The following is a 55614-nucleotide window of genomic DNA, read 5'->3' as shown; positions in this document are numbered from 1 at the left end:
GCTCAATCTTCACGGCCTGAAGGGACCGGAGCTGTTCGGCGGCGTCTWTATGTCTCGCGATCGACTAGCCGCGTGGCGTGCGGGCGCGCCTGATCCCATYCGCTGGATCGTCATAAGCATTCATGGAATTCCGGATTGGGCCAGMGAGGGTGAGGTTCGCACCACGGGGGTTCCATTCAGGACCACGGACGCCGAGGCGCAGATCGTTGCTGCACGGCAAGGGCTCGGGATGACGACACTGCCGTGCTTCGTTGGCGATGCCGACCCCCTACTGGTGAGGGTGCCGGGTACCGACCTGCACATGTACGGAACGCTCTGGCTTCTCACGCAGGGGGAGACACGCAAGACGAAGCGCGTGCGGCTCTTTACCGAGTTCGTATCCCGCAGGCTCGCCGCGTACGCTCCACTTCTCGCGGGGCTGTCCGTATCGCAGGAGGCGACGGTGCAGCCGTCGCCGGCCAGATGACCAAATGGCGGCTTTTAGCAGCAAGAAACTTTGGCACGCGTGACCGAATGTAGGCGCATTGCGGCCTGGCAGCCCGAGTCAAAAGCTGAATGCAGCTTCTGATTTCCGAAGACGATGGCAACTAGGTCATGCAACTTAATGCCGATCCAAGGGCCGAGCGTCCTGAGGATAACTGAACGAGCGTCTTGCCGTCATATCGCGACCAAGGCCCGCGGGGTGAGGCACGACCGAATTCCATAGCTAACGACCCACAATGTGATAGGGTGGGTCATGTTTTTCGGCCGAGTATGAATTCGGTCGACGTTCCTGCCGAGTGATGGCTCGCTTCGCGAGCTTTCGGCCCTTGAGGGCCAATGTCATGGCATCCGTTTCAACAGTCCACCTGGAAGCGGCGAGCACTCTTGCAGTGGTCGTTTCATCGAACGAGCCGCTCTTGTTCCTGACTGATGATCTCCGGGTTATTGTTGTCAGCGCGTCGTTTTGCCGGACCTTTCAGATCGATCCCGCAGCAGTTGCCGGCAAATTGCTGTCGGAACTCGGCGCGGGCGAATGGGATATGCCGAAGCTGAATTCATTGCTCAAGGCGACCGCCTCGGGCAGCGCTAACATCGAGGCCTACGAGATCGACCTCAAGCGGCCGGGCCAGAAAATCCGGCAGTTGGTGGTGAATGCCCGCGTGCTTGAAGACGGCGACCATTCTCGGATCCGGCTCCTTGTGGCTGTCACCGACGTCACCGACGCTCGCGCCGATGCCCGGCAAAAAGACGATCTTATTCGGGACAAGGCAATCCTGATGCAGGAGGTGCAGCATCGGGTGGCAAATAGCCTGCAGATCATCGCCAGTGTGCTGATGCAGAGCACCCGCAGGGTCCAGTCAGATGAGGCACGCGGCCATCTGACCGACGCCCACAACAGGGTGATGTCGATCGCAGCCGTGCAGCGGCACCTCGCCCAGTCCGGCGCTGCAGGTGTTTCGCTACGGACGTACTTCACCCAGCTTTGTCAAAGCCTTGGCGCCTCAATGATCTCCGACAGGGAGCGGCTCTCTATCGTTGTCACTGTCGACGATAGTGTTGTGAAATCGGACATTTCGATAAGTTTGGGCCTTATCGTGACCGAACTGGTGATCAACGCTCTGAAGCACGCATTTCCGGAGGAGCGGTCCGGCAGGATTTCGGTCGACTTCCGTTCGGACGGACAGGACTGGACCCTTTCGGTTCGGGATGACGGAATTGGCATTCCAACCGGCGACGACGCCGCAAAGGCCGGGCTTGGCACTGGTATCATAGAGGCGCTTGCCAGGAACCTGCAAAGTGACATCAGCGTAGCCGACGGAAAGCCCGGAACCATTGTATCGGTCGCTCACATTGCTGCTGTCAGCGACGACGTGCCGGCGGCAGCATAGCCGGATGACCAGTCCAAAAGCTGCTGACCGAGGGCAACCGTTGCCCAAGGCGAACGTCGGTCCCGCGCAGGCCGCAGAAATCAACACAAACCGCAAGGCCGTCATTCTGATTGTCGAAGACAACGCCGTCATCAGAATGGGCGCGATCGACCTCGTCGTTCATGCCGGTTACGAGGCGCTGGAAGCCACTAATGCCGACGACGCAATTCGGCTCCTGGAGGCGCGAACCGACATCGTTCTGGTGTTCACCGACGTCGGCATGCCCGGCACCATGGATGGTATCAAATTGGCTCACCACATCCGAAACCGATGGCCGCCGGTCAAATTGATCGTCGCTTCCGGCAGGTCGATCGTCGAACAGAGCCGCCTACCTGAAGGAAGTCACTTTTTTCCCAAGCCCTATAATGACGGCACTATTGTCGAACAGATCCGCCGGATGCTGTCGCCGATTGAAACGCGTCCGAAGCTCTAGGCGCGGATCGTCTGACTCATTGTTTCAAGACTTAGGTCGGGCCTCACATCCAGTTGAATTTATGAGATGGAACTAAAACGGGGTCGAAACCGTAGTATGAGCTTGCCTAGACCGTGGCGTGGCAATTCCGAGGGGAGCGTCCAGATGAGTAATGGCGCGGTTCTGGTCGTGGAGGATGAGCAGCTCATCCTGCTCGACGTCGAGTCGGCCTTGGAACAAGCTGGCTTCGAAGTCGTGGCGGCTCACAATGCGGCTCAGGCCATCGCGGCCTAGGCGCGCGATGACAGCGACTCCGGGCCTGACCAGGGTAGAGGCCGGAAGGCCCGCGAAAGCATAGCGTGGATGGTGCCGTCCCGCTCGACGGGGCCGGGCAACTTCGCCGCTCAGGCAGATTTCAGCCGAATTTCATCCGGTTGTCACGACGGCCAACCTGGCCTCCGGCAATGTAACCAAAAGGATGAAAGGATTGATCATGACCGACATGGGAGGCGCAAGGCATTGGGATGAGAACAATTCCCGAAGCTTTCTCGATTACGGGCGCTATTTCGTCCCCGAACGGGAACGCCAGATCGGCATCATCGCCGATCTAATTCCTCCCGTGCAGGGCGGCCTGCTGGTCGAGCTCTGTTCAGGCGAGGGCCTGCTCAGCCGCGCCTTGCTGCAGCGATTTCCGGACTGCAGGGTATTGGCGCTCGACGGCTCGGCGCGGATGCTCGAGCAGACGCGCGAGACCTGTCGCGACCACGCTGACCGCCTGGCCACTGCCGCGTTCGAGCTGGAACATCGTGACTGGCGGAGCTTTCCCGAGCCGCCGCATGCGATTGTCTCGTCGCTCGCCATCCACCACCTCGACGGGCGGCAGAAGCGGATGCTTTTTGCCGACCTTGGGACGGCGCTCAGCCCCGGCGGCGTCCTCGTGGTGGCCGACATCGTGCGCCCGCCGGGGGCGGCCGCTCTCGCCATCGCGGCGCGGCAGTGGGACGAGGCGGTGCGTTCGCGGGCGCTCGCGATCGACGGCGACCTGGCCGCCTTCGCCGAGTTCAACCGCCTCGGCTGGAACTATTTCCGCAACCCCGACGGCGAACCGATCGACAAGCCGTCCTCGCTGGCCGAGCAACTCACCTGGCTTGCGCAAGCGGGCTTCACTGAAGTCGACTGCGCCTGGCTGTTCGCCGGCCACGCCATCTTCAGCGGGCGAAAGCCTTGATGTCTTGGGGCGGGCGTGATGTCTTCGAGCATGCGATGGCCGTGACAGTCTCCTAGCCGTCGCGCGGATCGAATTGGTTGACGTCTCCTCGAGGGGCGACATGACGACGTTCGAATTCTCCGGCCACAGGCTCGATCTGCACAGGGGCAGACTGCAGAGGGGCGGGCACGACGTCGACCTGCGCGCCAAGTCGCTTTCGCTGCTTACCTACCTCCTGGAAAATGCCGGCCGCGTCATCGGCAAGGACGAGTTGGTCAATGCGGTCTGGCCGAACATCGCCGTTTCCGACGATTCGCTTACCCAATGCATGAAGGACATCCGCAAGGCGCTCGGCGCCGAGGCCGATGGCCTGATCCGCACCGTGCTGCGGCGGGGCTATGTGATCGACGAGGAGCGCGTGCGCCGCCTCGATGATCACCCCGCGGCCGGGGCCGGCGAAGGGTCCGCCGACGACAAGCCTTCGATCGCGGTGCTGCCCTTCGAGAATCTCAGCGGCGACCCGGCGCAGGACTATTTCGCCGACGGCATGGTCGACGAGATCATCACAGCGCTATCGCGCATGCGCTGGCTGTTCGTCATCGCCCGCAATTCGAGCTTCGCCTACAAGGGGCAGGCCGACGGCGTGAAACGCGCCGGAGCCGAACTCGGCGTGCGCTACGTGCTGACCGGCAGCGTTCGCAAGGCCGGCGACCACATCCGCCTTACGGGACAACTCATCGATCAGTCGTCCGGCAAGACGATCTGGGCCGACCGCTACGACGGAACCATGGCCGACGTGTTCGACCTCCAAGACCGGTTCGCCGAGAGTGTCGTCGGCGCCATCCAGCCCTCCATCCTGTCGGCCGAGATCGAGCGGTCGCGGCGCAAGCGGCCGGAAAGCCTCGCCGCCTACGACTACGTGCTGCGCGCCTTTCCGCTCGCCTGGTCGCTCGAGCGGGCGCAGAACGAGGAGGCCGGGACACTGCTTGAACGGGCGATCGCGATCGAGCCTGATTATGCGCTGGCGCTTTCGCTGCTGGCCTGGTGCCATCTGCAGCGTGTCACCTACCACTGGACCGAAACGCCGGCCGCGTCCCGGGAAGAGGGCCTGCGCCTGGCGCAGAAGGGGGCGGCGCTGTCCGGCGACGACCCGATGGTGCTTGCGGTGCTCGGCGCCGCGCATTCCTTCGCCCGCGACTTTGATGTCGCCGACATGCATCTGACACGGGCGCGCACGCTCGATCCGAATTCCGCCTGGGCCTGGCTGCGCAGCGGCTGGCTTGACGTCTATCGCGAGCGGCCCGAGGCGGCGATCGAGAAGTTCGAGCATTTCGAACGGCTGAGCCCGCGCGACCCGATGGGCTACATGGCCGAACTCGGCATCGGCGCCGCCCATTTCATTACCGGGCGCTACGAAGAAGCATTGGTCATGACGCGGCGCGGGGTCAGCCGGCACCCTGGCGCCACCTGGGCGCTACGCTGGTTGGTGATGACGCTGGTCCATGCCGGCCGCAAGGATGAAGCCCGGCGCGTGTGCGGCAGGCTGCTGGAAAGCCATCCGGGGCTGACGGTCGCCACGATCTGGGACCAGCTGCCTTTCGAAGCGGGCACGCGGGAGCGCGTTGCCGCCAGCCTGCGCGAGGCCGGCCTGCCGGACTGATATCGTGTCGACGACCGGGGGCCGGTGCCCGCCTGCCGATTTCGTCACAATTTCCCTCGAGTTTCACCTGGGCCTCACGATCTCCGGCCGGGTGCCGACTAATCTCATCCTTGCTGTCGCTCAAGGACAGTTCGAGGATGGAGACAACACCATGACCACGCTGGTTCCTTTCATCGGTCTCGCAGCCGATTGCCGGTCGCATGCTTCTCCCTCGCGGCCTTTCCGGATGCTGGCCGCCGTGACGTCGGCGCTGCTGTGGCTGCCGCGCTTCTGGAGGGCTCGCAGGGACCTCGCCGCCTTTGCCGCCATGAGCGAATGCGAGCGTCGCGATATCGGCGTTACCGCCTTTGACATCGAAAATATGCTGGTATTGCCAGTCGACCGCGACCCCACCGAAGTGCTCGCGCGGGTCGTGGACGATCGCCGCCGTCGCCGTGAATCCTGAGCTCCAGTCCCGCCAAAGCCGAAGGGTGGGCGCCATGAGCACCCGCTCTGGGGCGCCAGCCCGACGAAATGATGGTCAAACACTATGGTCGCTTCCTGCCCAGGACAAAGCGGCTCTGGCGGCGAGGATTCTGAGGGTGTGGGAAGCAGCATGATCTGGTGGGCAGCATTTGCTGATGGTGTGGTTAGTTAAAAGTTGATCGCCCCGCAAGACCTTCTCCGAACCGTTTCAGGCACTCGCCAATCATAGACTGCCGAACTGGACCGTGGTCTTATGAGGGGCTGTTCCAACTGTGCGATGGCGGTCGAGTTCATGGAACTTCAAGGTTCGGACGTATCTGCTCCACCTGTCGGGCTTGGGGCTATCATTTTCCGCAGTATCAGTGCTCGTCATGCTCGTAAGGCATAGTTGGGGAAGCAGGCTTTGCAATTTCGACGTGCATCTTCTTGTGAGCTATATCTCCGGGCGTTTCGCGGTGGCTGTCGGCGCGGTTCTACCGGCTCTCGCGGCGCAATTTGGTGAGCAGACTTCGGCATGGAAGCTTCCGCGCCGTGCTGATGTTGTGGCTAATTAAACGACGTGCAATGGTCGTGAGCCGGTAGGATCGCTATCCTAGCCAGGGGCGCAGGGGGCGATCATGTCATCCAAGTTGAAACCAAGGATGGGCCGAAGATAGTCAGCGCTCGGGCAATCCCGCCAGCTTCAAGCCTTCGACCACTTGGTCTGCCCATTCCGGCGTGTTCCGGAAGATAGGCAGCGACCGGAATCGCTCGATCGTGAAACTCGGCTGGGCGGCCAGGAGCTTTTGCGCGGCCCAGCGGGCGGTCACCAGGTCGCCGCCCATCGCCGACCAGGCGGCGAGATAGCGATAGGACGTGATGATGTCGGGGTGGGCGGCGATGACGTCACGGGCGATCGCGACGGCCTGGGAAAGGGAGCCCGTCTTAGCCAAGGCGTAGCCCATTCCCAGCCTCACGGCGAACGCGAACGGATCCATTGGGCTCAGCGCCATCGCTCGCTGGAACCGGTCCGGGGCCAGGGCGACTTCGCCTCTGTAGATTGCGATCCAGCCATGGCGTGCCCATGCCCAAGCATTGTTCGGATCGAGCATGAGCGCCTTTTCGATGAAGGTGGCGGCGCGCTCCTGGTCACCGCCCATGCTCAATGCCGCGCCGGCGGCGGTCAACGCGGTTGGATCGTCGCCGATCGAGCCGGCTGCCTCGACCGCCGCGACCGCCTTTTCCAGCTCGCTTTCCGGCTGCTCGGCCCATAGAAACACGGCGTTCGAAGCGTGGCACCAGGCCAGAAGCGCATGCGCGCGGCCATAGGCCGGATCGACCGCGATCGCTTTCTTGAGCAGCTCTATTGCCAGGTCGTTGGTGTCCTTGCGGCGGCCCCAAATGTTTGGATAGGCGCGCATGACGAGATCATAGGCCCTGAGGCTGGTCGGCGGCTTGCGCCTGGCCAGCTCGATCTCGGCGCCGCGGATGGCCGGATGGATGGCGCCCGCCACCTGCGCCGCGATCCTGTCCTGGAACTCGAAAACGTCCTCGGTCGCACCCTCGTAGCGCTCGGACCATAATTGTGTCCGCGTCTCGGCATCGACCAGTTGCACGGAAATGCGCAGCCGATTGCCGCCCCGCCGAACGGTGCCTTCGACCACGTAGGCGACGCTGAGTTCCCGGCCGACCTCGCGCACGTCGGCGAAGCGGCCCTTGTAGGTGAATGCGGACTGGCGGGCGATGACGAAGAAGTCCCGGATGCGGGAAAGCGCGGCGGTGATCTCCTCGACAACGCCGTCGGCAAAATACTCGTCCTCCGCCCCGCCGAGGTTGTCGAAAGGCATCACTGCCACCGACGGCTGGTCATGCGGTCTCGCCGGCGTGGCGATAGGCTGAGGCGGCTGGGCGGTGTCGTGCGCCGACGCGGTCTGGCGATTTCCGCCCCGCGTCTGCAGCGACGCCACCAGTGACAGCGTCTGTGCCTCGGGTTCCACGCCCAGATGCTTCTTCAGCAGCGCGCGGCAGGTCTCGAACTGACGCAGGGCCGCATTTTCGTGGCCCCTCGCAGCGTGGATGCGCATCAAGGCGCGATGCGCCGGCTCGGCGGCCGGATCCGAGGCAAGCAGCCTTTCGGCAAGCCGTTCGCAAGCCGCTTCGTCCGCGGATCCGGCTTCGGGCTTCTCCAGGCTCAGGCGCTCCACCAGCTGCTGCGCCTTCTGCCGGTATCTGACCTGGTATGGGCTGAACCATTCATCCAGTCCGTCCGGAATGGCCTCCCCCGCGAGCACATCACCGCGATAGAGGTCGGCGGCAAAGGCGAGGTCCGTCGTCCCGCTCTCGGCGAGCTTCCGCTCGAAGAGCCAGATGTCGGCTTCGTCCGAGCCGGCCGTCAGCGCAACCGTTTCCTGATCCCCCTCGATGGAAATGGCTGCATTGCCGGCGGCGGGAAACCACCGACGGATGTCGGCCAGCGCCTGGCGCAGGCTGTTGCGCGACTGCGCATCGCCTCGTCCCGGCCAAAACCCTTCGCAAAGCCGTTCGCGAGTGGCGCCGCGGCGACCCGCCAGGACCAGGGCGGCAAAAAGCAGCGCCGACTTGCGCGTTGCGAAGCGGACGGGCTGGCCCTCTCCGGACATCACTTCGAGACCGCCAAGCAACCGGATACGCACGACCGCTCTCCAGATTTCGAACGCGCCAGCAGAATAGCATCTTCGCCGGTCGATTTAACGCAGATTTAACGGCGGTCCATCGGACTTCCCGCGATTGTTCACGCCCGGCTGAACAACCGCAAATCGCCCCCGTGACAAGCTGCGCCCGTAATCTGGAACAGGAGAGCAAAATGGCTCGCACCGAAGCTCACGCAGAGACCTGCACATCGAAACACCGGCTGCTTGAGAAAGCGTCGAACAGCATGGCAGCAGCAGTCGCAGCCTTCACAGCCTGGCGGCGGACCGTTGCAGGGCGCAGGGCGTTAGCAGACCTGACGTCCGATCAGTTGAAGGACATCGGCTGTCAGGAGGTCCGCAGATCTACGTTCTTCGTCAGGGTCGGGGTCGGCCTCATGACGGACCTGATGTCGATGAGGTGAGGCGGAACCAGATGGCAAAGGCGCTGCGAGCGTCGCCGGTAGGCAGGCAGAATTCAGCAAAAAATCAGCAGCCGTTCCGGACGAGAGGCAGCTCTTGGCGGCGGCCATGCTTGCGGAACAACCGGCGAGCAGTCGGCACCTGCTGCCGCCGTCAACATTGGAGGTCGATCATGCATGTGAAGGCTGATGCGCCGGTTGCGTCCACCACACTGACGCGAGGGGAAGCACTTAGCATCCTTTCTGCGGGCATAGCCGGCCCATGCTGCGGCGAGGCCCATGAGATGTTGGCCTGGCTCTACCTGCTGACACCTTGCGAGGCGGGCGCTGAACCGCCCGCCGAACGCCCCCGCCTATGGCTTCGCTAGGGGGAACGTCTACGTCAGTTGCGGCAGCTATTCGCCCTCTGCCTAAGGAGGGCGTCAGCTTGCGCGCTTCGCTTGTTCCGGATTTCCATTCGCCATTTTGGTAGCGAGCGCGACAAGCCGCAGGACTGCGCGCTTCGGATTCGATTCCAGCCACACGACTCTGATCGAACTGAAAGAGCCCTTACCTTCAAGCGGCTTCCATATGGCAGAACCGAAGGCGGCTGCCTTGGCGAAGCTTTCGCCCGCAAGCATTACCTCTTGACCGAGTTGCACCTTCAGAGTGGCTGTTGCCTGGCCGGTGCTGCAAATCTGGATTGCCGGGCCGATATGTTCGGAAATGTGCTCTGGCCGCTGCGAGACCAGGGGCGTTGTCTCGGGTCCGGCCGGGACCAAAAGGCGCACGCTTGCCAGGTCTGCCCACGTGACAGCCAACTTGGCAGCAAGGCCATGGTCGGCGGGCAGGAGAACGAAGAAGCGCTCACGCCAGAACACCTCGCTCCGGCACCGGGTGGCAACTCCTGTCTCATTGGTGAAGACGATATCGAGTCTGCGCTTGCGAATTGCCGCCTGACCCAGTCCTTGCGCAACATCCTCGATGGACAGGCTGACTTCGGGATACACTCTACCGAAACGCAGGATGAGCCGCAGCAGGATGTCCCGCCCGGTCACAACGCACAATCCAACGCGCAGCGTGTTCGCATCGTTGTTGCCGCAGGCGCGTTCATCGAACGCCTTCAGAAGCCCTTCGTAGTGAGCCCGTACAATTTCGATCCAGGCTTGGGCTGTTTCGGTCAGGCGAACGCCGCGCACGTTTCGCTCGAACAGTTGCATCTCCAAAAGCTGTTCGAGCTTGACCACGTTGCGACTGACCGAGGATTCCTGGACCCTCAGGGCTCTCGCCGCCTGGCGCAGGCTGCCGTGGTYGATGGCCGCAAAGGCATAACTCAACAGGTGGAGTGCGTTGCCATTGCGCGTCATATCACTTGAGCTTTGTGAGGATCGTTGCAGATGACCCGTCCTTCACCAAAGCGATGGGATCCTCATCGCAAGACGGCGCGCTCGGGCGGGCGAAAGCGCCCATGCCTTCCGTCAGCGCGATGGGTGAGGTTGGGTACATATGGACTCGTAGACATACTCGTAAGGAATGGCCGCAGCCGGCATCTGGGCCACATACAGATCGAGATTTTCCTTGCTGTTGCTCGCCGCAAGACTGCAGAAGTTGCCGCTGTTCCACGTCATGATGCAGTGGTTGAAATGCGCACTCACGGCGCGGGCCATCTCTTCCAGCGTAACCTCATTGTTGAACATGGTCCCGAGGACCGCGGTCTTCTTTCTTTCGATTTCGGCGTGCGGGAAATACCGCGCCTTGAAACCGTGGTCCTTCTGCTCCTCGCGACGCTGGTAGTCGTCTTCGTCGACCGCGCGAAATTTTTCGACGAAGACGAAAATGCCCCCCTGCTTGAGGTTTTGGGTCACGAACTCGATCTGTTTGGGTCTGTTGGGCGAGTACATCGCTTCGCGGGTAATGTTCTCGTCGAGACTGATCTCATGCGCATCGTTCACCGTGTCGATGACGCAGCGCATCGGTTCGGACTTCTTGATCTGCTTGCGCTTCACGCGCAGCAGCTGCGCCTGCCTGCGGCCCTCGCCGATGCTGACGAAGTAGAACCCGGTTTGCGCACCCTCCCCGTCCAACTCCGGCTCCACGACAAGATTTTGCAGAATACCCTTGGCTGCGATGCTGGCCGCGTAAGCTTCGATGATTGCCTCGCTGTGTGGGGTTTTTCGCGCGTTGCGGGGCGACTTCTTCAACTTGTTGAGGGGAATGAAAACCTCCGTGCCGCTCTCGCTGATAGTTACAATCTTCGCGTTCGTTTCATTGGTCGTCATGGTTCTGTTCCTTTCTCGCTACATGCCGAAGGCATGCCCCTCGGCATGCCTTCCGGGGGCGCGTGAGCGCGCGGCAGAGAGGGGGGCGAATGCCGGCGAGCGGAGCTGGGCTGCGCGCCGAGCGGGGCGTGTCGGATCAGGTCGGATTGTGATGTTTAGCACCGCCTTGCGAGCGGGCGGCCCCGCCCTGCGCAGGCGGCAATCGCGGGGGGAGAGATGGCCAAGACCATCTCTTCCCTTTTTGCGACTATTCCCTTTGTCGGAGAGACCTCGGCCGTGTGGGACTCGCTCTCGCGATGTAGGGCAGTGCCCCGGCTTCCCTCTAAAAAGGCAGCCGTAGGAGCGTCAGCCATTGCGGCGCCGCAGGCGCGACGCGGGACCGACTGCAACGACGAGACCGGTTAAGAGGGTAGCCGAAGGAGCGTCAGCATAGCGCCGCCAGAGGCGGGACGCGGGACCGACGACCCCCGGCGAGGAGTGCCGTTCGAGTTCGCGCTAGTTCGTCACGGAATGGCCGAAGTTTCTTTTCTTGCGAGCCCGGTCCATTCTTATCTCGACGACGATCGCAGCAGGGCGCTAGGATGACCTCACACAACCATCCTATTTATACGCTCTGACCGCAATTTACCGCAGGGCTTGATCGGCGCCCTTCCGGCGGCGGCTGATACAATCTAGACCTGATCTCTGAACGGAAGTCCGCGCACAAGGGCGGCCACATGCCGGCGGCGAGATCATGAAAAGCGACACTTTCTCCTATCCCCCTCGCGGTCTCTCCCGAGAAGACGCCGCCCGCTACGTCGGCGTAGGCATCACTAAATTCGACCAGATGGTTGCTGATCGCCGCATGCCGAAACCGAAGAAAGTTGACGGCCGCGTGATTTGGGATCGGCTCAAACTCGAAGCGGCATTTGGCGAACTACCTGGAGACGATGAAGAAAATATCGTCGACTTCCTGTTGCAAGGGAATCATCGCAGGGAATAGATTCATTCTGTCATGACCGACAAATATCCCGGCCTCTCCTCCTACACCGACCGCCATGGCAAAGTTCGCTGGCGCTATCGGACGCAGGAGCGTGTGGTTAGCCTGCCGGCCCCCAATCAGGCGGGTTTCAAAGAGGCCTACCAAGCAGCCGTCGAGGGCCGGAAAGTCCCCAAGGCTCCCGTCGTGCGTATGCCTGGAGCAGCCCTGCCCGGCACGTTTGGAGCGGCCTTTCAACGCTTGAAGATCTCGGTCAAGTGGCTAGCGCTTGACGAGGCCAGTAAGCGCAAGAACACGCGGCTGATCGAGGAATTTCTAGAACTGCGAGTAGTCCCTGATCACCCGCTCATCTGGCGGGATGTAGCGGTTAAGAACCTTAGACGTGTCCATATCGAAGAGCTTCTTGGCCGCTTCATCGCCACGCCCCATAAGGCCAAGCATCTGCTGGTGGGCATACGCAAGCTGGTCTATGTCGCACTGCGGCAAGACTGGATCGAGATTGACCCGACAGCGGCGGTCGAATGGCGGCCCGCCTATGCCGGTTGGAAAGCCTGGTCGCGCGAAGCGATGGCGCAATTCGAAAACCGTTGGCAGCTCGGCACGGCGGCACGCACCTGTTACGGCTTGGCGCTGTGGCTCGGCAACCGCCGCGGTGACGTCGCGGGCCTGCGCTGGGATCAGAGGGTCACCCGCCGAGTTTTCATCGACGGTGTCGAGCGTCACTTCGACGGGTTTGATATCGTTCAGGCCAAGAACAAGGGACGAACAGGTGGCAAACGGCTTTTCGTGCCGATCACACCGATGCTGTCTGAGATTCTGGATGCTGCCGACAGGCGCGGCGAGACCGTTCTGGTCAACGGCTATGGTGAGCCCTTCTCCGCCAAGTCCCTGACTGGGATGATGGCGCATTGGTGCAAGCTCGCCGGTCTTCCGAAGGGTCTGACCTTACATGGCCTGAGGAAGTCGCTCGGTGTTTATCTGGCGGAGGCAGAGGCCTCAACCAGACAGCTCATGGACGTACTAGGGCACGACGATATCGATCATGCGGAGCTCTATTCGCGCGAGGCATCGCAGGTACGGCTGGCGGTCCAGGGGATGGATCGAGTCGTGCGTCTGGTGACGCGCAAGCCGATGGTTGGCGAACCTATTGGCGAACCTCGTGGCGAACCACCCTATAAGTCATTGATAAATAACGACAATGGTGGGCCCGGAGGGACTCGAACCCCCAACCAAGCGGTTATGAGCCGCCGGCTCTAACCATTGAGCTACAGGCCCCACGCGGCTGGATTAGTGTTTTTCGCATCGCGGCACAAGGCTTTCCCGTCGGGCGTCCACGGATCGCCCAAATCAACCCATAATCGCGCTCTACGCGAGCTCTGCGACTTTGATCGCGGACCAAGGAGATTTTCATGACCAGACGCCTTTTGCCTCTCGCGCTCGCCGCTGCAATCGCTTTTCCGGCGATGGCTGGAGCCACCGATTTGCCGACGCCGCCCCGCATCATTGTGTCAGGCGAAGGCGAAGCGACCGTAGCCCCCGATCTGGCGATCCTGACGCTCAGCGTCATGCGCGAAGCCAAGACCGCGCGCGCGGCACTCGACGCCAACAACGACGCCATGGCCGCCGTGATCGCCGCCATGAAGTCGGCCGGCATCAAGGACCGCGATCTGCAGACCGCCGGCATCCAGATCAACCCGCGCTACAACTACACCAACAAGCCCGATGGCAGCCAGGAAGCCGAACTCGTCGCCTATCAGGTGACCAACACGCTGTCGGTGCGGGTGCGCGATGTCGACAAGACGGGCGAGATTCTGGACAAGGCGGTATCGCTCGGCGTCAACCAGGGTGGCGGCATAACCTTCACCAACGACAACCCGGCAGCGACCGTCACCGAGGCCCGCAAGAAGGCGGTGGCCAACGCCGTGGCCAAGGCCAAGACGCTTGCCGAGGCCGCCGGCGTCAGCCTCGGACGGGTGCTCGAGATCACCGACCAGAACATCGCGCCGACGCCAATGCCGATCAACGCCAAGGCCTTCGATGCCGCGGCGGGCGCTGCGGCTCCGGTACAGGCCGGCGAGAATTCCTACAACGTCCAGGTCACCGTCACCTTCGAACTGAAGTAAGCGCCTGACGATCCATGGTGGGGCTTGCTCGGCCATGGATCGAGCCTTCAGCCAACGCCCTATATGAAAACCCCGCGGGATTGCTCCCGCGGGGTTTTTTCGAGCCACGCCCTTCCAGCAGGAAAGGGGCTCGGCTACTCCCAGCTGATCTTCCCTGAAGATCATGCTGCCCGGCTAACCCTCGAAGAGGGTCATGCCGCCAGTCTGATCTTTGAACGAGATCATGCCCTTGTATTCAAGCCGGACCCGGCTTCAGCGATAGATAACCGGGCAGCCGCGGTCGTTGGCGAACACGACGACGACGCGGTCGCCGTACTGTCGGCCCATCACCTTCACAGTACGACGGTTGACATCGAGGATGCGGACGCGGTGGAGACCCATGCGTTCGGCCTTGTCGAGCGCGCGGTCCGGCGAACAGCCACGGCGCCATTCGCCGCGGCGTTCATCACCCCAGCCGCGACGTTCATCACGGCGGTGGCGATAGCCGTCGTCGCCGGCATAGACGCCGAAGCGCGTGTCGTTGTTGTTGCCGAAGCCAAGATAGAGGCTGTCGGCATGGGCCGGGATGGCGGCCAGCGTGCCGAGACCGACCAGAGCCGAAAGGGCTGCCGTCTTGATCGTGTTGAACATTGTCTTCTCTCCTTGTTGCGGGCTTTCGCCCGTCCTCGTGAACCGATGGGGGGAGAATGCACTTGGCTGTCTGAACTCATTGCGAACCGGCCGTTCATCTCCGGTTCATGTGGCGGAAAAGAATTTCGCCGGCCATCTACCATCGTCCACGGCAGGGGTGAATGCTCCAAAACGCCTCACTCAGTGCCCGGGTCCCAATCCAGCTGATTGGCTGAAGACCAGCTTGTTCGTTCCAACGCGGAGCCCTACGGCTCGTCGTCTCCAATGCAAGCGAGGCTTACGGCTCGTCGTCCCGGCGCGAGCCCTACGGCTCATCGTCACGGCGCGAGCCCTACGGCTCGTCGTCCAGCAGGTAATCAAAATAGTCTTCCGGCTCGGCGAGATCGGTCTCGCTTGCCTTGACCCGCCCGCGCATCGACATGCCGGCCTCATGCACGGTCTCGGCGCTGCCCGACACCAGCCGGTGCCACCAGTAGAGGTCATGGCCCTCGGCCACCAGCCTGTAGGCGCAGGTGCTGGGCAGCCAGCTGATGGTGCGAACGTTCTGCGGCGTCAGCCCCACGCAGTCGGGAACGCGCGCCAGCCGGTTGGCGTAGTCCGAACAGCGGCAGCTCTGCGCGTCGAACAGCCGGCACCCGACACTGGTCCAGTAGATCTCGCCGGTGTCCTCGTCCTCGAGCTTTGACAGGCAGCATTTGCCGCAACCGTCGCACAGCGACTCCCACTCAGCCGGGCTCATCGCCTCCAGCGCCTTGGTTTTCCAGAATGGCGTTTCCATTCCCGGCATGTGGCCCCAGCCGCCGGCAAGGTCAAGCGCGGCAACGGCCGGAATGCGGCGGTCGCCAGGTGAATGACACGAAGTTGCCTTCAAAAGGCCGGCCAATCGCCCCGTACGGCGTCTATCGCAACCAAACTGGAACCAATCGGCGCAAGATCGGTTTCGGCAAGGATGGGACCCCATAAGGAGAGTTTTCGATGAAACGCCAACCACGGATTCTGGCAGGCACCGCACTTGGCCTGCTGATGGCATCCGCGCCGTTGGGCGCGTTCCCGCTTCAGGGAAGTGCCGCCTTCGGCCCCGCCCAGCACACGTCAGCCGCGTTCATTTTAGCGCAGGCAGCGTGCGCCGAGGGCGAATCGGCCGAAGCCTGTGCACAGAAGCAGCCGAAACAAAGGGAGCGGAAGAAGGCCGAGCCAGAGCAGCAGGCGGCGCCCGCCGCCCAGGGCGAGCAGCCCGCCGAGCAGGAGCAGCCGCGCAAGAAGCGTGAGAAGCAACAGCAGACGGAGTCCGCCCCTGCCGAGCAGGCCGCTCCGGCTGTCGAAGAGCAGCAACCTCGGAGGAAGAAGCGCGATCAGCAGCAGCAGCAGCAACAGCAGACTGAGCAGGCGCCGGCCGAGCAAGCCGCTCCAGCCGCCGAAGCGCAGCAGCCGCGCAAGAAGAAGCGCGAACAGCAGCAGACCGAGCAGGCGCCGGCCGAAGCGGCACCCGCAGAGCAGGCCGCTCCAGCCGCCGAAGCGCAGCAGCCGCGCAAGAAAAAGCGCGAGCAGCAGCAGACTGAGCAGGCGCCAGCCGAAGCGGCTCCTGCCGGCCAGGCCGAACCGGCCAACGACAACCAGCAGGGCGAGCAAGCCAAGCCGCGCAAGAAGCACAAGCAGGATCAGCAGGCCGAGCCGACCACGATAGCGCCGGCCGTCGAGCCCGCGCAGAAGCCTGAGAAGCAGAAGAAGCCTGTCGAAACGGCCAAACCGGCCGTCGTGCCGGAAGCCGCCCCGGCACCGACCGAGAAGCAAGCTCCGGCCGAAGTGGCGAAGCCCAAGGTCGAACCGGCTCCCGCCGGCGAACAGCCAGCGGCCCAGGGCGAGCAGCCGCAGGACAAGACCAAGAAGCATGGCAAGAAACCGGTCGGCGAGCAGCCTGTCACCGGCGAGCAGCCTGCCACGGGCGAACAACCGGCCAATGGCGAAAAGCCTGCCATAGCCGAGCAACCGGCCAATGGCGGCAAGGCGGCGCCTGTCCAGGGCGAAGCGCCCGCCGATCCGAACGCCGCTCCCATCCTGGACAGCCAGAAGGATGCCGAGCGCAAGGGCGGCAAGGATCAGGGCCGCAGGAAGCCCGCCAACCAGAACGGCCAGCAGAATGGTGGGCAGCAGAATGGTGGGCAGAACGCCCAGCAAGGTGGCGACCAGGGCCGCAAGCCCGTGGTCGCGCCTGTCGATCAGGGTCCGCCGCCCACCGACGACAAGGCCGCCCAGCAGGAGATCAAGCCCGAAAAATTGGTCCCGGTGACGGAGGAAAAAGGCAAGCGTGTCGATCGTGCACCCGACGAGAATATCCGCGACCGCCGCCGTCCCAAGGGCGTCGACGTGCTCAAGGAAATCGGCGACCGCGTCATCATCCAGCTCAACAACCAGACGATCGTCCAGAGCAATGACGGTCCGCGCATGAACCGTGGCGCCAAGGACGTCTACTACGAGGATCTGCCGCAAGGCCGCACACGCGAGACGGTCGAGCGCGGCAATGGCGTCCAGATCGTCACCATCCGCAACCGCTACGGCGATGTCATCCAGCGTTCGCGCATCACCCCCGACGGGCGCGAATACGTGCTGAGCTATGTCGACGAGCAGGACTATCAGGATGAGGGCGACTGGCGCGATCCCGGCGACGACCTGCCGCCGATGCGACTGACCATCCCGCGCCGGCAGTACATCCTCGATTCCGAGGACGTCGAGAGCCCGGACGACTACTACACCTTCCTCGAACAGCCGCCGGTGGAGAAGGTCCAGCGCCTCTATTCGATCGACGAGGTCAAGCGTTCGGCCCGCGTGCGCGACATTGCACGCCGTGTCGACCTCGACACGCTGAACTTCGAATTCGGTTCGGCCTCGATCTCCGACACCGAGGTGCAGAAGCTCGAGGGTGTCGCCAGCGCGATGGACAAGCTGCTGAAGAAGAACCCGGCCGAAACCTTCCTGATCGAAGGCCACACAGATGCCGTCGGCACGCCAGAGGCCAACCTCGCTTTGTCCGATCGTCGCGCCGAAGCGGTGGCGGAGGCCCTCACCAATGCCTTCGGCATTCCGCCGGAGAACCTGACGACGCAGGGCTATGGCGAGGAGTATCTGAAGGTCAACACGGCCGCGCCCAACCGCGAGAACCGACGCGTCGCCATTCGCCGCATCACCTCGCTGGTGGCGCCCGTCGCAAGCAACAATTAGGACATGATTTCAAAACCATGACCTGGTTTGCGGACTCTGCACGAGAAGCAGCCATCCCCGGTCCTGCCGGGGATGGTTCGACATATCAGGTTCAACAAGAATTGTACCGGCATTAGCGCCGGCTCATTGAATCGTGGGTTCACCCACCCCAGATTCTTGGCAGGGCGTTCCCTGCCCCGTCCCGACTCCAGCGGGACGCATTGAGCCCCGCCGGTCCCTCGCCGGCGGGGTTTTTTGTCTTGCAAACAGGGACGACCTGACCGAAATACGAGCCACCACCTCGCGGCCCACTATCCCAAGAGAACCAACCGGAACCACTCTATGAAGCGTCTCGAACTGGCCATCGAATCGATCATCCTTGCCTCGCGCTGGCTGCTGGTCGTTTTCTATCTCGGCCTGGGCGTGGCGCTGGCAATCTATGCGCTGTCTTTCGGCAAGAAGCTCTACGAGTTCGTCGCCATGACTTTCACGCTTGGCGACACCGACACGATCCTGAAGATGCTGGGGCTGATCGATGCCGCACTGGTCGCCTCGCTGGTCGTGATGGTCATCATCTCGGGCTACGAGAACTTCGTCAGCCGCTTCGACGATGAAGACGGTGGCGTGCATTGGCTGGGCACGATCGATGTCGGTTCGCTGAAGGTCAAGGTTGCCTCGACCATCGTTGCCATCTCTTCCATCCACCTCTTGCAGGTGTTCCTCAACTCGTCTTCCTATTCGACCGACCAGTTGATGTGGCTGACCATCATCCACCTCGCCTTCGTCGTCTCGGCCTTCATGCTCGCCTATATCGACCGGCTGATGGGCCTGAGCAAAGGCAAGAAGGACGAGGCGTGACGGCCACGCCCCTGTGCTTGTTGGCGTTGGGGAAAATTGATACCATCTATTGGTATTGGAGATTCATCATGCCCAAGAACACCTCCGTCACCCTAGGTGATCAGTACGATGCCTTTATCCAGCGGCAGATAGCGAACGGCCGTTTTGGGTCGGCAAGCGAAGCCGTTCGGGCCGGCCTTCGTCTTTTGGAAGAACAGGAACTCAAGCTTGAGCAACTCCGGTCTGCCATCGATGAGGGAGATATGTCAGGCGATCCAGAGCCATTCGACTTCGATGCCTTTCTGGAGTCAAAGAAGCGCGGATGAAGCGAACCGTCAGGTTCTCATCAAAAGCGAAAGCAGATCTTGACCAGATTTGGGACCATTCCCTGAAGGAATGGGGTCCCGAGCGAGCGGAGGCCTATATCCACGCCATTCGCTCAATCATAAATTTGATAGACCAATTTCCAGCGATGGCTAAAAATGCGGAGAATATTCGCCCCGGCTTGCTGAAATATGCCGTAGGCTCTCACGTGCTATTTCTGCGAATGGCCAATCGATCCATCGATGTTGTACGCGTCTTGCATCAGCGAATGGACTACCCTAGGCATCTTTAAAACGTATTCCTGATCTTAGTATCAGAATTCGCAAACACCTCGTCCGGCACGAAGAAGTCGCCAGCCAGCGGCCCGGTCGCGCCCGGCGCATAGATGGACAAATCGCTGACGCCCTCGGCGCGCAGCACCTCCTCGTCGATATAGAAATTGCCGGTCGCCTCGCGCGATGGCCGCATGAAGATCGCATGCGCGGCATCGGCCATGATGTCCGGCGAACGGCTCATCGCCGCCACAGTTGCGCCGCCGAGCAGATTGCGCACCGCCGCCGTGTCGATGGTCGAGAGCGGCCACAGCGAATTGACCGCGATGCCGTCCCTGGCGAACTCGGCGCTCATACCCAACGTGCACATCGACATGCCGAACTTTGCCATCGTGTAGGCGACGTGGTTCTTGAACCATTTGGCCTTCATGTCGAGCGGCGGCGCCAGATTCAAAATGTGAGGATTATTAGCCAACTTCAGGTGCGGAATGCACATTTTGGAGACGAGGAAGGTGCCGCGCGTGTTGATCTGGTGCATCAGATCGTAGCGCTTCATGTCGGTTTCCAGCGTGCCGGTGAGTTGGATGGCGCTGGCATTGTTGACGCAGATGTCGATGCCGCCGAACTTTTCGACGGTCCTTGAAACCGCCTCGGCAACCTGTGCTTCCTCGCGGATGTCGCACAGCACAGGCAGCGCCTTGCCGCCGGCCTGCTCGATCTCTTCAGCCGCGGTGTAGATCGTGCCCGGAAGCTTCGGATGCGGCTCGGCGGTCTTGGCGGCGATCGTCACATTGGCGCCGTCACGCGCGGCGCGCAGCGCGATCGCCAGCCCGATGCCGCGCGACCCGCCGGAGATGAACAGCGTCTTTCCCTTGAGCGACATTTCCTTGCGCCTCCCTTGCAACACAGCAGGCGCGAACCTTTGCGCGGCAGGCGACCACAGCGCAAGGTCCGACGCGCTGGACGCCGAGTTACGCTGCGTAGGGTTTGTGACTAAACCAGCACCAGCCCCTGGCGCATCGCGATGGCGATCGCGTCTGTGCGGTTGGCGGCACCCAGCTTGATCAGGATCGCGGCAACATGGAACTTCGCCGTGTGCACGGAAATGTTCAGCCGCCGCGCGATCACCTTGTTGGGTGCGCCCTCGGCCAGCAGCGCCAGCACTTCCGCCTCGCGCGGCGACAGCGAAGGCCGGGCGGCGTGCTCGTCGGAGGCTTCGTCGTCAAACGGCTCGCCATCGCCGGCCTCGCGGTCGCTGGCATGGAAATCCTCATGGCGCCCGCGTCCGCCATCGCTCGTTACGCGATAGCCGGCCGCCGCCAGCCGCGCTGCCGCTGCAATCAACAAATCGTCCGTGCCCGCAGGCATCACGGCCAACACCTCGCCAGCAGGCCGCTCGGCGCTGCCCGACAGCAGCACCCGTGGCGTGGAGGCCGGCACGGCATCACCGCTGCTGTCGTCAACGATGGCGACATCGGCGGTACCGCCGCCGGCCTCGACCGGCAGCAGGTCTTCGCTCGCGGCAAACGACGCAGCCAGGCGCTCGGCGCGAGCCGCGTCGCCAAGCGCAATCAGCACCACCAGCCGCCGTGAGGCGGCACCGTCATGCATGATCCGGTCGCTGGTGAGCGTGTCCATCACTCCTCTCAGGAAAGCGGCTTTTCGCCGATCGTCAGCGCGACATCGCGCTGTTCGCCGCCGCGCACGACACCGAGTGTCACGGCAACGCCGGCGCTGTCAGGCCCGAGCCTGCGGATCAGGTCGCGCGGGCCATGCACGGCCTCGCCATTCCATGCCACGATGATGTCGCCGAGCGAAAGACCGGCGGCCTTGGCCGGGCCCTCGTCGTCGAGGCTCATCACCATCGCGCCATGCGCGTCGCGGTCGCGCACCGGGTGCAGCCCGGCGCCGAGATAGCCGCGCGCGACGTGACCCTTTTCGCGCAAGGTCGCAACCGCCCGCTCGATCGTCTCGTAAGGCATCACCAGTGCCCGGTGGCGCGGCCCGAACAGCAGCATGCCGATCAGCGCGCCCTTGGCGTCGAGCACAGGACCGCCCTCGAAACGGCCGCCGGCGCCGATGGCAAGATTGATGCGCCGGTCGATGGTGCCGCCGCGCATCGAGCGCCAGGCCGGGCCGACCTCGCCGACAGAGCCCGACACGGCCAGTGCCGAACCCTGGCTGTTGCCGATGGCGATGGCGATGTTGCCGGGCCGTACCGCATCGGCCTTGACAAGTGAAGGCACCGTGGCCCCATCAGCCGGCTTCAGCAGGGCGACGCCGGTCGATGGATCGCGGCCGATGAGTTCGGCCTTCACCGTCTTGCCAGAGGCCAGCGTCAGCTCGATCTCCTCGCCAGCCTCGACGGCTTCCTCGGCGGTGACGAAATAGCCGTCGCTCCAATGGAAGGCGCTTGCCGTGCGATGATGATGCGTGGCGAAACTTGCAATTGCCGGCGCCGCCTTGGCGGCGAGATCGGCGATGGCCTGGGAAAACGCGCTCAGATTGAAATCGCTCATATTGGTCTCCTGGGTTTCTTCATGCCCCAGATATCGCTCGGCAGCGCGCTTGGAGGTACTCGCCTGACGGCTAGTTGGCGGTTTGACTGGCCATCTGGTCAGGTCGCGACGGTTCCAGCCGCTTCGCACATATAGTGCGTGTCGCGCAAAAGTGCTCAGCGGTTTTGGGATAACGACACGCACAGGAAAAAGCCTGAAAACACGGAGCCCGCCAATGGCCCTCGCCGCCGCCAAACTCCAAACCGACGACACGCTGCTCGACGCTTATTCGATGACGGTTGCCGACGCCGTCGACCGCATCGGCCCCGCCGTCTGCCGCATCGAGCGCATTGGCGGTCAGGGCGGCCATGGTTCCGGCTTCGTCATCGCGCCGGACGGACTGGTCGTCACCAATTTCCACGTCGTCGGCGACGCCAAGACAGTGCGTGTCTCGATGCCGGACGGCGCCTCCAGCGAGGGTCGCGTGCTTGGCCGCGATCCCGACACCGACATCGCGCTGGTTCGCGCCGACGGCAGCTTTGCCGATGTCGCTCCGCTTGGCGATTCCAAGCGGCTGCGGCGCGGCCAGATCGCCATTGCCATCGGCAATCCGCTCGGCTTCGAATGGACCGTCACCTCAGGCGTCGTCTCGGCGCTCGGCCGCTCGATGCGCGCCTCCACCTGCCGGCTGATCGACGATGTCATCCAGACCGACGCGGCACTCAACCCCGGCAATTCCGGCGGCCCGCTGGTGTCTTCGGCTGGCGAGGTTATCGGCGTCAACACCGCCATGATCCATGGCGCGCAAGGCATTGCTTTCGCCGTCGCCTCCAACACCGCCAATTTCGTCATCTCGGAGATCATCCGTTTCGGCCGTGTGCGCCGAGCCTTCATCGGCGTCTCCGCCGATACGACGAACCTGCCGCGCCGCGCAGCCCTCTTGTCGCAAGTCTCGACCAGCACGGCGGTGCGGCTGCGCAGTGTCGAGAAGAATGGCCCGGCGGCGAAGGCGGGCCTGAAGGAAGGCGACATCATCGCCGCCATCGACGGTCGCCCGGTCACCGGTGTCGACGATCTGGTGCGCCTGCTCGACGCCGAGCGCATCGGCCGCGAGACGCTGTGCACCGTCGTGCGCCGTACCGGCGTCAGCCAGGTGACGGTGACACCGGTGGCGCGCGGCTAAGGTCTCGCTGCTCGAGCACCCGCCCGAGCAGCGACACCAGTAACGCCGCCAGTTCGCCGGTCGGGTCGAGGTCGGGATCGAAGATCGTCATGTCCATGCCGATGCAGGCAGGACCGGCAACCAATGCGGACAGGATAGCGACAAGATCGTCGGGATCGATGCCGGGACTGCCGGGCGAATCCACCGCCGGCATCACCGTCTGATCGAGCACGTCAATGTCGAGATGCAGCCAGTAGGGAGACCGCGCCAGTGTTGCCCGGGTCCTTTTCAGCACCCTCGCCACGCCAAGCTCGCGCGCGGCAAAGACGTCGATCAGCGTCATGGCGGTGGAGTTGATGTCCGGCCAGGCGAAGTCGGCATCACGGCTCTCCCGTTCGCCGATCTGGATCACCCGTTCGTCGGCCACCAACGGCCTGACAATGCCTGGCCACTCGGTCAGCAGCGGTTCGCCGCGCCCGGTGGCGAGCGCGAGATCCATGCCGGCGGCCGAGCCGAGCGCGGCATCGGCATCGTAGTTGCCGGGATGACGGAAATCGCTGTGACCGTCGACATGCACCAGGGCCAGTGGACCGGACCGCCGTGCGGCCGCCAGCGCGCCAAGCAGGATCGAACAATCGCCGCCGACGATCAGTGGAAATTCGCCCTGCCCGATCGCGCCGGCGACAAACTCGGCAAGCTCCTGATTAAGCCGGCGGATCGCAGGGCCATTGCGCAGTCGGGTGCCCGGCTGCGGTTCGGTGCCGTAGGCGGGCCGTTGGAGATCGACCACCTTGGCGGGCGCAACCACCTCGACCAGGCCGGCCTCGCTCAGCGCCTGCGGCGCCCGCCATGTCCCCGGCACATGGCCGGGCCGCAGCGGGCGAAGACCAAGGTTGGACGGGGCGCGGATAAGGCAGATTTCACGCATGGAAGAGCCTAGGTTTGCCAAGCCCACCATAGGCCGCGAATGCCCGCCAGGTCACGCCGCCGGAGCCGCCGCCCATCTCTGCAGACAGTTCCTGCCAGCGACCCCATTCAGGCACCCTCGGTAAACTGCGCCTGAAACTCCGGGCTCGGCGGGATCGGCTTGATCACGTCGATCAACACGCCATTGGGGTCCTTGGTGATGAAATGGCGCTGGCCAAAGGGCTCGTCGCGCAGGCTGCACAAGATTGGCAGGCCGGCGGCGGTGATGCGTTCGTAGACGGCATCTGGGTTCCTGACCTCGAAATTGATCAGCAGACCAGATGTGCGGCCCCGCCCTTCTTCCGGGATCGTTTCATGATCGCCATGGACGATGCCAAGATTGACGCGGCGATCCTCGGCAGACTGCAAGTGCACGTACCAGTCGCTCTCGAACAGCGGCTTGAAGCCGAAATGCTTGATATAGAAGGCCTTTGTGGCGGCAACATCGCCTGTCATCAGCACCGGATAATAGCTCGTGGTCTTCATCTTTCCTTCTCCTGTCAAACAACATACAGTCTGCATGTAGATTGAATTAACATACAGGCTGCATGTATGCAACAGGAATCCGCGCGCCGTTCCAACCGTGACCGTACCGAGGCGACGCGCGCCGACTTGATCGCCGCGGCGCGCAAATTGTTCACGGAAAAATCCTATGCCGAGACCGGCACGCCCGAGATCGTCGCCGCCGCGGGCGTCACGCGCGGCGCGCTCTATCACCATTTTGCCGACAAGCAGGCGCTGTTCGCCGCCGTGGTTGAGCAGGAAGCGGCAGTTGTGGCTGACGAAATCGAGCGCGCCTCGCCGCCGTCGTTGTTTGCCCGCGACGCCCTGATCGCCGGTTCGGACGCCTATCTTGTCGCCATGCGCGCGCCCGGCCGCACGCGGCTGTTGCTGCTTGACGGGCCGGCCGTGCTTGGCCGCGCCGCCATGGACGCGATCGACAACCGGCATGGCAACCGCTCGCTGCGCGAGGGGCTTGTCGCGGCGATGCGGGCGCAGACGATGACGAGATTGCCGGTCGAGGCGCTGACCGCGCTGCTGGCTTCCGCCTTCGACCGTGCGGCCCTGGCCATCGAGGCCGGTGAGTCGGCCGAAGACTACCGCACCGTGCTCATGGCGCTGATTGATGGGCTCTCTCCAGGTCCTCGTCGTCAGGTATCTGGCCCGGCTCGAACTCATTGAAGCAGCCGAGCTGGCGTTTGAACTGCTCGATCAGCCAGGCCGCCGCCGGCTTCGGGCTGCTGTCGTTGCGATGCATGGCAAAAAGTGGCGAGTTCGCCTCCCTGAAAGCCTCGAGATCGAGTTCCACCAGCCGGCCGCTGGCCAGGTCGTCGGCGATCAGCCAGCGCGGCAGCCCGCCCCAGCCCAGCCCCTCGCACATCAGCATATGCTTGGTGCGCATATCCGTCAGCCGCCAGGTGCGATAGGCGAAAACACCGAAGTCGCGCCCCTTGGTGCGTTCGGACTGGTCGGTGACGACAAGCTGGATGTGTTCGCGCGCATCCTCGATCGCCACCGGCTTCGGCAGCAACGCCAGCGGGTGGCTTGGCGCGGCAGCCAGCACGATCGACATGAAGCCGATGCGCACAAGATGCACATCGTCGACTTCGCCCAGCAGGCCGCCAATGCCGAGATCGGCCTGCCCGCTGACGACGTGATCCGGGATCAACCCCAGCGAGCCTATGTGCAGGCGCAGCGTCACGGTCGGGAACTGGGCCTCGAATGCCTTCAGCACCCGAACCAATACTGGCGAGGGCAGTGCCGCATCGACCGACAGCGCGACTTCCGCCTCCAGCCCCTGATGGTAGCCGTCGGCTCGCGTGCGGATCCGCTGCAGCACGCCGACCATGCGTCGCGCATCCTCCAGCATCGCCCGGCCGATCTCGGTCAGTTGCGGCTCGCGCGTGCCCTCGCGCTCGAACAGCTTCAGTCCGAGCTGCGCCTCGAGATTGGCGATGCCATAGCTGATGACGGATTGCGCGCGGTTGAGCTTGCGGCCGGCGGCCGAGAAACTGCCGGCCTCGGCGACAGTCAAAAAGACCTGAAGTTGATCGAGCGTCGGGTTGGGCTGCATGACCATATCCACTTCATAGATGGATAGTATAGAAAATATGCCAGTTTTTCGAATGGGTCGATGGCCCCATATCCAGCGGGACAAATTAATACAACCCCCTGGAGAGCCCAAAATGTCTATCCTTCTCGTTACATCGAGCCCCCGCGGCACTGCCTCGCACTCGACCCGCATTGCTACTGAATTCGCTGAAAAGCTCCTCGCTGCCGATCCGTCGAACACGCTTGTCGTGCGCGACCTCGTCGCCAACCCGTTGCCGCATATCGACGCCGACTATTCGACCGGCATCTACACCCCGGCTGAAGCCCGCACCCCGCGCCAGGCTGAAGTCGTCGGCGTCTCCGACGTTGTGCTCGACGAACTGTTCGCCGCCGACACGGTGATCCTCGCCACCGGCTTCATCAACTTCAACATCTCCTCGACGCTGAAGTCCTGGGTGGATCACATCGCCCGCTCCGGCAAGAGCTTTGCCTATGGCGAGAACGGCCCCAAGGGCCTCGTCACCGGCAAGAAGGTCTATATCGTGCTGGCTTCGGGCGGCATTTATTCCGAAGGCGCGGCCGTCCAGTTCGATCACGCCATTCCCTATCTGCGCGGCGTGCTCGGCTTCCTCGGCATGACCGATGTCGACGTCATCCGCATCGAAGGCGTCGGCATGGGCCCTGACGCGGTCACCGCCGCGCTCGCCAAGGCGACTGCCAAGGTCGATGCCGTGGTGGCGGCCAGCCAGCAGGTCTCTGCGGCCGCATAAGCCATCAATCGTCGAAATTGAAAGGCAGGCGCCTGGCGCCTGCCTTTTTTGTGGTCAAGCGTCCTTTGCCTCAGCGACAATATCCGTCGTGTCTTGCGCGATCTCGGGCAAAGGCGGCAACACCACAGCCGGATGCCGGCCTTCGCGCAGCATGAGCCCGAGACTGTAGTCCACGGCCAGCTTCATCGCACCAAGCGCGGTGCCGCCGTCTCCCAGCGAACTGACGGCGATGCGTGTCGGCCACGCAAGTTCTGCCGCGACGCGCTCGACATTTTCCGTCATCAGCGGGTTTCTGCCAACGCCGCCGCCAAGCACGATCAGGCCGGGGTCGAGCATACCGATGCAGCCGGCCGCCAGTCTGCCGATATCGGCGGCATGACGCTCGACAGCCGCCAGCGCAGACGCCGAACCCTCTCGGGCGCGCGCGAACAGATCCTTGGCCGAGTCGGGCGGCGCGCCTTCCTGCAAGGGCCAGCCGACACGGCATCGCTCGATCAGCGCCCGCGAGCCGAGATAATGTTCGAGCCCTTCACGATAGGGCGTCTCGCTGACGGACCACGGAAACGGCATGCGGCCGATTTCGCCGGCGGCGCCGCCGGCGCCGCGAAACAACCGTCCCTCGGTGATGAAGCCAAGGCCAACCCGCACGCCAACTTGCAGGAAGGCGAAGGTCTGGTGGCCCTCCGCGGCGCCGTAATGCATTTCGCCAATGGCGGCGCAGTTGACGTTGTTTTCCAGGATGATCGGCACTTCGACATCGCGCCGCAGCAGGCCAAGCACGGCCGACGGTCCGCCCGGCCGGTCGAAGCGGTCGTTGGAAACAATACGCGGCACCGCCACGGCAACGGCGCGCAGCGCACGAAAACTCTTACCCACCTTGCCCATGGTGGCATGAGTAACCGACAGCACGATCGCGCCGACGTCGTCGGGGTGGCTGGATTTGGCCTCCGGTATCGGCTCCTCCGCCGCCGACAACGGCTGCCCGTCCATCGAATAAGCGACAGCGCGCACCTGGGCTGCGCCGACATCGACGCCGATCGCATAGCCCGCGCCCGGACCGATGCCATAGATGGTTGCCGTGCGGCCAATGGCGCCGCGCTCCAGCCCGCGCGAGGCGACAAGCCCCAGTTCGCTCAATTCCGAAACCGCGGCCGACATGGTCGGCTTCGACAGGTCGAGCATCGCTCCGAGCTTCGGCCGCGTCACAGGCCCATGCGCGGCGAGCACACGCAGCACGGCGCGGGCACTGTCGGTCAGATTGGGGATTTCCGCAGCCGCCATCTCTGCCTTTCGAGCTTTGCCCTGCAAATCCTGTTGCCGTCCGCGAGAGCGAACACCGCCGCGACTCACACCTCTTCAATGCCTCATTGCCGGGCGGTTTGGCAATTTTCTCGATATCTGGCGGTTACTTCAGACTTCGGTCGGCGACCAAGGCTTCAGCTTGATATCGGTCTGGCGGTAACGGAAAACGATATCCGTGAGGCCAGCGGCATCCTGCATGTCGCCGACGATAAGCTGGATGGCGATGATCTCCAGGATGGCGTCGGCGATGGCGTTGCCAAGGGCGGGAATGGAGATCACCACCAGCCTGTCTGCAGAAGCGACATCCGTCCGCCGCGTCACCAGCACCGAGGGGCAGCCGAACCCGGCGACATCGGTGGCGATCTTGACCTCGCGGCCGTCGCCGATGGCGATCAGTCCGGTCGCCGCATCCTGCGATTCCATCGGCCCATGCAGGTAGTTCAGCGTGTCCCATCCCGATGCCGGTACCCGAACCGCCTCACGGATCAGCATCGCCGCCTCGCCGGCATTGGCGAAGCTGACACCTGCGCCGACGATATCGATGGATGTCCTGCCCTGCAGCAGCCGTGCCGCCTGGCCGGCCGCCTGCTCGGCACCGGAAAGAACAGTGGCGACCGCGATTGGCAAACGCGCCCAGTCGAAGCTGTTGCCGGCGAGCCTGTCGATCAGCATGCCAAGCGCCAGCAAGGTGCCGGTATAGCCAGTCGAACTCGCACCATTGTCGGCGCCCGAATCCGTGGCAAGCACGGCGCCGGTCAGATCAGCCAGCGGATTGTCGCTGCCACGGCATACAGCCAGCCGCGGTGCCTCCGACGCCTCTTGCATGACATCGGAAATTTCGCGGCTCTGCCCCGAGGCCGAAAGCGCGATGAAGGCATCCGCTGCGGCATCCGTGTGGCCATAGAGATCGGTCGGCGTGTAAGCGAAGGCCCGCATGCCGCACGCGCGCAGATAAAGCGCCCCGGCAAGGGCGGCCTGATAGCTGGCGCCAATGCCGGCAAGCCCGATCGCCTTGCCGGCAAGGACGTCGAGATCGAGACCATCGAGCGACCTGGCCACCGAACGCCTGCCGATCTCAAGACTTTCCGTCTGGCGCGCCACTGCCTGGCGGTAGCCGATACGCTTCATCATTCAAACGGCTCCGATCTGTGAAGACACACCTTGGCCGGCAAGCAGCCGCCTGGCCAGCGCGACCCCGCCGAGCACCGGCGGTTCGCGTAGTAGCAGCACCTTGCTCCGTGGCGAGACTTTTGCCATCGCGTCGACAAATGCCGTCATCAACATCGGCTGCTCTGCTATGACGCCACCGCCGGCCACCACAAGGGCCGGATTGGCGCCGCGCTCGATCAGCAGTTCGACCAATGCGGCAAGCCCTGCCCCGCCTTCCCTGATCACACGGACAGCCAGCGCCGAGCCGGCGATCGCCGCGTCGAAAACGGCATTGGCATGGCGACCCCAGACCGCCGCGCCGCGCGTTTCGTTGAGCAGGATGCCAAGCTTGGTCTGGTCGTCAGTGCCAAGTTCGCGCATCAGCGCTCCAATCAGCGGGTCGCTGCCATCCTCGCCACGGTCGAGCGCGCGGCGGATTGCCTTGGCCGCCTCACGCACAAGGGCAGGCGCGCTGCCTTCGTCACCAAGGATCCAGCCCCAGCCGCCGGCAGCCAGCATCTTGCCTTCAGCCGTGCGTGCGACCGCAATCGAGCCGGTGCCCGAGACGACGCCGATGCCGTCGACATGGCCAGCGGCGGGCACCATCAGTTCGGCATCGTTGACGACCTGCACCGCGCCGCCGGTCCTGGCCGCCAGCAACGCCTGGAAGCGAAGGCACTGTTCACCCGTGTCGCAGCCATGTGCGCCGACCGCCAGGGCAGCGGGCGCCATGCCGCCACACAGATTGACGACGATGCCGGCCAGCTTCGTGGCATCGGCCTCCATCTCACGGATGCGCCAGGTCTCGGTCACCAGCACCTCGTCGGCGATCGTACGTTCGCCCAGGCACACCATGATGCGCGTCTTGGTGCCGCCGATATCCACGCCTGCAATTATTTTCTGGGTCAACGACATCCACCGCACAAGCCGGACGAAGCGGGTTGCCGCGTCCATTCCATATTAGTTAGGAAACTTTACAAACTATCTTTCCAGACGGCAAGAACTATGATTTGATAATCGTCGTAAAAAGCGCATCAAGCGCATTGGGAGATTGCAACATGAGCAGGAGAAGGATTGGCCTGGCCCTCGCGGCCGCGTCTTTCGCATGGGGACTCGCAGCAAGCGTGGCGCATGCTACCGACATCTCGTTCTGGACGTGGCGCCAGGAAGACAAGGCCGCCTACAACGAACTTTTCGCCGATTTCACCAAGGCCAACCCGGACATCCATGTGAAGTTCGAGTCCTTCCCGGACGAGAACTATCCGACGATCGTCTCGACGGCGCTGGCGGCCGGCAAGGGCGGTGACGTCATCCACACCCACGCTTATGGCTGGCTGGAGCAGTTCGTGAAGGCCGGCTATTTCGAGCCGCAGGACATGACCACCGTGCCCTCGCTCGCCAACCAGCCCGCCGACGCACTGGTGGCCGGCACCTACCGCGCCGACAAGAAGGTCTATTCCCTGCCCTTCGCCTCGCAGACGCTCGGTCTGTTCATCAACAAGGATGTCTTCGCCAAGGCCGGGCTGACCCCTCCGACTACATGGGATGAGTTCATCACCGTCAGCAAGGCGCTCAAGGAAAAGGGCATCTATCCCCTGGCCAACGGCATGGGCACAAGCTGGTTCAACGAGATGTTCGTGGCCATCTTCACCAACCCCTTCCTCGGCCAGGACTTTGTCACCGACCTGACTTCGGGCAAGACTACCTTCAAGGACCCGCGCTATGTCGCTGCACTCGGCAAGCTGCTCGAGCTGCGCGACTACATGCCTCCCGGCTTTGAAGGCATAGACTATGAAACCGCGGGCCAGCTGTTCATCAGCGGCAAGGCGGCGATGCTGGCCGGCGGCAGCTTTGATATCGCCACCTACAGGACCCAGAACCCGGCGATCAACATGGACTTCGTTGCGCCGCCAATGGCCAAGGCCGGCGACACGCCACAAGTGACGAAATTCTTCGACGGCGGTTATGCCGTCAACGCCAAGTCGGCCAACAAGGAGGCCGCGCTCAAGCTGGTCAACTGGATGGGCACCAAGGAGTTCGGCGACAAGTTCTCGGCCTTGCTCGGCAACATCTCGCCCATCAAAGGCGTCGTCATCAAGGACGAACTGCTCGCCCACGTCGCCAAGTTGAACGAAACGGCCATGCCGCATATCAATGTCGTCTACTTCCGTTTCGAGAAGCCGACGGGATCGGAGCTGCTGCAGGGCGACATCACCAAGATGATGTCGGGTTCGATCACCCCGGACCAGTTGGCCGCCGACCTGACCAACGGGCTCGCCAAGTGGTACAAGCCTTTCCAGGGCAAGTGAAATGAACAACGGCCGGCGCCACACTGCAAAAGCCTTCCCGTGGCGCCGGTCACTCTGGATCGCATCACTGCTGACGCCGGCCCTGGTGGTCATGGTGCTGTTCGTACTCTGGCCCCTGCTGTCGGCCTTCCGCCTTGCCTTCTATGAGTTCAACGGCTTGCAGCCCACCGGCTTCGTCGGCTTCGAGAACTTCCGCAAGGTGTTGTTCGAGACGCCGTATAGCGACTGGACCTACAATGCGCTGAAGCACAACATCATCGCCTTCGTGGCACTGATGGTGTTCGAGAATGGCACTGCGTTCCTGCTCGCCTACGCATTGTTGAAGGCGTTGCCCGGCCATCGCATCCATCAGGTTATCGTCTTTCTTCCTGTCGTGCTGTCGGCGGTCATCGTCGGCTTCCTGTGGAAACTGTTCCTGCATCCGCTGTTCGGGCTGGTGAACCAGACGCTGGCGCTTGTCGGCATCGGCGCCATCCCGTGGCTTGGCAATGAATCGACCGCGTTGGGCAGCATCCTGTTCACCAACATCTGGCACTGGCTCGGTTTCCCGACTTTGGTGTTGCTGGCCGGCATGCAGCGCGTCGGCAAGGAAGTGATCGAGGCCGCCCGTCTCGACGGCGCCGGCGACTATGTGCTGATGACCCGGATCATTTGGCCGTTGATTGCGCCGAGCGTCACCATCGTCACCATCCTGACCTTCATCGGCAGCTTCAACTGGTTCGAAATCCCCTATGTCATGGCTGGCCTTACCGGCTCACCCGGCGGCGCCACCGATGTGCTCGGCCTCTATTTCTACCGCACCGCCTTTGGCAGTACGACGACGGGCATCCAGGATTTCGGCCAGGGCAGCGCACTGGCCGTGATAATGTTCATCATCGTTGCCGGCGTCACCGCAATCGCGCTTCGCTACCTGCGCCGTCGCGAGATCGAACTGTGAGCGCAGCAGCCGGCAGCCGGGACCGCGGCGAATTGTTGAAGAACGGCGCCATCCAGCTGATGCTGGCGCTCAATGCCGTCATCATGATCTATCCGCTGTTCGTCATGGTGATCTCGTCCTTCAAGACCAATGCGGAGATATTCAGTTCGCCCTTCGCCATGCCGTCGAGCTTTTCGCTGACCAATGCCGAACGTGTGTGGACCGAGACCAACTTCGTCCGCTACCTCGCCAATTCGGTCGGCATCACCACGGCAGCGGTGGCTCTGATCCTCTTGTTCAGCACCATGGCCGCCTATGCGATCGCCCGCTACCAGTTCAGGCTGAGCGCGCTGGTGCTGATGTTTTTCCTGAGCGGCATGACCGTGCCGTTGAAACTGGCGATCATCCCCCTGTTCATCCAGCTGGATACGCTGGGACTGGTCGACAGCTATGCCGGCCTGGTGCTGGTCTATGTCGCCATGGGCATTCCTTCTGCGGTGTTCATCATGACCGGCTTCCTCAGAACCTTGCCGCGCGAGCTGGAGGAATCGGCGCGCATGGACGGCGCCAGCGAATTTCGCATCATGCGCTCGATCATGCTGCCGCTGGCGCGCCCAGCTCTGGTCATCGTCGCGATCCAGAACGCGGTTCCGATCTGGAACGATTTCTTCTTCCCGCTGGTGCTGATCACGTCGGACGATCTCAAGACCCTGCCGCAGGGCCTCACCGTCTTCGTCGGCGAGTTCACCACCGACTGGGGCGTGCTGTTCACCGGACTGACGCTGGCGGCACTGCCCATCACCTTGCTCTACATCGTGCTCTCGAAGCAGTTCATCTCGGGCATGACCCAAGGCGCGGTCAAATAGGGCGCGGTCAAATAGACGAGGATCCTTTCAAGTGGCCAACCAGAACAAGATCATCATCACCTGCGCAGTTACCGGCTCGATCCATACGCCGTCGATGTCGCCGCACCTGCCGGTGAGCGCCGAGCAGATCGCACAGGCCGCGATCGAAGCCGCCGAGGCAGGTGCCGCCATCGTCCATCTGCATGCGCGCAATCCCGCCGATGGCCGTCCCGACCAGTCGACTGAGGCCTTTGCACCCTTCTTGCAGGTGATCAAGCAGCGCTCGGACTGCGTGATCAACATCACCACCGGCGGTGCCGCGACGATGAGCGTCGAGGAACGGGTCAAGCCGGCGGCGACCTTTGCGCCGGAAGTCGCCTCGCTCAACATGGGCTCGATGAATTTCGGCCTCTATCCCATGCTGGAGCGTTTCAAGACCTTCGAGCACGAATGGGAGCGGCCATATCTCGAAGGGTCGCGCGATCGCATCTTCCGCAACACCTTTGGCGACATCGAATACATCCTGCGCACCTGCGCGGAAAACGGCACGCGTTTTGAAATCGAGTGCTACGACATCGGCCATCTCTACACGCTCGCCCATTTCGTCGAGCGCGGCCTGGTCAAGGCGCCGTTCTTCGTCCAGAGCGTGTTCGGCATCCTCGGCGGCATCGGCATTCATCCGGAGGATGTCGCACATATGAAACGCACCGCCGATCGCCTGTTCGGCAATGACTACCACTGGTCGGTGCTGGGCGCCGGGCGCAGTCAGTTGCCCATCGCCACCCAGGCGATTGCGCTGGGCGGCAATGTGCGGGTCGGGCTGGAGGATTCCCTGTGGATCGGCAAGGGCCAGCTGGCGAAATCCAGCGCCGAACAGGTGCGCAAGGTGCGCCAGATCATCGAGGGGCTCGGCGCCTCTGTGGCCACCCCCGACGAGGCGCGGCAGATCCTGCAACTCAAGGGCGGCGACAAGGTCTCTTTCTGAGACGATTTTCTTTTCCCGAGGCCAGATCTTTCCCAAGGATGACACGATGAGCGCGCTTTCCATCACCGATGTCGAGAAGGCCTATGGCAAGGCGAAGGTTATCCACGGCGTGTCGGTGGACATTGCTTCGGGCGAATTCGTCACCCTCGTCGGCCCATCCGGTTGCGGCAAGTCGACCTTGCTGAGGATGATCGCCGGGCTGGAAGACATCAGCACCGGCGAGATCGCGCTCGAAGGCAAGGTCATCAACGACATCGCGCCGAAATCGCGCGACATCGCCATGGTGTTCCAGAACTATGCGCTCTACCCGCATATGACCGTGCGCGAGAACATGGCTTTCGCGTTGACGCTGAAGAAGGAAAACAAGCGCGAAATCGACGACAAGATTGCGCGCGCCGCGACAATCCTGGGACTGCAGGATCTGCTTGAGCGTTATCCGCGCCAGCTTTCCGGTGGCCAGCGCCAGCGTGTCGCCATGGGCCGCGCCATCGTGCGCGAGCCGAAGGTCTTCCTGTTCGACGAGCCGCTCTCCAACCTCGATGCCAAGCTGCGCGTGCAGATGCGCACCGAAATCAAGGCGCTGCACCAGCGCCTGGGAACCACCATCGTCTATGTCACTCACGACCAGGTCGAAGCCATGACCATGGCCGACAAGATCGTCGTCATGAATGGCGGCATCGTCGAACAGGTCGGCGCCCCGCTCGATCTCTACGACCGGCCGGCCAACCTGTTCGTAGCCCAGTTCATCGGCTCGCCGGCGATGAACATCCTGCAAGGACGCAGCACCGCCGACGGCTTCACCACCGGCGACGGTATGATCTTTCCGCTGCCTGTGCCGGAACAGACCGAAAGCGCCGTCGCCTGGGGCATCCGGCCCGAACATCTCAGGCTTTCCGACAGCGGCGTGCCGGCAGTGGTCGAAGTGGTCGAGCCGACCGGTTCGGAAACCCTTGTCATTGCCAAAGCCGGCAACAACACGCTGAGCGCGCTGCTGCGCGAGCGGATCCGCGTGATGCCGGGTCAGCAGGTTTTCCTGGCCCCGGACCTGACACAGCTCCATCTGTTCAACACCGAGGGTCGGCGCATCACGTCCACGATCCAATAGATCGCGGCGGCTACGACACCGATGAGGAAAGGCAGGCGCCGGCGCCGGCTCTTTTTGTCCTATCCGATAAGATGCCTCAGAATGCCCGCCGAGGCGACCCCGATCAGCACGGTCGGCAGCATGGAGAACCGTGTTGCGGCGACAAAAGTGATGGTCAGCGCCAGAAGGTCAGCCGGGTTCCTCGACACGAAGGCCGGTGCGATCACCGAGATCAGCACGCAGCCGGGTGCAGCCTCCATCACCGCCGTGGCACGGACGCTGAGCGTGCGGTTGCGCAGCACGAGATAGCCGCCGATCCGGGTCAGATAGGTGACGCCGGCCATCAGCACGATGGTGAAAAGGGTCGTCGCGTCGATCATGTTTCTCTCCAGAAGAACCAGGCCGAGACCAGCCCCGACACGGCGCCCGCCGCGACATACCAGGCGCCGGGAACCATGAGATAGGTCAGCGCCGCGACGACCAGGCTGACCAGCCAGGGCCGCGCGGCGGCCACGCCCTTCCACATGCCACGCATCAACACCAGGAAGACGGCCGGAAACGCCATGTCGAAACCATAGGTCTCGACATGGCCCAGCATCGGGCCGAGCAAGGCACCCAGCGTGGTGAACGCCACCCAGGTGAGATACATCGCCAGCGCCGCACCCATATAGTAGCGCGGGCTGAAGGCTGGCGTAATACCAGCCGCGGCGCGCTGCCTGGCGTCGGCAAGCCCGAGCGCCCAGCTCTCGTCGCATAGGAAGAACAGCGCCGGAAACATCTTGCGCCGCGGCAGGTGACGCAGGAACGGCGCCAATGCAGCCCCCATCAGCAGGTGCCGGCTGTTGACCAGGAAGGTGATGGCGACGATGAGCAGGATGTGTGGCGGCGACGTCCACAGCTGGATCGCCGCGAATTCCGAGCCGCCGGCAAAATTCAGCCCCGTCATTGCCGAGAGTTCGACGACGCTCAAGCCTTTCTGGGTGGCCTGGGCGCCGAGCACCAGCGCATAGGGGATGGTGCCGAACAGCACCGGCGCGCATGACGCCACGCCACGGCGGAACTCGGACGTCGAACCATCGCCTGCCGCCTCGACTGCCTGTGAAATGCTCATGCTTTGCCATCGGTCGGCCTCGCGGCCGCCGCTTCCAATTGCGTTTGAAATCAGTGATGTCGGCGGCAAACATACCAACACCGTCCAGCAATTTGGTTGCGAAGATTGTTGTATTTCATCTAATTTTGGCATTGAGTGTCGCAAACTTCCAAGAAAATGGAATCTGTAGCCATGAAGCTGGATGAGATCGACAAGCGCATCCTGCGGGCACTGCAGCGCGACGGCCGCATGGCCAACAATGATCTGGCCAACGAGGTCGGGCTGTCGCCATCACCTTGCCTGCGGCGCGTGAAGCTGCTGGAGGAGGCCGGCGTCATCGACCGCTATGTCGCCGTGCTCAACCCGGCCAGCATCGGCAAGGGCCTGACCTTCTTCACCCGCATCTGGCTGAAGCAGCAGGACGAGGACACGATCGAGCATTTCGCCACCGAAGTGGCCAAGCTGCCGCAGGTGATGGAATGCTATCTGATGCTCGGCGATTGCGATGCCCTGGTGCGCGTGGTGGCGGCCGGCATCGACGACTACCGCCGCTTCCAGTCGGAGCATCTGAGCCGCATCAAGGGTGTGCAGAACGTCAAGACCGACGTCCCCAGCCAGACGATCAAATACACATCCGAACTGCCGCTATGACGCATGTCGCCCAAGAGTGTGAAGCGGTTTTGGGACCACGACATGCGTCCAAATGTCGCCCAAAAGTGCGAAGCGGTTCTGGGAGCGTGACACGCCGCCTGTAGAAGGCGGCCGGGGCGACCGGAAAAGGCGCCAGTTAGACTGGATAAAAAATGCAACCGGATTGTAGGATCGGTCTCAGTGCCGGCGTCCTTCGGACGCAAGCAGCGCGCTGCGCTGCCCTCTGGCATGGGAGAAAAAATATGAGCCTTTCCTATCGTTGGGTCATCGTCGCGGCTGGCGCGCTGATGTCCTGTGTCGCCATCGGCACGATGTTTTCGCTGGCGATCTTCCTCGAACCGATGGCGATCGACACCGGCTGGTCGCGCGCCGGCATTTCGAGCGCCATGACCCTCAACTTCCTGGTGATGGGCCTTGGCGGCTTCGCCTGGGGCGCCCTGTCCGACCGCTTTGGCGCCCGCATCGTCGTGACGATCGGCGCGGTGCTGCTCGGGCTGGCACTGGTGCTGGCCAGCCGCGCCGGCTCGCTGCTGAGCTTCCAGATCACCTACGGCGTGCTGGTCGGCCTCGCGGCCAGTGCCTTCTTCGCGCCGATGATCGCGCTGACATCAGGCTGGTTCGACACCAACCGCAGCCTTGCCGTCTCGCTGGTCTCGGCCGGGATGGGCGTAGCACCCATGACGATCTCGCCCTTCGCTCGCTGGCTGATCTCGGCCTATGAATGGCGCACCGCCATGTTCGACATCGGCATCACGGCATGGGTGCTGCTGTTGCCGGCCGTGCTGCTGGTCCGCCAGCCGCCGAAGCCAGCCGTGGCCGATATCGGTTCCGCTCCCGTTGCCGAAGGCGCCGGCCTGACGGCCGGCCAGGCGCTGGGCTCACCGCAATTCATCGTGCTCGGGCTGACCTTCTTTGCCTGCTGTGCTGCCCATTCCGGGCCGATCTTCCATATGGTCAGCTATGCCATGCTGTGCGGCGTGGCGCCCATGGCGGCGGTGTCGATCTACAGCGTCGAGGGCCTAGCTGGGCTTGGCGGGCGGCTTCTCTACGGCGTGCTTGCCGATCGGCTCGGCGTCAAGCCGGTGCTGATCGCGGGCCTGGCGATCCAGGCGATCGTCATTGCCGCCTATCTCAGCATCAGCCAGCTCGAGCAGTTCTACATGCTGGCCGTCATCTTCGGCGCCACCTATGGCGGCGTGATGCCGCTCTATGCGGTGCTGGCGCGCGAGTATTTCGGCCAGCGCATCCTGGGCACCGTGTTCGGCGCCGCGACCATGCTGTCCAGCCTCGGCATGGCGCTCGGTCCGCTGGCAGGCGGTATGGTGTTCGATGCCTACGCCAACTATTCCTGGCTGTTCATCGGCTCGGCCATCATCGGCCTTGGCGCGGTCGGCATCGCGATCGCCTTCCCGCCGCTGCCGCGCCGGCAGTTACAGACCGCGTGATCTCGGGAATCTAGTCGAAATGGGCTTGCAGCACGGCTCGAAATTTTTGCATCGTCTTTTCGGTTGTCTGCGCATCGGCAGCCGCAAAGCCCATGACAAGCCCGTTTTGTTCCGAGCCGTGACGGTACTGGATCGATAGAGCCGAGACGTTGATCCCCTGTTGGAGCAACGCCTCGGCAATCGCCGCGTCGTTACATGTATCGCGGAAAATGCCGACAACCTGGATGCCGGATTCGGTTGAATGGAAAACCAGCCATTCTCCGAGATGCCTTTGAGCGCTCTCCAGGAAGAACTGCCGCCTGTCCGCATAGAGGCGTCGCATGCGCCTGAGATGGCGGGTGAAGTGCCCCTCGTTCATGAAGTCCGCCAGTGCTGCCTGGGCAAGCAATGGGGCGAACTGGCCGGTCACGCTCAGCGCCGAGACGATTGTGTGGTCTATCGCCTTGGGCGCCACCAGAAAGCCGAGGCGCATGGCCGGAAACAGGATTTTCGCGAAGGTACCGACATAGACCACGCGGTTCGACGCGCCGATGCCCTGCAGCGCCGGTATAGGCTGCCCCTGAAAACGGTATTCGCCGTCGTAGTCGTCCTCGATGATCCATGACCGCCAGGTCTCGGCCATGTGCAGGAGATTGAGCCGCTGTTCCATCGGCATGGTTATGCCGAGCGGATGATGGCAGGAGGGCGTCACGAAAATCATGCGCGGAATGACAGGCGGTGGATCGAGGTTCCAGCCTGCATTGCCCACGCGCAGCGGCGCCAGTTTCGCCCCAGCCGAGACGAAAGCCGAACCCGCCCCGTAGTATCCCGGCTCCTCCATCCACACCGTGTCGCCTTCATCGATCAGCAGCCGGGCCAGAAGATCGAACGCCGACTGCGCGCCATTGGTCACGACGATCTGCTCGGCGGAGCACTGAACGCCCCGCGACGCGGTGAGATAGCGAGCGATAGCTTCGCAAAGAGGTGGATAGCCTTTGACGTGATAGGTCCCGAAAAGGTCGATATGCGCAAATTTTGCGCGGCGGCTGAGCAGTTTCGACCAGGTGTTGAACGGAAAATTGTCCGGGTCCGGCATGCCGGGATGAAATGCGAGCATGCCGGGTCGGCCGTGATGATAGGGTTGAGCGAGCATGGCCTGCCCGCGCAATGATATCGGATTCTCACCCTCGACCGATACATGCTCCGCGGCGGTCGAACGGGTCGGCAGATCCATGACCACCGAGGGCCGGCGTGGCCTTATCGCCAGATAACCCTCGAGCGCCAGCTGGTCGCAAGCGGCAATCACCGTGTTGCGGCCCACCTGCAGATCCCGCGCCATGACCCGTGTCGAGGGCAGCGCATGGCCGCTCGGCAGCACGCGCCGTTCGATCAGACCGCGCAACTGGACGTAGAGCTGCCTGTGCAGGTTGGCGGAACTGCCGCGATCCAGCGCAACACCGTCGATTGGAAAACTCGTCTTCATCGTGGTTCCGAAAAATCAATGCAAACTGGCTCTAACAATGGAACCAAAGCAGTCCTAGGCTCAAGAAAAATGCGTTCAGGGTTCAGGTGGGGCTGACCGATGCAGTGCATAAGGGTGGGAGTGATCGGTGTGGGAGGCGTCGCCCAGGTCGAGCACATCCCGAATCTGCTCAAATTGCACCGGCAGTTCAAGATCCTCGGCGTCTATGATCCTTCGCGCAAAACCCGCGCCTTTGTCGGCGAGGAATTCGGCCTCGCTACATTCGCCGATCTCGACGGACTTCTAGCGATGCCGCTTGACGCCGTGGTCATAGCCTCCCCCGATGCCTTGCACTGGGAACAGGCTCTCGCCGCCTTCGCCCGGGGGCTGCACGTCTTCTGCGAAAAGCCGCTTTGCTACAGCGCCGGGGACATCGACGACCTGATCGCCGCCAGGGATCGCGCCGGCAAGGTGCTTCAGGTTGGCTACATGAAGCGTTTCGATCCGAGCTACGAGGCGGCGCTGAAGATGCTGCCGGGCACGGCGCGGACGCTTCGCTACATTTCGGTCGAGGTCAACGATCCCGACGCGTGGCCGTTCGTGCGGCACCAGTCCACATGCCGGGGTGACGACGTCGCGGTGGATCTGGTTGCCGCGACCGAAGCCAGGCAGCGCGAGCAGGTGGATCGAGCGGTGCCTGGACTGGATGACCCCGACGCCTTTCGTGGTTTTGTCGGCGCCTATTGTTCAGCGATCGTGCACGACGTGAACGCCGTCCACGGGCTGCTCGATGCGCTCGGCGTCACAGATGGCGACATTGTCGGCGCCTCGCTTTTTGCCAGGGGTGAAGGCGGCCAGGGTGCCGTGCGGCTGCTCGGTGGCCAGGCGCTGTGGAACATGGTGCATCTGGCCGTACCTGGGCTCGCCGACTACCGAGAGCGCATAACGCTCTACTTCGACCAAGCCTCGCTCGAACTGGAATTCCCCTCGCCCTATCTCAACCACCAACCGACACGGCTGACCCTGCGCACCAGCGACGGCCACACGCTTTCCAGCCGCGACATCCGCAGCGGATACGAAGAGGCGTTTGTCGAGGAGTTGAAGGGTTTCTGGTCGGCGATCGTCGAAGGCACGCCGGTGCGTAACACCGCCGAGCAGGCGCGTCGCGACATGAAGCTGCTGGCCGGGCTCACCCGGCGCCACCTTGCCCAGCTCAAGCAATCAGGAGCTCGCCCGTGACGGTTCGCATCGGCATAAACCCGATCACCTGGAGCAATGATGACGTGCCGGAACTCGGCGGCGATACGCCACTTGAGGTCTGTCTCGGCGAGACCAAACGGGCCGGCTATTCCGGCACTGAACTTGGCGGCAAGTTCCCGCGCCGGTCGGCCGAGCTGAAGCCGATCATGGAGCGCTATGGCCTTGCCGTGATTTCGGGCTGGTATGATGGCCGCTGCGACGAGAAGGAAGTCAGCGCGGAAATGGATGCGATCATGCCGCATCTCCAGCTGTTGAAGGATATGGGCGCGGCGCACGTCGTTTATGCCGACACCTCGCGCGGACGCCATGACGCCATCTGGGGACCGATCTCGCAACGCCCGGCACTGAACCCGCAGGAATGGCCGGCCTACGGCCGCAAACTGACCGCGCTGGCCGAGCGGATGGCGGATTTCGGCGTGCGCATGGCCTTTCACCATCATATGGGGACCATCGTCGAGACCGATGCCGAGGTCGCCCTGCTGATGCGCCACACCGGCGAGGCCGTTGGCCTGCTCTACGACACCGGCCATTCGACATTTTCGGGCGGCGACCCGCTGGCTTTGATCAGGGCGCACGTCAAGCGCGTCGTGCACGTGCATTGCAAGGACGCGCGCAAGGCCGTGCTTGATCGGGCCCGTGCGCAAGACATGAGTTTCATGGGAGCGGTCATGGACGGGATATTCACCGTTCCCGGCGACGGGTTCATCGATTACCCGGCCATTTTGCGCGTGCTTGCCGACAACGGCTACAGCGGCTGGCTGGTCGTCGAGGCCGAGCAGGATCCCAGCAAGGCCAACCCGCTGACCTACGCGACAATGGGATTCCGGAATTTGTCGCGCATGGCTGGGGAAGCCGGATTTACTGTCAGGGAATGATCGAGGCCACTATTCGGTCTCCAGGGAACCAGTGCTGATGAATGAAACTGGACAGGGGTGTGCGAAGATTCAGGTCATGGAATAACAACACACCTTGAAGGGGCAACTGGACTGCCGACCGTAACTGCGGCGGYGGAAAACAAACAGGAGGTTGTTATGTTTTCGCTTGCGAAATTAATAAAGCCTGCGCTCGGCCTGCTGGCCGGCGCTACGATGATGGCGGCGGCCACCAATCTTGCGGCCGCCGATGATACGCACGTGGTGTTTGTAACCCATGGCCAGAGCGGCGACCCCTACTGGTCGGTCGTGAAGAACGGCATGGACGATGCGGCCAAGACCCTGGGCGTCAAGGCCGAATATCTGGCGCCCGAAACATTCGACATGGCCAAGATGGCGCAAATGATCGACGCCATTACAGCCTCGAAGCCCGATGGGATGGTTGTTTCGATCCCCGACGCCGCGGCCCTTTCAGGTCCGGTCAAGAATGCCGTTGCCGCCGGCATCCCGGTCATCGTCATCGATTCTGGCGGTTCGAAGCTGACCCATGATCTTGGCGGCCTGCTGTTCATGGGACAGGACGAATTTCAGGCGGGCGTCATGGCCGGCGAGCGCATCAAGGCACTCGGCCTCACCAAGGCGGTCTGCGCCAATCACGAGGTGGGCAATTCCAGCCTTGACGATCGCTGCGCGGGCTTTGCCAAGGGGCTGGGCGTCGATGTTCCGGTGATGAACGGCGTCATCGACCCGACCGAAATGAAGAACCGCATGATCGCCTATATGACCGCCCATGCCGATACGCAATTCATTCTCGCTGTCGGCGCCAGCGGTGCCGAACCAACGCTGGCCGCGCTCGATGAAATGGGCCTTGCGGGCAAGGTGAAAACCGGCACGTTCGATCTGTCTCCAACCATCCTGCAGGCCGTTGTTGCCGGCAAGATGGAGTGGGGCATTGACGCCCAGCAATATGCCATGGGCTATATCCCGGTCGCGATGTTCGACCTTTGGAAGAAGTACAAGATCATGCCGATCGCCGACTATCCGACAGGCCCCGGTTTTGTCACCAAGGATACTGCCGCCTCTGTCATCGATCTGGCAAAACAGGGCAAGCGTTAACCGCTGGCGGCCGGGCCCCGGCCCGGCCGCTTTCACTGATGAAGGTAACGCATCCATGGCTGCAGAGGTTCGCGACGAGCGGATCCGGTCCGTCTCCCGCCTGAGCCGCCTGTTGAGCAGGCCGGAACTTGGCGCGGCGGCCGGAACCGTTCTGGTCTTTGTGTTCTTCGCCATCACGGCGGGAAATACGGGACTTTTCAGTGCCAAAGGGATCATCAATTTCCTCGAGGTCTCGGCCCAGCTTGGCATTCTCGCCGCACCCGTGGCCCTGTTGATGATCGCGGGCGAGTTCGACCTGTCGGTAGGCTCGATGATTGGCTTTGCCGGGATCCTGATCGCGATCCCTTCCGTATTCTGGGGCTGGCCCATCTGGCTTTCGCTGCTGTTTTCCTTCGCTGTTTGCGGCGGTATCGGTGCGCTCAACGGGCTCGCCGTCGTCAAGACCGGGCTGCCCTCCTTCATCGTGACGCTCGGAAGCCTGTTCATGCTGCGCGGCCTGACACTCGGTCTCACGCGCGGCATATCCGGGCGGACCCAGGTTTCGGGCGTGCATGAACTGGCGTTGAACGATCCTCTCAACAGCCTGTTTTCGGGGCAGGTGTTTTCCGGCCTGATCGCCTGGCTTTCGGACATGGGCCTGGTCGGCAAGCGGGCGGACGGACTGCCGTCAATTTCCGGCATTCCGGTGTCGATCGTCTGGTGGATCGCATTGACCTTGATCTGCACCTGGTTGCTGACGCGCAGCCGCTTCGGCAACTGGATCTTCGCCGCCGGCGGTGAAGCCAACGCAGCGCGCAATCTCGGTGTACCGGTGGCCCGCACCAAGATCACGCTGTTCGTCATGACGGCCATGGCGGCCGCGCTCTTTGCGGCGATCCAGGTCCTGGTCACCGGCTCGGCCGACACGCTGCGCGGCACCCAAAAGGAATTCGAGGCCATCATTGCCGTCGTCATCGGCGGCACGTTGCTTACCGGCGGCTACGGGTCGGCCGTCGGCGCCATGTTCGGCGCATTGATCTTCGGCGTGGTGCAGATGGGCATCTTCTACACCGGCATCGACACGGACTGGTTCAAGCTGTTCATGGGCGCCATGATGGTCATCGCGGTGCTGTTCAACAGCTATGTGCGCAACCGCGCCATGAGGAGCCGGTGATGGCCGAGCCCTATGTCGAACTGAAGTCGGTCAGCAAGTATTTCGGGTCGGTCGTTGCGCTGAAGGATGTGTCGTTCGACGTATGTCCGGGCGAAGTCCATTGCCTGCTTGGCGACAACGGCGCGGGCAAGTCGACGCTGATCAAGACGCTGTCCGGCGTCTACGCGCCAGACGAGGGTGAAATCCGCGTCCAGGGCAAGCCGACGAGGTTTGCGTCACCGGCCGATACGCGCAACAGCGGCATCGCAACGGTCTATCAGGACCTGGCTTTGGTGCCGCTCATGAGCGTGGCGCGAAACTTTTTTCTCGGGCGCGAGCCAATGCGCAAGTTCGGCCCGATCAGCCAGTTTGACGCCGAGTTCGCCAACCGCACCGCGTATGACGAATTGTCGGCGATGGGCATCCAGCTGCGTGATCCGGAACAGCCTGTCGGCACGCTTTCGGGCGGGGAACGGCAGTGTCTGGCTATCGCCCGCGCCGTTTATTTCGGCGCCAAGGTGCTGATCCTGGATGAGCCGACATCGGCGCTGGGGGTCCATCAGGCATCCGTGGTCCTGAAGCTCATCGTCCAATCCAAGGCGCGCGGCATCGGCGTCATCTTCATTTCCCACAACGTTCATCACGCCTATGTGGTCGGCGACCGCTTTACCTTGTTGAAGCGCGGCAGATGCACCGGCACCTACGCGAAAAGCGAAATCGATCGCGACCAGTTGCTCAATCTGATGGCGGGCGGCAAGGAACTGGTCGATCTGGAACAAGAACTGAATAAAGCGGTCAAAGGCAGCCCCGCGTAAGGGAGCAAAGGTCAAACAGGTGGCGCAAAGCAGACGGCCGTCGCCTCGACCGGTCCAGCCCTACCCGAAGATCCGCTCGCCCTGCTCGTCGACCAGCTGGATGCCCTTCTTGATCGAGATGTCGACGGCGTCGTCGAGCCCGGCGAAGCGGTCGGCGCGGATGAATTTGTGCTCCTTGATGACGCCATCGACCTCCTTGGAGACGACGCCGCAGGTCTGGTACTGGCCCTCGGCCTTGTAGGGCGTGGCGCTGATCAGGAACCCCTTGTGCTCGACCTGTTTGGCTGGCGCTGCGGTCTTCGGCTCACCTGCCTCGGCTCCGCCACCACCGCCGAAAAGACGCTTTAGAAAAGACATCGCTCAAATCTCCCTGTTCGCCTTGCAATCGCGGCCTGCCCTGTTCGCGATTCACGACGGCTGTTGTTCCAGCATGCGCGAATGTGCCGCCGCATTCCAGCCCCCTGATGAAGGCGTCGGCTGGCAGATCGATCTCGTCAGCCTGCCGCGGCCCGTCAATCGAAATGACAAAAAGCCCGGGGGTTCCCGAGCTTTTGTCTGTTCTGGCTTTTGGCTGTACTGGACGGGCGGCTTCAGCCGCGCGACAGCGCTTCCAGCGCCTCGGCGGCGCCTTCGAGAATGGCGATCGCCTCAGCCTGCTTGTCCGCCGGGGCATCGACGAAGTCACCGAGTGCCGCACGCAGTCGGTGACGGACAGTGCGGAATTCGTCACGCGCCTCCGAGCGGCCACCACGACCGCCACGACGACCGCCCTCTTCGCTCTCGTCGTTCCAACCGAACCAGTCGCGCGCCTTGGCCATCTTGCGGCCGAAGCGCTCGAGGTGGTCGAGCACGCCGTCGATCATCTCGCGGTTGTCGTTCAGATGCGCCTGCCCGGCTTCGGTGATCGAAAACACCTTCTTGTTGCCGTCGGCCGCGGAAGCGGCATAGCCGGCCTCTTCCAGGAAGGTCAGCGTCGGGTAGACCACGCCCGGGCTCGGGCTGTAGATGCCGCTGGTGCGCTCTTCCAGCGCCTTGATGATGTCGTAGCCGTGGCGCGGTGCCTCGGCCAGCAGCGACAGTGTGATCAACTTGAGATCACCGTCGGCCAGCATGCGGCCGGCGCGGAACATGTCGCCCGGGCCGCCGCGTCCGCCGCCACGACCGCCATGGCCGAACGGGCCAAAGCCGCCGCCACGGCCGCCGAACTTGCCGGCCATGTGCATGAACATGCGCTCGCCGAAATGATTGTGCCCGAATTGCTTGTGCATTGATTGCTCCTTGAGTTCTATCTTACGATATATTTGAGTTCTATCTTACGATATATCTTAATTAGGCACACCAATCGCTGGAGTCAAGATATATCTTACGATGTATCTGAATACGACTCCAGAGGCTTGCTTTTGCCGGAACGCGCCGCTAGAAGGCCCGCGAGCGCCACGGCTGCTCCGTAAGCGTCTGACGTCAAGCAACGCATCCAACCCCGGTCTTTCCGGGCAATTGCGCCGAAAACCGGCGAATGGATGCCAAATGCGACGGACCGGACACTTCAGGGAACCTCCCAAAATGACTGCAAGAAATCGGCGCCGGAAGCTGCCCGCGCGCTATGCTGCCATCGTCAGCCCGCTGGTGCTGTCACTGTTGATGACCTTCATTGTCTCATTCATCTCGACACTGAAAAGCCTTGGTTTCCACCCCAGCCTGCCGTCCATCTGGATGACCGCCTGGGGTCTGTCCTGGCTGGTGGCGTTTCCAACGCTGCTGCTGGTGCTGCCGGTGGTGCGCCGCATCGTCGGCGCGCTCTGCGAACCGGCCGGCCGATAGGGCCCGGCAGAGGGAGGCTCCGGACCTCCCTTCGCCCCGGTCACCCACGAAGAACCGCTACCAGCGGCCGCTGCGCCGGTTCCAGGCGTAGAGCAGGTCGGCGAACCGATCATAGGCAAAACGCGTCAGCGGCAAGGCAACCGGATTGCCGAACACCGTCGCCAGCCAGCCCTCGCCCGGCGTTGCCTGCCACACGGCAACCGCGACGTCGGCGCCGACCAGCAGTCGGCCGTCGGCGTCGGTGGCGTGCAGCCGGCGGCGGACATCCTCAAGCGACGCACCAAATCGAGCAAGTGCTGCCGGTTCAAGATTGATGTCGCGAAACACGATCCGTCCGGCCTTGACCGCTTCGATCAGCCGCCGCTTTTGCCGGCTGATGCCGGCATCGCAAACCGGGCAGCGTGTGTTGTACCAGACGGTCAGCAAAGGCTTGGTCCGTTGATCGGGCATGATCCTTCCAAAAACCGACACCTGCTTTCCGGGATCATGCTCAGCCGTGGCCATGCCTGTGGTGCAGGTCGGGATAATGCGGATGCCGGTGGCGCATGGGCGCATGCCGGTGCCAGTGCGAATGTGGCTCGCTCACCGGTCCGTCATGATGGTGCTGGTGGTGCTCGTCATGCGCATGGCTGTGCTCGTGTTCCAGTTCCTCGTGGTCGTGCTCGTGCTCATGGCGTTCCGACAGATGCAGCCAGAGGCCGAAGGCCATCAGAAGCCCGGCGACCGCCAGCTTGAGCGTGACGGCGTCACCCAGGATGACGATTGCCAGCAGCGCGCCGATAAAGGGGGCGAGCGAGTAATACGCCCCTGTCCGTGCCGTGCCGAGATGACGCAGCGCCACGATGAACATCACCAAGCTGACCCCGATGACAAAGAAGCCGACGGCCGCGGTGACTGCGACGATCGACGCTGGCGGAAACGAAGCCCCGCCGGCGAGCGCCAACCCGACATTGACGACACCAGCCACCAGCCCTTTGAGCATGGCGATCACCACCGGGTCGGTGGCCGAGATTTTGCGTGTGAAATTGTTGTCCAGCCCCCACGCCAGGCACGCCGCGGCGACGAGCACGGCACCAAGGTTGAAGGCAACGCCCTCACCCTGCCACGACAGCAGAACGGCGCCGGCCAGGATGGCGAAGGCGCCCAGGAGCAGGCGGCGGTCGACATTCTCGCGGTAGACGAGCCAGGCGATCGCCATCGTCGCCAACCCTTCGAGATTAAGCAGCAGCGCGGAACTGGATGCGGTGTTGAGGCCGAGGCCGAACATCAGCAGCACCGGTGCGATAATCCCGCCGGCGCCAATCGCCAGCACCAGCCATGGCATATCCCTGGCGGTCAGTTGCGCCTCGCCAGCGCCGGTGCCGCGCAACAGACGATAGAAGGCCAGCCCGGCGCCGGCGCCAAGATAGAGCAGACCGGCCAGCATGAAGGGATTGACGCTGTCGAGCAGCAGCTTGCACAGCGGCGGCGCCGCGCCGAACAGGATGGCGGAGCCAAGAGCAAGCGGCACGCCGGGCCACAGATGCGCATGTGAATTCGGTTCGGACATGGCCGCATCCTAGTGCATGTCGCCCAAACTGCGCAGCGGATTTGGGCGACATGCATTGGACAAGGACCTGAAAGCGCTTCAGCCTCCGCGCTGTTCTGAGAGCACTACCCGAGCGAGGTGATGATCTCGCGGTAGGCAAATTCGGGGAAGGCTTTCAGCGTCCGCGTCCTGATGTTGCCGGCCGCCGCCAGCATCAGCGAGAAGCGAGCCAGGACCGCGTCGTCGGGCGCTTCAACCACGGCCACCATGTCGTATTCACCCATGGTCAGGTAGAACGCCTTGAACGATCCGCCCATGTCTCCCAGCTGCTTCCTGGCGGCGTCGAGTCGCTTCGGTGAATCGCGCACATTTCTGGCGCCCTGTTCCGTCCAGTTCATCAGCACGATATAGCTTGTCATGCACACCTCCCTCCGGGCCACGGAGCACGGCGGCTTCGCCGGGGCGGGCATCCGGGTTTGTCGCCCAGAAAATGCATCCGACGTCGAAATTATCCTCCCGCAGCGAACATCCTGCAAGGACTACCGAGCCGACGCCCGTCGCTGGGTAAAGGCGAGCCTCGCGAGGCGGCGGCAAAGCGACGGCCGTAAGACGGTCGGCGCCGACCAGAGAAAGCCGGTTTTAAAACCCGCCTAATTGCGGCAATCTCGGTCGTGCCGTCGATCTGGCGGAAATCCCCGGCCGCCGGAGAGCTTCATGCGCGAAACGATCGACCTGCCGCCGGAATCGATCGAGAGTCCTGCCGCATGGACCGGCGAGGACATGGCGAAACATCCTGAGCGTTGGCTGGTCGAACTGGACGCGCGCGACGTCGCGGAACTGGAGTTGGCGGCAACCGGCTTTCTCGCCCGCTCGCAGGACATCGGCAACCTGACCAAGGCTGACTTCCCCTTGCCCCGGCTTGTCGGCCATCTTGCCGCCCTTCGCGAAAAACTGATCGCCGGCATTGGCTTCGAGGTGCTTCGCGGTCTCCCGGTCGAGAGATATTCGGCGGAAATGGCGGCAACGATTTTCTGCGGGATTGGCGCGCATCTGGGAAGCGCACGATCCCAGAATGCCCAGGGCCACATCCTCGGCCACGTCCGCGACACAGGCGCCGACGCCAGGGACGCCACGACGCGCATCTACCAGACCTCTGAGCGCCAGACGTTTCACACCGACTCCGCCGATGTTGTCGGTCTGCTCTGCCTACGTGATGCCATGCAAGGCGGCGAGTCCCTGCTGGTGAGCACAGTGACGATCTACAACGAGATGCGCAAGAAACGGCTCGACCTCACCCGCCTGCTGTTTGATCCGATCGCCACCGACCGGCGCGGCGAGATACCGGAAGGGGAAAAACTCTACTTCGAAATCCCGGTCCTCAACTGGCATGCGGGATTGCTGACCGGCATCTATCAGCGCCAGTACATCGACAGCGCGCAACGCTTTCCGGATGCCATGCGGCTCAGCGCCGCGCATGTCGAAGCGCTGGATCTCTTCGACAGCCTTGCCAATGATCCCAGACTAAACCTGTCGATGCGGCTGCGGCCCGGCGACATGCAGTTCGTCTACAATCATTCGCTGCTTCACGACCGCATCGGCTTTCGGGATTGGCCGGACCCGGACAAGCGGCGCCATATGCTGCGTTTGTGGTTGTCAGTGCCGGGCGACCGACCGCTGCCCGAGTGCTTCAGGCAGCGTTATGGCTCAATAGAGATCGGCAACCGGGGCGGCATCATCGTCAAAGGGACGCGGCTGAACGTGCCGTTGTGGTAGTTCCGGAACGGCGGGCACCCCGCCACGTTGACTGAGGTCCGCCTGACGTCCTTCGATGGGCACGCCGCAGCAGGCATCGGTGTCGGCGTCAATTGAGCTGGTCGGCGACGACGCCGTCCGAGCTCAGCTGTCCAAGAAGCTCCTGAGCTTCCGGCTACGGCTTGGATGCTTCAGTTTCCTGAGCGCCTTGGCCTCGATCTGGCGGATACGCTCGCGGGTGACCGAGAACTGCTGGCCGACTTCTTCCAGCGTATGGTCGGTGTTCATGCCGATGCCGAAACGCATGCGCAAAACGCGCTCCTCGCGCGGCGTCAGCGAGGCCAGCACGCGCGTGGTGGTCTCGCGCAGATTGGCCTGGATCGCCGCATCGATCGGCAGGATCGCCATCTTGTCCTCGATGAAATCGCCCAGATGCGAATCCTCCTCGTCGCCGACCGGCGTTTCGAGCGAGATCGGCTCCTTGGCGATCTTCAGCACCTTGCGCACTTTTTCGAGCGGCATGGCGAGTTTTTCGGCCAGCTCTTCCGGCGTCGGCTCACGGCCGATCTCGTGCAGCATCTGGCGCGAGGTGCGCACGATCTTGTTGATCGTCTCGATCATGTGCACCGGAATACGGATGGTGCGCGCCTGGTCGGCGATCGAACGCGTGATCGCCTGCCGGATCCACCATGTCGCGTAGGTCGAGAACTTGTAGCCGCGGCGGTATTCGAATTTGTCGACCGCCTTCATCAGGCCGATATTGCCTTCCTGGATCAGGTCGAGGAACTGCAGGCCGCGATTGGTGTATTTCTTGGCGATGGAGATGACGAGACGTAGATTGGCCTCGACCATTTCCTTCTTGGCGATCGCGGCTTCGCGCTCGCCCTTCTGCACCTGGTTGACGATCTTGCGGAATTCCAGGATCGAGATCGCCGTTTCGGTGGCCAGATGCTGGATTTCGGCGCGCAGGTCGCGGATGGCGTCCTTCTCGTTCTTGGTGAATTCCTTCCAGCCGCGCGAGGTCAGGTTGCCGATCGCGCGCGTCCAGTTCGGGTCGAGCTCCGAGCCCTGATATTCCTTCAGGAATTCCTCGCGGCGCACGCCGTAGCTTTCGGCGAGCCGCAGGAGCTTACCCTCGTTCTGCACCAGGCGCTTGTTGATGTCGTAGAGCTGTTCGACCAGCGCCTCGATGCGCGCCGTGTTGAGCGACAGCGACTTCACCGCCTTGATCAGCTGGTCCTTCAGCTCCTTCAGCCGGCGGTCCTGGCTGGGCGACAGCGTGCCGGCCGCGGCCAGCCGGTTCTCGACCTGCTGGTCCTGCAGCTTGCGCAGCTTCTTGTAGGTGTCGGCGATGACGTCGAGCGTCTCCATCACCTGGGGGCGGAGTTCCGCTTCCATCGCCGCCAGCGACAGGCTGGCCTCGTCCTCGTCTTCCTCGTCGTCATCGACCAGTCCGCGCGTGTCGGCGCCGACATTGGTGACGTCGTCTTCCTCGTCGCGCGAACGGCGCGGCTTGTCCTCGACTTTGGCTTCCTCGATGCGCTCCACCACCGGCGCCTGCTTGGCCTCGGGGCCGGCATAGGTGGCTTCGAGATCGATGATCTCGCGCAGCAGAATCTTGGATTCGTTGAGCTCATCGCGCCAGATGATGATGGCCTGGAAGGTCAACGGGCTTTCGCACAGGCCCGCGATCATCGTCTCGCGGCCGGCCTCGATGCGCTTGGCGATGGCGATTTCGCCCTCGCGCGACAGAAGCTCGACCGAGCCCATCTCGCGCAGATACATGCGCACCGGATCGTCGGTGCGGTCGGTCGGCTCTTTCTTGGTGGTGGTGGCAGCAACGGCGGTGCCGGTCTGCTCGGCCAGCTCGTTCGCGTCTTCCTCGGCATCAGCCGCAGTGTCTGCGGCCTCGGGCTCTTCGCCCTGCTCGTCGTCCTCGACCACGTTGATGCCCATGTCGGACAGCATCGCCATGGTGTCCTCGATCTGCTCCGAGGTCACTTCCTCGGAGGGCAGCACCGAATTCAGCTCGTCCATGGTGACATAGCCGCGCTTCTTGGCGGCCTTGATCATCTTCTTGACAGCATCATCGGAAAGGTCGAGCAGAGGGCCATCGGTGGCGCCTTCGCGTTCGGTTTCGACCTCTTCCTTTTCCTTTGTCGCCATAGTCTTTATCTTCTCCTAGCGGCCGAACATCAAAGCCGCGTAAGCTGTCGGACCAGTCAAATCGGATGCACTCGCTTATGAGTCGCGCTTCACCGGGCCAGTAACTGCATCTCTCGTTAAGTCCAGATTAACCCTGATATCTGTGGCAGGCAGCTTGCCTGTCCAGTGACCAGTACCTCACATCGTTTATTTCCCGTCGACGCGGGTGCGGGTTAACGTTTCGAATCGTCCTGATTCCGCCATTCTGCCGGAAGGTCAAGCGCCTCTCGCATGATTCGCATGAAAAAAGCGAATCAATTACCCGACTTAGCCCCGCCGCGCGCCATTTGGACGCGCAACAGCGCTTTCACATTTCACTCTCTTGCCGAGCCCGTCCCTGCCCTATCGGCCGGCAAAGGCTCTGTCTTTCTTTTGGTGGAAGCACGAAAAACCGTTCCCACTTTTCGGGATCATGCTTTAAGCCCGCCCGGCCCTGCCCGAGGATACGCCGAATCCTTCGATCAGCGCTTCCGTCGCCTGTACATCCTGAAATTGCGCCTGAATTTCGATCAGGTGCCGGTAGTTTTCGTCTGTGGGATCGGTGGCGAGCGCCGCTTCCGCCTGTTTCAGCTCCTTATGTAAGGTGCGCGCGCTGCGCTGCAAGTGCAGGGCCTGGCTGAAAGCGTCGCGGGCATCCTCGAGGGCTGCAGTCTCCAGCGCCGGCCAGTGCCGCATTCGCCGGATCAGCCCGACCGCCCGCTCCCAGATCTCGGCGCAGCCGGCGCGCTCGATCATTGCCACCACGGCCTGACGGTCATTGGCCATGTCATGCGCCATCGCGTCGAGGATGGCGGCGTGCAGCCGCCTCAGATCGGAGTTGGCGAGATCGAGAAACTCGATATGTGCGAAATTCTCGTCGATCAGCACCGGATGGTTGACCAGCGCGACGATGATCGTCGCCTCGCGCATCGACATCCCCTCGCTGCCGCGCTTGACGAGCGCCGAGCGGCCAAGGCTCTCGGTGATCGGCGTGCGTCCGCCGCCGGCCTTGGCGAATTGTCCGCCCGGCGGCGGCGCCTTGCCCTGGCCCGGGCGCCCGTCCTGGCGGCCTTGCTTGGTACCGCGCTGCGCGCCGAAGAAGCTCAGCACCCGCTCGCGCATCTCCTGTTGATAGTGATAGCGAAGGCTTTCGTCGCGGATGCGACTGGTCAGTTCGCGCAACGTCTTTTCGAGCTCGGCCCGCCGCTCCGGCGTGTCGAAGACGCCGCCGGCCGTTTCGCGCATCCACAGAAGGTCGGCCAGCGGCCGCGCATCCGCCAGCACGGAACGGAAAGCGTCCGGCCCTTCGGCCTTGACCAGGTCGTCGGGATCCTTGCCTTCCGGCAGCAACGCGAAGCGCGCAGAGCGCCCCGCCTGCACCGCCGGCAGGGCCATGTCGGCGGCCCGCCAGGCAGCCTTTAGGCCGGCCTTGTCACCGTCGAAGCACAACACCGGCTCGCCGGCCATGCGCCACAACAACTCGAGCTGGTTTTCGGTGAGCGCCGTGCCGAGCGGCGCCACGACATTCTCGAAGCCGGCCTGCGCCAGCGCGATCACGTCCATATAGCCTTCGACGGCAATGACCGTGCCGCCCTTGGCAAGCGCCTTGCGGGCGCGGGCGAAATTGTAGAGCACGTTGCCCTTGTGGAAGAGCTCGGTGTCGGGCGAGTTCATGTATTTGGCCAACGCATCCGGCGCCAGCGCGCGGCCCCCGAAAGCAATGATCTTGCCACGCGAATCCGGGATCGGGAACATGATGCGGTCGCGGAACCAGTCATAGGAGACCGGAATGTCGTCGCCATGCCGCACCAGCCCGCAGGCCTCGATATCGGCTTTGGGAACACCCCTGGCAGCGAGATGCTCCTTCAGGGCATTGCGGCTGTCGGGCGCGAAGCCGAGCCGGAACGATTGCTGCGTGGCCGGTGTCAGCCCACGATCGCGCAGATAAGCGCGGGCTTTCGCACCCTCCGGCCCCTGCAGGCGCTCCTGGAAGAAGGTGGTCGCCATCTCCATGACGTCCGTCAGGCTGGCGCGCTCCTTTTCGCGCCGCTCCTCCTGCGCATCGCGGACAGGCATCGGCACGCCGGCCATGTCGGCGACCTTCTCGACCGCTTCGGGAAAGCTCATGCCGTCGAGTTCGGTGAGGAACTTGAAATGATCGCCCGACACCGAGCAGCCGAAACAATGGTAGCGGCCCTTCTTGTCCTCGCAGTGGAAGGATGGGCTCTTCTCGCCATGGAACGGGCAGCAGGCCCAATAATCGCCGCGCGGCGCGTTGGTCTTCTTCCTGTCCCACGCCACGCGCTGGCCGATCACCGATGAAATCGGCACGCGGTCGCGGATCTCGTCGAGGAAGGCGGGCGGAAAGCGCATCGGGAAACTCGTTTCCCCACCATATAATCATGCCCGCGGAATCCGACGACCCCTAATGCGGACGATGCCCGGTTTCCACAGGGTAAAAAAGGCGGCCGTTGCGGGCCGCCTTCCCTTCGCCCCCAGCAGATTTGCTGGCCCAGACGGGATCTACTGCCCGGCAAGCGCGCCGAAAATGACGCCGGAGAGGACGCCGACAAGCACATAGTCGTTGCCGACGCGAATCCATTCCTGGCCGCGGCCGGGACGATGCAGGCCATAGCGGCCATAGTCGCGGATCGGCCGGTGCTGCCTCCAACCGGAATACGTCTGGCCATTGCGCCAATGGCTGCGCTTCACAACGATCTTCTTCTTCACGACACGCTTCCTGACGTCGACGTGCTTGCCGGGCTTTTGCCAGTCGACCTGGCTGTAGGTCGACTGCGGGGCGTTCGGCGCATTCATAGGCGCGGCCTGGCCGGCGAGCGACGTGGCGGCCAGCATCGAGAAAGCGAGAGCGGAAAGGACAATGCGTTTCATTGGAAGTCTCCTTGGTTGTCGATGCCCAAGGGATAGTGACCCACCGATGAACCGAAACTGAACACCTGCATTACAATTGTGTAATGAATTCCTTTGCTTATTTAGGAGAGTTGAACATCCTCGCAAAGATCGCGGCCAAACACGCGCGATCCGCCGCGCCACAGCAGCCTGGCAATGCAACCATTTGCGCGTCCGTCCATTTTCCGACACCGCCTGTCGCGGCGCAACGGCCCTTGAA

55 protein-coding genes, 1 tRNA gene and 2 pseudogenes (1 of these 58 running past the window's edge) are annotated in these 55614 nt (G+C 63.0%); 32 read left to right on the top strand and 26 right to left on the bottom strand.

Annotation, left to right across the window (positions count from 1 at the left end):
* The 7 genes from AC1DZP_RS05345 to AC1DZP_RS05315 form a co-directional block, all read left to right on the top strand.
* Positions 1-466: the 3' portion of a LysR family transcriptional regulator gene (locus AC1DZP_RS05345; RefSeq protein WP_477300616.1), read on the top strand. The gene continues 458 nt to the left of window position 1, outside the view; only the last 466 of its 924 coding nucleotides appear in the window; its start codon lies beyond the left edge, outside the window; it ends in the stop codon at positions 464-466.
* Between the two features lie 358 nt (positions 467-824).
* The gene (locus AC1DZP_RS05340; RefSeq protein ID WP_477300614.1) at positions 825-1871 is read left to right on the top strand and encodes a sensor histidine kinase; all 1047 of its coding nucleotides are present in this window, start codon (positions 825-827) and stop codon (positions 1869-1871) included.
* 79 nt (positions 1872-1950) lie between these two features.
* The gene (locus AC1DZP_RS05335; protein WP_477301154.1) at positions 1951-2343 is read left to right on the top strand and encodes a response regulator; all 393 of its coding nucleotides are present in this window, start codon (positions 1951-1953) and stop codon (positions 2341-2343) included.
* A 144-nt stretch (positions 2344-2487) separates the two neighbouring features.
* Positions 2488-2616, top strand: coding sequence for a hypothetical protein (locus AC1DZP_RS05330; protein WP_477300612.1), 129 nt, complete (start codon positions 2488-2490; stop codon positions 2614-2616).
* 199 nt (positions 2617-2815) lie between these two features.
* The gene (locus AC1DZP_RS05325) at positions 2816-3550 is read left to right on the top strand and encodes a class I SAM-dependent methyltransferase (protein ID WP_477301152.1); all 735 of its coding nucleotides are present in this window, start codon (positions 2816-2818) and stop codon (positions 3548-3550) included.
* 100 nt (positions 3551-3650) lie between these two features.
* Complete coding sequence (locus tag AC1DZP_RS05320; RefSeq protein WP_477300610.1) at positions 3651-5189, top strand: winged helix-turn-helix domain-containing protein; 1539 nt, start codon at positions 3651-3653, stop codon at positions 5187-5189.
* Positions 5190-5340: 151 nt separating this feature from the next.
* The gene (locus AC1DZP_RS05315; protein WP_096454710.1) at positions 5341-5634 is read left to right on the top strand and encodes a hypothetical protein; all 294 of its coding nucleotides are present in this window, start codon (positions 5341-5343) and stop codon (positions 5632-5634) included.
* 676 nt (positions 5635-6310) lie between these two features.
* Here AC1DZP_RS05315 and AC1DZP_RS05310 read toward each other — a convergent pair.
* Positions 6311-8305 (bottom strand): BTAD domain-containing putative transcriptional regulator, encoded by a 1995-nt coding sequence (locus AC1DZP_RS05310; protein WP_477300608.1) that lies wholly within the window; start codon positions 8303-8305, stop codon positions 6311-6313.
* Positions 8306-8475: 170 nt separating this feature from the next.
* Here AC1DZP_RS05310 and AC1DZP_RS05305 point away from each other — a divergent pair, with 170 nt between their 5' ends.
* Positions 8476-8724 (top strand): YjiS-like domain-containing protein, encoded by a 249-nt coding sequence (locus AC1DZP_RS05305; protein WP_477300606.1) that lies wholly within the window; start codon positions 8476-8478, stop codon positions 8722-8724.
* A 419-nt stretch (positions 8725-9143) separates the two neighbouring features.
* Here AC1DZP_RS05305 and AC1DZP_RS05300 read toward each other — a convergent pair whose 3' ends face one another.
* Together AC1DZP_RS05300 and AC1DZP_RS05295 are read right to left on the bottom strand one after the other, a co-directional pair.
* The gene (locus AC1DZP_RS05300) at positions 9144-10067 is read right to left on the bottom strand and encodes a LysR family transcriptional regulator (protein ID WP_477300604.1); all 924 of its coding nucleotides are present in this window, start codon (positions 10065-10067) and stop codon (positions 9144-9146) included.
* A 528-nt stretch (positions 10068-10595) separates the two neighbouring features.
* Positions 10596-10979 (bottom strand): annotated as a pseudogene (locus tag AC1DZP_RS05295) (ParB/Srx family N-terminal domain-containing protein); the annotation flags it as partial.
* 733 nt (positions 10980-11712) lie between these two features.
* On the opposite strand from AC1DZP_RS05295, the gene AC1DZP_RS05290 reads away from it, so the two are divergent.
* Together AC1DZP_RS05290 and AC1DZP_RS05285 are read left to right on the top strand one after the other, a co-directional pair.
* A complete protein-coding gene (locus AC1DZP_RS05290; protein WP_477300602.1) occupies positions 11713-11961 on the top strand; it encodes a hypothetical protein in 249 nt (82 codons plus the stop codon).
* A gap of 12 nt (positions 11962-11973) precedes the next feature.
* Positions 11974-12966 (top strand): annotated as a pseudogene (locus AC1DZP_RS05285) (tyrosine-type recombinase/integrase); the annotation flags it as partial.
* Positions 12967-13157: 191 nt separating this feature from the next.
* Here AC1DZP_RS05285 and AC1DZP_RS05280 read toward each other — a convergent pair.
* A tRNA-Ile gene (locus AC1DZP_RS05280) sits at positions 13158-13233 on the bottom strand.
* Between the two features lie 134 nt (positions 13234-13367).
* On the opposite strand from AC1DZP_RS05280, the gene AC1DZP_RS05275 reads away from it, so the two are divergent.
* Positions 13368-14081 (top strand): SIMPL domain-containing protein, encoded by a 714-nt coding sequence (locus tag AC1DZP_RS05275; protein WP_457154047.1) that lies wholly within the window; start codon positions 13368-13370, stop codon positions 14079-14081.
* A gap of 252 nt (positions 14082-14333) precedes the next feature.
* Here the strand turns inward: AC1DZP_RS05275 and AC1DZP_RS05270 are convergent, their stop codons facing one another.
* Both AC1DZP_RS05270 and AC1DZP_RS05265 read right to left on the bottom strand, forming a co-directional pair.
* The gene (locus AC1DZP_RS05270; protein ID WP_477300600.1) at positions 14334-14711 is read right to left on the bottom strand and encodes a hypothetical protein; all 378 of its coding nucleotides are present in this window, start codon (positions 14709-14711) and stop codon (positions 14334-14336) included.
* A gap of 331 nt (positions 14712-15042) precedes the next feature.
* On the bottom strand, positions 15043-15489 hold the full coding sequence (locus AC1DZP_RS05265; protein WP_095091722.1) for a YcgN family cysteine cluster protein: 447 nt from the start codon (positions 15487-15489) through the stop codon (positions 15043-15045).
* A 197-nt stretch (positions 15490-15686) separates the two neighbouring features.
* Here AC1DZP_RS05265 and AC1DZP_RS05260 point away from each other — a divergent pair, with 197 nt between their 5' ends.
* The 4 genes from AC1DZP_RS05260 to AC1DZP_RS05245 all read left to right on the top strand — a co-directional run bounded on the left by AC1DZP_RS05260 (position 15687) and on the right by AC1DZP_RS05245 (position 19359).
* The gene (locus AC1DZP_RS05260; protein WP_477300599.1) at positions 15687-17927 is read left to right on the top strand and encodes an OmpA family protein; all 2241 of its coding nucleotides are present in this window, start codon (positions 15687-15689) and stop codon (positions 17925-17927) included.
* A gap of 321 nt (positions 17928-18248) precedes the next feature.
* A complete protein-coding gene (locus AC1DZP_RS05255; RefSeq protein ID WP_477300597.1) occupies positions 18249-18764 on the top strand; it encodes a TIGR00645 family protein in 516 nt (171 codons plus the stop codon).
* 68 nt (positions 18765-18832) lie between these two features.
* Entirely contained in the window at positions 18833-19069 is a 237-nt protein-coding gene (locus AC1DZP_RS05250; RefSeq protein ID WP_477300595.1) for a type II toxin-antitoxin system ParD family antitoxin, read from the top strand.
* Positions 19066-19359, top strand: coding sequence for a type II toxin-antitoxin system RelE/ParE family toxin (locus AC1DZP_RS05245; protein ID WP_477300593.1), 294 nt, complete (start codon positions 19066-19068; stop codon positions 19357-19359). The genes AC1DZP_RS05250 and AC1DZP_RS05245 overlap by 4 nt, the downstream gene beginning before the upstream one ends.
* Here AC1DZP_RS05245 and AC1DZP_RS05240 read toward each other — a convergent pair.
* The 3 genes from AC1DZP_RS05240 to AC1DZP_RS05230 form a co-directional block, all read right to left on the bottom strand.
* Entirely contained in the window at positions 19356-20222 is an 867-nt protein-coding gene (locus tag AC1DZP_RS05240) for an SDR family oxidoreductase (RefSeq protein WP_477300591.1), read from the bottom strand. The two genes, AC1DZP_RS05245 and AC1DZP_RS05240, sit on opposite strands and share 4 nt — an antisense overlap.
* A gap of 110 nt (positions 20223-20332) precedes the next feature.
* On the bottom strand, positions 20333-20977 hold the full coding sequence (locus AC1DZP_RS05235; protein ID WP_477300589.1) for a response regulator transcription factor: 645 nt from the start codon (positions 20975-20977) through the stop codon (positions 20333-20335).
* 8 nt (positions 20978-20985) lie between these two features.
* Positions 20986-21858 carry a S1C family serine protease gene (locus AC1DZP_RS05230; protein WP_477300587.1) on the bottom strand — a complete coding sequence of 291 codons (873 nt, stop codon included), beginning with the start codon at positions 21856-21858 and terminating at the stop codon, positions 20986-20988.
* 214 nt (positions 21859-22072) lie between these two features.
* Between AC1DZP_RS05230 and AC1DZP_RS05225 the strand changes: the two genes are divergently transcribed.
* Positions 22073-23020: a S1C family serine protease gene (locus tag AC1DZP_RS05225; RefSeq protein WP_477300586.1), complete on the top strand. Its 948-nt coding sequence runs from the start codon at positions 22073-22075 to the stop codon at positions 23018-23020.
* Here the strand turns inward: AC1DZP_RS05225 and AC1DZP_RS05220 are convergent.
* On the bottom strand, positions 22983-23927 hold the full coding sequence (locus AC1DZP_RS05220) for an arginase family protein (RefSeq protein ID WP_477300584.1): 945 nt from the start codon (positions 23925-23927) through the stop codon (positions 22983-22985). The genes AC1DZP_RS05225 and AC1DZP_RS05220 overlap by 38 nt on opposite strands.
* A 107-nt stretch (positions 23928-24034) precedes the next feature.
* Entirely contained in the window at positions 24035-24451 is a 417-nt protein-coding gene (locus tag AC1DZP_RS05215) for a VOC family protein (RefSeq protein WP_477282587.1), read from the bottom strand.
* A 66-nt stretch (positions 24452-24517) separates the two neighbouring features.
* Here AC1DZP_RS05215 and AC1DZP_RS05210 point away from each other — a divergent pair, with 66 nt between their 5' ends.
* A complete protein-coding gene (locus AC1DZP_RS05210; protein WP_477300582.1) occupies positions 24518-25147 on the top strand; it encodes a TetR/AcrR family transcriptional regulator in 630 nt (209 codons plus the stop codon).
* Here the strand turns inward: AC1DZP_RS05210 and AC1DZP_RS05205 are convergent.
* Positions 25077-26039, bottom strand: a complete 963-nt coding sequence (locus AC1DZP_RS05205; protein ID WP_477300580.1) for a LysR family transcriptional regulator — start codon at positions 26037-26039, stop codon at positions 25077-25079. The genes AC1DZP_RS05210 and AC1DZP_RS05205 overlap by 71 nt on opposite strands.
* A 112-nt stretch (positions 26040-26151) precedes the next feature.
* Here AC1DZP_RS05205 and AC1DZP_RS05200 point away from each other — a divergent pair, with 112 nt between their 5' ends.
* Positions 26152-26787 carry an FMN-dependent NADH-azoreductase gene (locus AC1DZP_RS05200; RefSeq protein ID WP_477228109.1) on the top strand — a complete coding sequence of 212 codons (636 nt, stop codon included), beginning with the start codon at positions 26152-26154 and terminating at the stop codon, positions 26785-26787.
* Between the two features lie 54 nt (positions 26788-26841).
* On the opposite strand, the gene AC1DZP_RS05195 is transcribed toward AC1DZP_RS05200, so the two are convergent.
* The 3 genes from AC1DZP_RS05195 to AC1DZP_RS05185 form a co-directional block, all read right to left on the bottom strand.
* On the bottom strand, positions 26842-28068 hold the full coding sequence (locus tag AC1DZP_RS05195) for an ROK family transcriptional regulator (protein WP_477300578.1): 1227 nt from the start codon (positions 28066-28068) through the stop codon (positions 26842-26844).
* Between the two features lie 129 nt (positions 28069-28197).
* Complete coding sequence (locus AC1DZP_RS05190; protein ID WP_477300576.1) at positions 28198-29220, bottom strand: SIS domain-containing protein; 1023 nt, start codon at positions 29218-29220, stop codon at positions 28198-28200.
* On the bottom strand, positions 29221-30147 hold the full coding sequence (locus tag AC1DZP_RS05185) for a BadF/BadG/BcrA/BcrD ATPase family protein (protein ID WP_477300575.1): 927 nt from the start codon (positions 30145-30147) through the stop codon (positions 29221-29223).
* Positions 30148-30296: 149 nt separating this feature from the next.
* Between AC1DZP_RS05185 and AC1DZP_RS05180 the strand changes: the two genes are divergently transcribed.
* Genes AC1DZP_RS05180 through AC1DZP_RS05160 form a run of 5 tightly spaced genes read left to right on the top strand, consistent with a single transcriptional unit; the run spans position 30297 to position 35398 of the window.
* Entirely contained in the window at positions 30297-31547 is a 1251-nt protein-coding gene (locus AC1DZP_RS05180; RefSeq protein ID WP_457155289.1) for an extracellular solute-binding protein, read from the top strand.
* Position 31548: 1 nt separating this feature from the next.
* Positions 31549-32484 (top strand): carbohydrate ABC transporter permease, encoded by a 936-nt coding sequence (locus AC1DZP_RS05175; RefSeq protein ID WP_477300573.1) that lies wholly within the window; start codon positions 31549-31551, stop codon positions 32482-32484.
* Positions 32481-33329: a carbohydrate ABC transporter permease gene (locus tag AC1DZP_RS05170; protein WP_477300571.1), complete on the top strand. Its 849-nt coding sequence runs from the start codon at positions 32481-32483 to the stop codon at positions 33327-33329. Before AC1DZP_RS05175 ends, AC1DZP_RS05170 begins: the two co-directional genes overlap by 4 nt.
* Positions 33330-33360: 31 nt before the next feature.
* Positions 33361-34293 carry a 3,5-dioxohexanoate:acetyl-CoA acetone transferase gene (kce, locus tag AC1DZP_RS05165; RefSeq protein WP_477300569.1) on the top strand — a complete coding sequence of 311 codons (933 nt, stop codon included), beginning with the start codon at positions 33361-33363 and terminating at the stop codon, positions 34291-34293.
* Between the two features lie 46 nt (positions 34294-34339).
* Positions 34340-35398, top strand: coding sequence for an ABC transporter ATP-binding protein (locus AC1DZP_RS05160; RefSeq protein ID WP_477300567.1), 1059 nt, complete (start codon positions 34340-34342; stop codon positions 35396-35398).
* 59 nt (positions 35399-35457) lie between these two features.
* Here AC1DZP_RS05160 and AC1DZP_RS05155 read toward each other — a convergent pair whose 3' ends face one another.
* Positions 35458-35757, bottom strand: a complete 300-nt coding sequence (locus AC1DZP_RS05155) for an AzlD family protein (protein WP_477300565.1) — start codon at positions 35755-35757, stop codon at positions 35458-35460.
* Positions 35754-36488, bottom strand: a complete 735-nt coding sequence (locus tag AC1DZP_RS05150) for an AzlC family ABC transporter permease (RefSeq protein ID WP_477300563.1) — start codon at positions 36486-36488, stop codon at positions 35754-35756. The genes AC1DZP_RS05155 and AC1DZP_RS05150 overlap by 4 nt, the downstream gene beginning before the upstream one ends.
* Before the next feature lie 171 nt (positions 36489-36659).
* Here AC1DZP_RS05150 and AC1DZP_RS05145 point away from each other — a divergent pair, with 171 nt between their 5' ends.
* A complete protein-coding gene (locus AC1DZP_RS05145) occupies positions 36660-37118 on the top strand; it encodes an Lrp/AsnC family transcriptional regulator (RefSeq protein WP_095090987.1) in 459 nt (152 codons plus the stop codon).
* A gap of 242 nt (positions 37119-37360) precedes the next feature.
* Positions 37361-38563, top strand: coding sequence for an MFS transporter (locus tag AC1DZP_RS05140; RefSeq protein ID WP_477300561.1), 1203 nt, complete (start codon positions 37361-37363; stop codon positions 38561-38563).
* A gap of 10 nt (positions 38564-38573) precedes the next feature.
* On the opposite strand, the gene mocR is transcribed toward AC1DZP_RS05140, so the two are convergent.
* A complete protein-coding gene (gene mocR / locus AC1DZP_RS05135; RefSeq protein ID WP_477300559.1) occupies positions 38574-40025 on the bottom strand; it encodes a rhizopine catabolism transcriptional regulator MocR in 1452 nt (483 codons plus the stop codon).
* A gap of 99 nt (positions 40026-40124) precedes the next feature.
* On the opposite strand from mocR, the gene AC1DZP_RS05130 reads away from it, so the two are divergent.
* The 5 genes from AC1DZP_RS05130 to AC1DZP_RS05110 all read left to right on the top strand — a co-directional run bounded on the left by AC1DZP_RS05130 (position 40125) and on the right by AC1DZP_RS05110 (position 45199).
* On the top strand, positions 40125-41243 hold the full coding sequence (locus tag AC1DZP_RS05130; RefSeq protein ID WP_477300557.1) for a Gfo/Idh/MocA family protein: 1119 nt from the start codon (positions 40125-40127) through the stop codon (positions 41241-41243).
* Positions 41240-42139 (top strand): myo-inosose-2 dehydratase, encoded by a 900-nt coding sequence (iolE, locus tag AC1DZP_RS05125; protein ID WP_477300555.1) that lies wholly within the window; start codon positions 41240-41242, stop codon positions 42137-42139. The genes AC1DZP_RS05130 and iolE overlap by 4 nt, the downstream gene beginning before the upstream one ends.
* Positions 42140-42295: 156 nt before the next feature.
* Positions 42296-43252, top strand: coding sequence for a rhizopine catabolism ABC transporter substrate-binding protein (locus AC1DZP_RS05120; RefSeq protein WP_477282545.1), 957 nt, complete (start codon positions 42296-42298; stop codon positions 43250-43252).
* A 55-nt stretch (positions 43253-43307) separates the two neighbouring features.
* A complete protein-coding gene (locus AC1DZP_RS05115) occupies positions 43308-44405 on the top strand; it encodes an ABC transporter permease (protein WP_095090981.1) in 1098 nt (365 codons plus the stop codon).
* Positions 44405-45199 (top strand): ATP-binding cassette domain-containing protein, encoded by a 795-nt coding sequence (locus AC1DZP_RS05110; protein WP_477300552.1) that lies wholly within the window; start codon positions 44405-44407, stop codon positions 45197-45199. The genes AC1DZP_RS05115 and AC1DZP_RS05110 overlap by 1 nt, the downstream gene beginning before the upstream one ends.
* A 60-nt stretch (positions 45200-45259) precedes the next feature.
* Here the strand turns inward: AC1DZP_RS05110 and AC1DZP_RS05105 are convergent, their stop codons facing one another.
* Both AC1DZP_RS05105 and AC1DZP_RS05100 read right to left on the bottom strand, forming a co-directional pair.
* Positions 45260-45556, bottom strand: coding sequence for an HlyU family transcriptional regulator (locus AC1DZP_RS05105; RefSeq protein WP_477300550.1), 297 nt, complete (start codon positions 45554-45556; stop codon positions 45260-45262).
* 233 nt (positions 45557-45789) lie between these two features.
* Positions 45790-46467 (bottom strand): PadR family transcriptional regulator, encoded by a 678-nt coding sequence (locus AC1DZP_RS05100; RefSeq protein WP_477300548.1) that lies wholly within the window; start codon positions 46465-46467, stop codon positions 45790-45792.
* Positions 46468-46762: 295 nt separating this feature from the next.
* Between AC1DZP_RS05100 and AC1DZP_RS05095 the strand changes: the two genes are divergently transcribed.
* Complete coding sequence (locus AC1DZP_RS05095) at positions 46763-47020, top strand: DUF2798 domain-containing protein (RefSeq protein WP_477300546.1); 258 nt, start codon at positions 46763-46765, stop codon at positions 47018-47020.
* 57 nt (positions 47021-47077) lie between these two features.
* On the opposite strand, the gene AC1DZP_RS05090 is transcribed toward AC1DZP_RS05095, so the two are convergent.
* The 3 genes from AC1DZP_RS05090 to AC1DZP_RS05080 form a co-directional block, all read right to left on the bottom strand.
* A complete protein-coding gene (locus AC1DZP_RS05090; RefSeq protein WP_477300544.1) occupies positions 47078-47470 on the bottom strand; it encodes a thiol-disulfide oxidoreductase DCC family protein in 393 nt (130 codons plus the stop codon).
* 40 nt (positions 47471-47510) lie between these two features.
* Complete coding sequence (locus AC1DZP_RS05085) at positions 47511-48569, bottom strand: DMT family transporter (RefSeq protein ID WP_477300542.1); 1059 nt, start codon at positions 48567-48569, stop codon at positions 47511-47513.
* 104 nt (positions 48570-48673) lie between these two features.
* Positions 48674-48967, bottom strand: coding sequence for a GYD domain-containing protein (locus AC1DZP_RS05080; protein ID WP_095091717.1), 294 nt, complete (start codon positions 48965-48967; stop codon positions 48674-48676).
* A gap of 295 nt (positions 48968-49262) precedes the next feature.
* Here AC1DZP_RS05080 and AC1DZP_RS05075 point away from each other — a divergent pair, with 295 nt between their 5' ends.
* The gene (locus AC1DZP_RS05075) at positions 49263-50321 is read left to right on the top strand and encodes a TauD/TfdA family dioxygenase (protein WP_477300540.1); all 1059 of its coding nucleotides are present in this window, start codon (positions 49263-49265) and stop codon (positions 50319-50321) included.
* A gap of 123 nt (positions 50322-50444) precedes the next feature.
* On the opposite strand, the gene rpoD is transcribed toward AC1DZP_RS05075, so the two are convergent.
* The 3 genes from rpoD to AC1DZP_RS05060 form a co-directional block, all read right to left on the bottom strand.
* A complete protein-coding gene (gene rpoD, locus AC1DZP_RS05070) occupies positions 50445-52466 on the bottom strand; it encodes an RNA polymerase sigma factor RpoD (protein ID WP_095090975.1) in 2022 nt (673 codons plus the stop codon).
* A 456-nt stretch (positions 52467-52922) separates the two neighbouring features.
* A complete protein-coding gene (gene dnaG, locus AC1DZP_RS05065; protein WP_477300539.1) occupies positions 52923-54857 on the bottom strand; it encodes a DNA primase in 1935 nt (644 codons plus the stop codon).
* A 150-nt stretch (positions 54858-55007) separates the two neighbouring features.
* Positions 55008-55376 (bottom strand): RcnB family protein, encoded by a 369-nt coding sequence (locus AC1DZP_RS05060; RefSeq protein ID WP_477300537.1) that lies wholly within the window; start codon positions 55374-55376, stop codon positions 55008-55010.
* Positions 55377-55614: the final 238 nt, after the last annotated feature.

Source organism: Mesorhizobium sp. P2_F8 (assembly GCF_056403655.1).
The sequence above is the reverse complement of the archived record's forward strand: the minus strand, read 5'-3'. Positions and strand labels throughout refer to the sequence as shown.

Coding starts and splice junctions, on each gene's coding strand:
- AC1DZP_RS05155 (WP_477300565.1), bottom strand. CDS start 35,757: ATGATCGACGCGACGACCCTTTTCACCATCGTGCTGATGGCCGGCGTC.
- AC1DZP_RS05120 (WP_477282545.1), top strand. CDS start 42,296: ATGTTTTCGCTTGCGAAATTAATAAAGCCTGCGCTCGGCCTGCTGGCC.
- AC1DZP_RS05195 (WP_477300578.1), bottom strand. CDS start 28,068: ATGGCGGCTGCGGAAATCCCCAATCTGACCGACAGTGCCCGCGCCGTG.
- AC1DZP_RS05320 (WP_477300610.1), top strand. CDS start 3,651: ATGACGACGTTCGAATTCTCCGGCCACAGGCTCGATCTGCACAGGGGC.
- AC1DZP_RS05085 (WP_477300542.1), bottom strand. CDS start 48,569: ATGTCCGAACCGAATTCACATGCGCATCTGTGGCCCGGCGTGCCGCTT.
- AC1DZP_RS05090 (WP_477300544.1), bottom strand. CDS start 47,470: ATGCCCGATCAACGGACCAAGCCTTTGCTGACCGTCTGGTACAACACA.
- AC1DZP_RS05075 (WP_477300540.1), top strand. CDS start 49,263: ATGCGCGAAACGATCGACCTGCCGCCGGAATCGATCGAGAGTCCTGCC.
- mocR (WP_477300559.1), bottom strand. CDS start 40,025: ATGAAGACGAGTTTTCCAATCGACGGTGTTGCGCTGGATCGCGGCAGT.
- AC1DZP_RS05110 (WP_477300552.1), top strand. CDS start 44,405: ATGGCCGAGCCCTATGTCGAACTGAAGTCGGTCAGCAAGTATTTCGGG.
- AC1DZP_RS05105 (WP_477300550.1), bottom strand. CDS start 45,556: ATGTCTTTTCTAAAGCGTCTTTTCGGCGGTGGTGGCGGAGCCGAGGCA.
- AC1DZP_RS05235 (WP_477300589.1), bottom strand. CDS start 20,977: ATGGACACGCTCACCAGCGACCGGATCATGCATGACGGTGCCGCCTCA.
- AC1DZP_RS05255 (WP_477300597.1), top strand. CDS start 18,249: ATGAAGCGTCTCGAACTGGCCATCGAATCGATCATCCTTGCCTCGCGC.
- AC1DZP_RS05230 (WP_477300587.1), bottom strand. CDS start 21,858: ATGAGCGATTTCAATCTGAGCGCGTTTTCCCAGGCCATCGCCGATCTC.
- AC1DZP_RS05325 (WP_477301152.1), top strand. CDS start 2,816: ATGACCGACATGGGAGGCGCAAGGCATTGGGATGAGAACAATTCCCGA.
- AC1DZP_RS05095 (WP_477300546.1), top strand. CDS start 46,763: ATGACTGCAAGAAATCGGCGCCGGAAGCTGCCCGCGCGCTATGCTGCC.
- AC1DZP_RS05225 (WP_477300586.1), top strand. CDS start 22,073: ATGGCCCTCGCCGCCGCCAAACTCCAAACCGACGACACGCTGCTCGAC.
- AC1DZP_RS05180 (WP_457155289.1), top strand. CDS start 30,297: ATGAGCAGGAGAAGGATTGGCCTGGCCCTCGCGGCCGCGTCTTTCGCA.
- AC1DZP_RS05250 (WP_477300595.1), top strand. CDS start 18,833: ATGCCCAAGAACACCTCCGTCACCCTAGGTGATCAGTACGATGCCTTT.
- AC1DZP_RS05265 (WP_095091722.1), bottom strand. CDS start 15,489: ATGGAAACGCCATTCTGGAAAACCAAGGCGCTGGAGGCGATGAGCCCG.
- AC1DZP_RS05130 (WP_477300557.1), top strand. CDS start 40,125: ATGCAGTGCATAAGGGTGGGAGTGATCGGTGTGGGAGGCGTCGCCCAG.
- dnaG (WP_477300539.1), bottom strand. CDS start 54,857: ATGCGCTTTCCGCCCGCCTTCCTCGACGAGATCCGCGACCGCGTGCCG.
- AC1DZP_RS05210 (WP_477300582.1), top strand. CDS start 24,518: ATGCAACAGGAATCCGCGCGCCGTTCCAACCGTGACCGTACCGAGGCG.
- AC1DZP_RS05160 (WP_477300567.1), top strand. CDS start 34,340: ATGAGCGCGCTTTCCATCACCGATGTCGAGAAGGCCTATGGCAAGGCG.
- AC1DZP_RS05175 (WP_477300573.1), top strand. CDS start 31,549: ATGAACAACGGCCGGCGCCACACTGCAAAAGCCTTCCCGTGGCGCCGG.
- AC1DZP_RS05305 (WP_477300606.1), top strand. CDS start 8,476: ATGGCTCGCACCGAAGCTCACGCAGAGACCTGCACATCGAAACACCGG.
- AC1DZP_RS05060 (WP_477300537.1), bottom strand. CDS start 55,376: ATGAAACGCATTGTCCTTTCCGCTCTCGCTTTCTCGATGCTGGCCGCC.
- AC1DZP_RS05240 (WP_477300591.1), bottom strand. CDS start 20,222: ATGTCGCTCAAGGGAAAGACGCTGTTCATCTCCGGCGGGTCGCGCGGC.
- AC1DZP_RS05200 (WP_477228109.1), top strand. CDS start 26,152: ATGTCTATCCTTCTCGTTACATCGAGCCCCCGCGGCACTGCCTCGCAC.
- AC1DZP_RS05140 (WP_477300561.1), top strand. CDS start 37,361: ATGAGCCTTTCCTATCGTTGGGTCATCGTCGCGGCTGGCGCGCTGATG.
- AC1DZP_RS05190 (WP_477300576.1), bottom strand. CDS start 29,220: ATGATGAAGCGTATCGGCTACCGCCAGGCAGTGGCGCGCCAGACGGAA.
- AC1DZP_RS05315 (WP_096454710.1), top strand. CDS start 5,341: ATGACCACGCTGGTTCCTTTCATCGGTCTCGCAGCCGATTGCCGGTCG.
- AC1DZP_RS05290 (WP_477300602.1), top strand. CDS start 11,713: ATGAAAAGCGACACTTTCTCCTATCCCCCTCGCGGTCTCTCCCGAGAA.
- AC1DZP_RS05205 (WP_477300580.1), bottom strand. CDS start 26,039: ATGCAGCCCAACCCGACGCTCGATCAACTTCAGGTCTTTTTGACTGTC.
- AC1DZP_RS05215 (WP_477282587.1), bottom strand. CDS start 24,451: ATGAAGACCACGAGCTATTATCCGGTGCTGATGACAGGCGATGTTGCC.
- AC1DZP_RS05270 (WP_477300600.1), bottom strand. CDS start 14,711: ATGTTCAACACGATCAAGACGGCAGCCCTTTCGGCTCTGGTCGGTCTC.
- AC1DZP_RS05115 (WP_095090981.1), top strand. CDS start 43,308: ATGGCTGCAGAGGTTCGCGACGAGCGGATCCGGTCCGTCTCCCGCCTG.
- AC1DZP_RS05150 (WP_477300563.1), bottom strand. CDS start 36,488: ATGAGCATTTCACAGGCAGTCGAGGCGGCAGGCGATGGTTCGACGTCC.
- AC1DZP_RS05245 (WP_477300593.1), top strand. CDS start 19,066: ATGAAGCGAACCGTCAGGTTCTCATCAAAAGCGAAAGCAGATCTTGAC.
- AC1DZP_RS05080 (WP_095091717.1), bottom strand. CDS start 48,967: ATGACAAGCTATATCGTGCTGATGAACTGGACGGAACAGGGCGCCAGA.
- AC1DZP_RS05340 (WP_477300614.1), top strand. CDS start 825: ATGGCATCCGTTTCAACAGTCCACCTGGAAGCGGCGAGCACTCTTGCA.
- rpoD (WP_095090975.1), bottom strand. CDS start 52,466: ATGGCGACAAAGGAAAAGGAAGAGGTCGAAACCGAACGCGAAGGCGCC.
- AC1DZP_RS05330 (WP_477300612.1), top strand. CDS start 2,488: ATGAGTAATGGCGCGGTTCTGGTCGTGGAGGATGAGCAGCTCATCCTG.
- AC1DZP_RS05100 (WP_477300548.1), bottom strand. CDS start 46,467: ATGCACAAGCAATTCGGGCACAATCATTTCGGCGAGCGCATGTTCATG.
- AC1DZP_RS05220 (WP_477300584.1), bottom strand. CDS start 23,927: ATGCGTGAAATCTGCCTTATCCGCGCCCCGTCCAACCTTGGTCTTCGC.
- AC1DZP_RS05260 (WP_477300599.1), top strand. CDS start 15,687: ATGAAACGCCAACCACGGATTCTGGCAGGCACCGCACTTGGCCTGCTG.
- AC1DZP_RS05275 (WP_457154047.1), top strand. CDS start 13,368: ATGACCAGACGCCTTTTGCCTCTCGCGCTCGCCGCTGCAATCGCTTTT.
- AC1DZP_RS05145 (WP_095090987.1), top strand. CDS start 36,660: ATGAAGCTGGATGAGATCGACAAGCGCATCCTGCGGGCACTGCAGCGC.